Source organism: Rhizobium sp. BR 249 (assembly GCF_047445895.1).
Lineage (GTDB): Bacteria > Pseudomonadota > Alphaproteobacteria > Rhizobiales > Rhizobiaceae > Rhizobium.
Genome location: NZ_JARWKX010000021.1, coordinates 56,351 through 110,450, shown reverse-complemented (window position 1 = coordinate 110,450; position 54,100 = coordinate 56,351). Strand labels below are relative to the sequence as shown.

The 54,100-nt window shown below is 62.4% G+C and carries 60 protein-coding genes and 2 pseudogenes (2 of these 62 cut by a window edge); 38 read left to right on the top strand and 24 right to left on the bottom strand.

Going from position 1 to position 54,100, the window contains the following annotated elements; translation table 11 throughout:
• A protein-coding gene (locus tag QD408_RS19815) for an NAD(P)H-quinone oxidoreductase (RefSeq protein ID WP_414140472.1) crosses the window boundary here: on the top strand, positions 1-628 show its 3' portion. Its footprint begins 371 nt before the window's first position; the window shows 628 of its 999 coding nt (coding positions 372-999); its start codon lies off the left edge, out of view; its stop codon occupies positions 626-628.
• Between the two features lie 109 nt (positions 629-737).
• Positions 738-821: pseudogene (locus QD408_RS19810) on the top strand (MarR family transcriptional regulator); the annotation flags it as partial.
• Positions 822-842: 21 nt separating this feature from the next.
• Here QD408_RS19810 and QD408_RS19805 read toward each other — a convergent pair.
• Positions 843-2,054 carry an MFS transporter gene (locus QD408_RS19805; protein WP_088680775.1) on the bottom strand — a complete coding sequence of 404 codons (1,212 nt, stop codon included), beginning with the start codon at positions 2,052-2,054 and terminating at the stop codon, positions 843-845.
• A gap of 544 nt (positions 2,055-2,598) precedes the next feature.
• On the opposite strand from QD408_RS19805, the gene QD408_RS19800 reads away from it, so the two are divergent.
• Entirely contained in the window at positions 2,599-3,606 is a 1,008-nt protein-coding gene (locus tag QD408_RS19800) for an asparaginase (protein ID WP_414140471.1), read from the top strand.
• On the opposite strand, the gene QD408_RS19795 is transcribed toward QD408_RS19800, so the two are convergent.
• Entirely contained in the window at positions 3,607-4,362 is a 756-nt protein-coding gene (locus QD408_RS19795) for a DeoR/GlpR family DNA-binding transcription regulator (protein ID WP_414140470.1), read from the bottom strand.
• Positions 4,363-4,503: 141 nt separating this feature from the next.
• On the opposite strand from QD408_RS19795, the gene QD408_RS19790 reads away from it, so the two are divergent.
• Positions 4,504-4,860, top strand: coding sequence for a DUF4406 domain-containing protein (locus QD408_RS19790; protein WP_414140469.1), 357 nt, complete (start codon positions 4,504-4,506; stop codon positions 4,858-4,860).
• Between the two features lie 101 nt (positions 4,861-4,961).
• Positions 4,962-5,582, top strand: coding sequence for a glutathione S-transferase family protein (locus QD408_RS19785; protein WP_414140468.1), 621 nt, complete (start codon positions 4,962-4,964; stop codon positions 5,580-5,582).
• On the opposite strand, the gene QD408_RS19780 is transcribed toward QD408_RS19785, so the two are convergent.
• Positions 5,573-5,926: an MmcQ/YjbR family DNA-binding protein gene (locus QD408_RS19780; protein WP_088680782.1), complete on the bottom strand. Its 354-nt coding sequence runs from the start codon at positions 5,924-5,926 to the stop codon at positions 5,573-5,575. The genes QD408_RS19785 and QD408_RS19780 overlap by 10 nt on opposite strands.
• 39 nt (positions 5,927-5,965) lie before the next feature.
• Entirely contained in the window at positions 5,966-6,163 is a 198-nt protein-coding gene (locus QD408_RS19775; protein ID WP_414140467.1) for a hypothetical protein, read from the bottom strand.
• 133 nt (positions 6,164-6,296) lie between these two features.
• Here QD408_RS19775 and QD408_RS19770 point away from each other — a divergent pair, with 133 nt between their 5' ends.
• A complete protein-coding gene (locus QD408_RS19770) occupies positions 6,297-7,193 on the top strand; it encodes a LysR substrate-binding domain-containing protein (protein WP_414140466.1) in 897 nt (298 codons plus the stop codon).
• Position 7,194: 1 nt separating this feature from the next.
• Here the strand turns inward: QD408_RS19770 and QD408_RS19765 are convergent, their stop codons facing one another.
• Both QD408_RS19765 and QD408_RS19760 read right to left on the bottom strand, forming a co-directional pair.
• On the bottom strand, positions 7,195-7,860 hold the full coding sequence (locus tag QD408_RS19765; RefSeq protein WP_414140465.1) for a glutathione S-transferase family protein: 666 nt from the start codon (positions 7,858-7,860) through the stop codon (positions 7,195-7,197).
• Positions 7,861-8,107: 247 nt separating this feature from the next.
• Positions 8,108-9,478 carry a TIGR03808 family TAT-translocated repetitive protein gene (locus QD408_RS19760; protein WP_414140464.1) on the bottom strand — a complete coding sequence of 457 codons (1,371 nt, stop codon included), beginning with the start codon at positions 9,476-9,478 and terminating at the stop codon, positions 8,108-8,110.
• Positions 9,479-9,719: 241 nt separating this feature from the next.
• On the opposite strand from QD408_RS19760, the gene QD408_RS19755 reads away from it, so the two are divergent.
• Positions 9,720-12,020, top strand: coding sequence for a putative bifunctional diguanylate cyclase/phosphodiesterase (locus QD408_RS19755; RefSeq protein WP_414140463.1), 2,301 nt, complete (start codon positions 9,720-9,722; stop codon positions 12,018-12,020).
• 3 nt (positions 12,021-12,023) lie between these two features.
• On the opposite strand, the gene QD408_RS19750 is transcribed toward QD408_RS19755, so the two are convergent.
• Complete coding sequence (locus QD408_RS19750; protein WP_414140462.1) at positions 12,024-12,995, bottom strand: glycerophosphodiester phosphodiesterase family protein; 972 nt, start codon at positions 12,993-12,995, stop codon at positions 12,024-12,026.
• A 117-nt stretch (positions 12,996-13,112) separates the two neighbouring features.
• On the opposite strand from QD408_RS19750, the gene QD408_RS19745 reads away from it, so the two are divergent.
• The 10 genes from QD408_RS19745 to QD408_RS19700 all read left to right on the top strand — a co-directional run bounded on the left by QD408_RS19745 (position 13,113) and on the right by QD408_RS19700 (position 21,045).
• A complete protein-coding gene (locus tag QD408_RS19745) occupies positions 13,113-13,916 on the top strand; it encodes an alpha/beta fold hydrolase (protein ID WP_414140461.1) in 804 nt (267 codons plus the stop codon).
• Positions 13,917-13,967: 51 nt separating this feature from the next.
• Positions 13,968-14,978, top strand: coding sequence for a ligase-associated DNA damage response exonuclease (locus QD408_RS19740; RefSeq protein ID WP_414140460.1), 1,011 nt, complete (start codon positions 13,968-13,970; stop codon positions 14,976-14,978).
• Positions 14,975-15,247, top strand: a complete 273-nt coding sequence (locus tag QD408_RS19735) for a hypothetical protein (protein WP_414140459.1) — start codon at positions 14,975-14,977, stop codon at positions 15,245-15,247. Before QD408_RS19740 ends, QD408_RS19735 begins: the two co-directional genes overlap by 4 nt.
• Positions 15,244-16,869, top strand: coding sequence for a cisplatin damage response ATP-dependent DNA ligase (locus QD408_RS19730; protein WP_088680790.1), 1,626 nt, complete (start codon positions 15,244-15,246; stop codon positions 16,867-16,869). The genes QD408_RS19735 and QD408_RS19730 overlap by 4 nt, the downstream gene beginning before the upstream one ends.
• Positions 16,870-16,988: 119 nt before the next feature.
• The gene (locus QD408_RS19725) at positions 16,989-17,912 is read left to right on the top strand and encodes an alpha/beta hydrolase family protein (protein ID WP_414140458.1); all 924 of its coding nucleotides are present in this window, start codon (positions 16,989-16,991) and stop codon (positions 17,910-17,912) included.
• A gap of 185 nt (positions 17,913-18,097) precedes the next feature.
• Entirely contained in the window at positions 18,098-18,904 is an 807-nt protein-coding gene (locus QD408_RS19720) for a L,D-transpeptidase (RefSeq protein ID WP_414140457.1), read from the top strand.
• 174 nt (positions 18,905-19,078) lie between these two features.
• A complete protein-coding gene (locus tag QD408_RS19715) occupies positions 19,079-19,813 on the top strand; it encodes a L,D-transpeptidase family protein (protein ID WP_414140456.1) in 735 nt (244 codons plus the stop codon).
• Between the two features lie 264 nt (positions 19,814-20,077).
• Complete coding sequence (locus tag QD408_RS19710; RefSeq protein ID WP_088680794.1) at positions 20,078-20,287, top strand: cold-shock protein; 210 nt, start codon at positions 20,078-20,080, stop codon at positions 20,285-20,287.
• 176 nt (positions 20,288-20,463) lie between these two features.
• Entirely contained in the window at positions 20,464-20,700 is a 237-nt protein-coding gene (gene rpsU, locus QD408_RS19705; protein ID WP_088680795.1) for a 30S ribosomal protein S21, read from the top strand.
• A gap of 111 nt (positions 20,701-20,811) precedes the next feature.
• Positions 20,812-21,045: a hypothetical protein gene (locus tag QD408_RS19700; RefSeq protein WP_088680796.1), complete on the top strand. Its 234-nt coding sequence runs from the start codon at positions 20,812-20,814 to the stop codon at positions 21,043-21,045.
• 30 nt (positions 21,046-21,075) lie between these two features.
• Here QD408_RS19700 and QD408_RS19695 read toward each other — a convergent pair whose 3' ends face one another.
• Positions 21,076-21,567 (bottom strand): MarR family winged helix-turn-helix transcriptional regulator, encoded by a 492-nt coding sequence (locus tag QD408_RS19695; protein WP_088680847.1) that lies wholly within the window; start codon positions 21,565-21,567, stop codon positions 21,076-21,078.
• Between the two features lie 125 nt (positions 21,568-21,692).
• Here QD408_RS19695 and QD408_RS19690 point away from each other — a divergent pair, with 125 nt between their 5' ends.
• Positions 21,693-22,115 (top strand): organic hydroperoxide resistance protein, encoded by a 423-nt coding sequence (locus QD408_RS19690; protein ID WP_088680797.1) that lies wholly within the window; start codon positions 21,693-21,695, stop codon positions 22,113-22,115.
• 150 nt (positions 22,116-22,265) lie between these two features.
• On the opposite strand, the gene QD408_RS19685 is transcribed toward QD408_RS19690, so the two are convergent.
• Positions 22,266-22,706: a MarR family winged helix-turn-helix transcriptional regulator gene (locus QD408_RS19685; RefSeq protein WP_414140455.1), complete on the bottom strand. Its 441-nt coding sequence runs from the start codon at positions 22,704-22,706 to the stop codon at positions 22,266-22,268.
• An 88-nt stretch (positions 22,707-22,794) separates the two neighbouring features.
• On the opposite strand from QD408_RS19685, the gene QD408_RS19680 reads away from it, so the two are divergent.
• From QD408_RS19680 to QD408_RS19670, 3 genes are all read left to right on the top strand, one after another.
• Positions 22,795-23,523, top strand: a complete 729-nt coding sequence (locus tag QD408_RS19680) for a DUF899 domain-containing protein (RefSeq protein WP_414140454.1) — start codon at positions 22,795-22,797, stop codon at positions 23,521-23,523.
• Positions 23,524-23,620: 97 nt separating this feature from the next.
• A complete protein-coding gene (locus QD408_RS19675; protein WP_414140453.1) occupies positions 23,621-24,088 on the top strand; it encodes a DUF1579 domain-containing protein in 468 nt (155 codons plus the stop codon).
• A 38-nt stretch (positions 24,089-24,126) separates the two neighbouring features.
• Positions 24,127-24,906 carry a VOC family protein gene (locus tag QD408_RS19670; protein WP_088680801.1) on the top strand — a complete coding sequence of 260 codons (780 nt, stop codon included), beginning with the start codon at positions 24,127-24,129 and terminating at the stop codon, positions 24,904-24,906.
• A 188-nt stretch (positions 24,907-25,094) separates the two neighbouring features.
• Here QD408_RS19670 and QD408_RS19665 read toward each other — a convergent pair whose 3' ends face one another.
• Positions 25,095-26,615, bottom strand: a complete 1,521-nt coding sequence (locus QD408_RS19665) for an ABC-F family ATP-binding cassette domain-containing protein (RefSeq protein WP_414140452.1) — start codon at positions 26,613-26,615, stop codon at positions 25,095-25,097.
• Positions 26,616-27,000: 385 nt separating this feature from the next.
• Here QD408_RS19665 and QD408_RS19660 point away from each other — a divergent pair, with 385 nt between their 5' ends.
• Positions 27,001-27,498 (top strand): metal-dependent hydrolase, encoded by a 498-nt coding sequence (locus QD408_RS19660; RefSeq protein ID WP_414140451.1) that lies wholly within the window; start codon positions 27,001-27,003, stop codon positions 27,496-27,498.
• Positions 27,499-27,505: 7 nt separating this feature from the next.
• On the opposite strand, the pseudogene QD408_RS19655 reads toward QD408_RS19660, so the two are convergent.
• Positions 27,506-29,099, bottom strand: a pseudogene (locus tag QD408_RS19655) (ABC-F family ATP-binding cassette domain-containing protein).
• On the opposite strand from QD408_RS19655, the gene QD408_RS19650 reads away from it, so the two are divergent.
• Positions 29,098-29,373 carry a hypothetical protein gene (locus QD408_RS19650; RefSeq protein WP_414140450.1) on the top strand — a complete coding sequence of 92 codons (276 nt, stop codon included), beginning with the start codon at positions 29,098-29,100 and terminating at the stop codon, positions 29,371-29,373. The pseudogene QD408_RS19655 and the gene QD408_RS19650 sit on opposite strands and share 2 nt — an antisense overlap.
• 133 nt (positions 29,374-29,506) lie before the next feature.
• Here the strand turns inward: QD408_RS19650 and QD408_RS19645 are convergent, their stop codons facing one another.
• Positions 29,507-31,072 carry a helicase HerA-like C-terminal domain-containing protein gene (locus tag QD408_RS19645; RefSeq protein WP_414140449.1) on the bottom strand — a complete coding sequence of 522 codons (1,566 nt, stop codon included), beginning with the start codon at positions 31,070-31,072 and terminating at the stop codon, positions 29,507-29,509.
• A 224-nt stretch (positions 31,073-31,296) separates the two neighbouring features.
• Here QD408_RS19645 and QD408_RS19640 point away from each other — a divergent pair, with 224 nt between their 5' ends.
• From QD408_RS19640 to QD408_RS19630, 3 genes are all read left to right on the top strand, one after another.
• Positions 31,297-31,689 (top strand): hypothetical protein, encoded by a 393-nt coding sequence (locus QD408_RS19640; RefSeq protein WP_088682220.1) that lies wholly within the window; start codon positions 31,297-31,299, stop codon positions 31,687-31,689.
• A 73-nt stretch (positions 31,690-31,762) separates the two neighbouring features.
• Positions 31,763-32,218, top strand: coding sequence for an NUDIX hydrolase (locus QD408_RS19635; RefSeq protein WP_414140448.1), 456 nt, complete (start codon positions 31,763-31,765; stop codon positions 32,216-32,218).
• A 130-nt stretch (positions 32,219-32,348) separates the two neighbouring features.
• Positions 32,349-32,672, top strand: coding sequence for a hypothetical protein (locus QD408_RS19630; protein WP_088682223.1), 324 nt, complete (start codon positions 32,349-32,351; stop codon positions 32,670-32,672).
• 20 nt (positions 32,673-32,692) lie between these two features.
• On the opposite strand, the gene zwf is transcribed toward QD408_RS19630, so the two are convergent.
• The 4 genes from zwf to QD408_RS19610 form a co-directional block, all read right to left on the bottom strand.
• Positions 32,693-34,210, bottom strand: coding sequence for a glucose-6-phosphate dehydrogenase (zwf, locus tag QD408_RS19625; protein ID WP_414140447.1), 1,518 nt, complete (start codon positions 34,208-34,210; stop codon positions 32,693-32,695).
• Between the two features lie 149 nt (positions 34,211-34,359).
• Positions 34,360-35,130: a trans-aconitate 2-methyltransferase gene (tam, locus tag QD408_RS19620; RefSeq protein ID WP_088682225.1), complete on the bottom strand. Its 771-nt coding sequence runs from the start codon at positions 35,128-35,130 to the stop codon at positions 34,360-34,362.
• A gap of 75 nt (positions 35,131-35,205) precedes the next feature.
• Positions 35,206-36,480, bottom strand: a complete 1,275-nt coding sequence (locus QD408_RS19615) for a hemolysin family protein (protein ID WP_088682226.1) — start codon at positions 36,478-36,480, stop codon at positions 35,206-35,208.
• Positions 36,481-36,970: 490 nt separating this feature from the next.
• A complete protein-coding gene (locus tag QD408_RS19610) occupies positions 36,971-37,435 on the bottom strand; it encodes a cupin domain-containing protein (RefSeq protein ID WP_414140446.1) in 465 nt (154 codons plus the stop codon).
• A gap of 344 nt (positions 37,436-37,779) precedes the next feature.
• Between QD408_RS19610 and QD408_RS19605 the strand changes: the two genes are divergently transcribed.
• Complete coding sequence (locus QD408_RS19605) at positions 37,780-38,598, top strand: sugar phosphate isomerase/epimerase family protein (RefSeq protein WP_414140445.1); 819 nt, start codon at positions 37,780-37,782, stop codon at positions 38,596-38,598.
• A 153-nt stretch (positions 38,599-38,751) separates the two neighbouring features.
• Here QD408_RS19605 and QD408_RS19600 read toward each other — a convergent pair whose 3' ends face one another.
• Positions 38,752-39,795, bottom strand: coding sequence for a zinc-dependent alcohol dehydrogenase family protein (locus QD408_RS19600; protein WP_414140444.1), 1,044 nt, complete (start codon positions 39,793-39,795; stop codon positions 38,752-38,754).
• A gap of 250 nt (positions 39,796-40,045) precedes the next feature.
• On the opposite strand from QD408_RS19600, the gene QD408_RS19595 reads away from it, so the two are divergent.
• A complete protein-coding gene (locus tag QD408_RS19595; RefSeq protein ID WP_414140443.1) occupies positions 40,046-40,933 on the top strand; it encodes a branched-chain amino acid aminotransferase in 888 nt (295 codons plus the stop codon).
• A gap of 173 nt (positions 40,934-41,106) precedes the next feature.
• Complete coding sequence (gene nadE, locus QD408_RS19590; RefSeq protein WP_414140442.1) at positions 41,107-41,940, top strand: ammonia-dependent NAD(+) synthetase; 834 nt, start codon at positions 41,107-41,109, stop codon at positions 41,938-41,940.
• A gap of 22 nt (positions 41,941-41,962) precedes the next feature.
• Here the strand turns inward: nadE and QD408_RS19585 are convergent, their stop codons facing one another.
• Positions 41,963-43,198: a multidrug efflux MFS transporter gene (locus QD408_RS19585; protein ID WP_414140441.1), complete on the bottom strand. Its 1,236-nt coding sequence runs from the start codon at positions 43,196-43,198 to the stop codon at positions 41,963-41,965.
• A 111-nt stretch (positions 43,199-43,309) separates the two neighbouring features.
• On the opposite strand from QD408_RS19585, the gene QD408_RS19580 reads away from it, so the two are divergent.
• A complete protein-coding gene (locus QD408_RS19580) occupies positions 43,310-43,654 on the top strand; it encodes a nuclear transport factor 2 family protein (RefSeq protein ID WP_414140440.1) in 345 nt (114 codons plus the stop codon).
• A 25-nt stretch (positions 43,655-43,679) separates the two neighbouring features.
• On the opposite strand, the gene QD408_RS19575 is transcribed toward QD408_RS19580, so the two are convergent.
• The 3 genes from QD408_RS19575 to QD408_RS19565 all read right to left on the bottom strand — a co-directional run bounded on the left by QD408_RS19575 (position 43,680) and on the right by QD408_RS19565 (position 45,647).
• Positions 43,680-44,411 (bottom strand): sulfite exporter TauE/SafE family protein, encoded by a 732-nt coding sequence (locus QD408_RS19575; RefSeq protein ID WP_088682233.1) that lies wholly within the window; start codon positions 44,409-44,411, stop codon positions 43,680-43,682.
• A 60-nt stretch (positions 44,412-44,471) separates the two neighbouring features.
• Entirely contained in the window at positions 44,472-45,125 is a 654-nt protein-coding gene (locus tag QD408_RS19570; protein ID WP_414140439.1) for a class I SAM-dependent methyltransferase, read from the bottom strand.
• 195 nt (positions 45,126-45,320) lie between these two features.
• Positions 45,321-45,647 carry a hypothetical protein gene (locus tag QD408_RS19565; protein WP_414140438.1) on the bottom strand — a complete coding sequence of 109 codons (327 nt, stop codon included), beginning with the start codon at positions 45,645-45,647 and terminating at the stop codon, positions 45,321-45,323.
• Positions 45,648-45,858: 211 nt separating this feature from the next.
• Between QD408_RS19565 and QD408_RS19560 the strand changes: the two genes are divergently transcribed.
• Together QD408_RS19560 and QD408_RS19555 are read left to right on the top strand one after the other, a co-directional pair.
• On the top strand, positions 45,859-46,461 hold the full coding sequence (locus QD408_RS19560) for a superoxide dismutase (RefSeq protein ID WP_003569477.1): 603 nt from the start codon (positions 45,859-45,861) through the stop codon (positions 46,459-46,461).
• Between the two features lie 108 nt (positions 46,462-46,569).
• A complete protein-coding gene (locus QD408_RS19555; protein ID WP_088682236.1) occupies positions 46,570-47,415 on the top strand; it encodes a metallophosphoesterase in 846 nt (281 codons plus the stop codon).
• A 15-nt stretch (positions 47,416-47,430) separates the two neighbouring features.
• Here the strand turns inward: QD408_RS19555 and QD408_RS19550 are convergent, their stop codons facing one another.
• The gene (locus QD408_RS19550) at positions 47,431-48,126 is read right to left on the bottom strand and encodes a helix-turn-helix transcriptional regulator (RefSeq protein ID WP_414140437.1); all 696 of its coding nucleotides are present in this window, start codon (positions 48,124-48,126) and stop codon (positions 47,431-47,433) included.
• 129 nt (positions 48,127-48,255) lie between these two features.
• Here QD408_RS19550 and QD408_RS19545 point away from each other — a divergent pair, with 129 nt between their 5' ends.
• The 3 genes from QD408_RS19545 to QD408_RS19535 all read left to right on the top strand — a co-directional run bounded on the left by QD408_RS19545 (position 48,256) and on the right by QD408_RS19535 (position 50,524).
• On the top strand, positions 48,256-48,891 hold the full coding sequence (locus QD408_RS19545) for a LysE family translocator (protein ID WP_088682238.1): 636 nt from the start codon (positions 48,256-48,258) through the stop codon (positions 48,889-48,891).
• A gap of 132 nt (positions 48,892-49,023) precedes the next feature.
• Complete coding sequence (locus QD408_RS19540) at positions 49,024-49,464, top strand: c-type cytochrome (RefSeq protein ID WP_088682239.1); 441 nt, start codon at positions 49,024-49,026, stop codon at positions 49,462-49,464.
• 145 nt (positions 49,465-49,609) lie between these two features.
• Entirely contained in the window at positions 49,610-50,524 is a 915-nt protein-coding gene (locus QD408_RS19535) for a c-type cytochrome (protein WP_414140436.1), read from the top strand.
• Positions 50,525-50,539: 15 nt separating this feature from the next.
• On the opposite strand, the gene QD408_RS19530 is transcribed toward QD408_RS19535, so the two are convergent.
• Positions 50,540-51,034, bottom strand: a complete 495-nt coding sequence (locus QD408_RS19530) for an N-acetyltransferase family protein (RefSeq protein ID WP_414140435.1) — start codon at positions 51,032-51,034, stop codon at positions 50,540-50,542.
• Positions 51,035-51,303: 269 nt separating this feature from the next.
• Here QD408_RS19530 and dmeR point away from each other — a divergent pair, with 269 nt between their 5' ends.
• The 3 genes from dmeR (at position 51,304) to bla (ending at position 53,674) form a co-directional block, all read left to right on the top strand.
• The gene (dmeR, locus tag QD408_RS19525) at positions 51,304-51,576 is read left to right on the top strand and encodes a Ni(II)/Co(II)-sensing transcriptional repressor DmeR (protein WP_126920599.1); all 273 of its coding nucleotides are present in this window, start codon (positions 51,304-51,306) and stop codon (positions 51,574-51,576) included.
• A 122-nt stretch (positions 51,577-51,698) separates the two neighbouring features.
• Positions 51,699-52,682, top strand: coding sequence for a CDF family Co(II)/Ni(II) efflux transporter DmeF (gene dmeF, locus QD408_RS19520; protein ID WP_414140434.1), 984 nt, complete (start codon positions 51,699-51,701; stop codon positions 52,680-52,682).
• Positions 52,683-52,780: 98 nt separating this feature from the next.
• On the top strand, positions 52,781-53,674 hold the full coding sequence (bla, locus tag QD408_RS19515) for a class A beta-lactamase (RefSeq protein WP_414140433.1): 894 nt from the start codon (positions 52,781-52,783) through the stop codon (positions 53,672-53,674).
• Positions 53,675-53,773: 99 nt separating this feature from the next.
• Here the strand turns inward: bla and QD408_RS19510 are convergent, their stop codons facing one another.
• Positions 53,774-54,100: the 3' end of a glucose/quinate/shikimate family membrane-bound PQQ-dependent dehydrogenase gene (locus QD408_RS19510; protein WP_414140432.1), read on the bottom strand. The gene runs 2,013 nt beyond the window's last position; only the last 327 of its 2,340 coding nucleotides appear in the window; its start codon lies off the right edge, out of view; its stop codon occupies positions 53,774-53,776.

The following is a 54,100-nucleotide window of genomic DNA, read 5'->3' as shown; positions in this document are numbered from 1 at the left end:
GGCCCTTCCCGAAACCTTCTTCACCGTCTGGGCCAATCTCTTCCAGATGGCGGGTTTGACGGAAGGCGAGACGGTGCTGATCCATGGCGGCTCCAGCGGCATCGGCACGACGGCGATCCAGCTTGCCCGCGCTTTCGGCGCCGAGGTCTATGCGACCGCGGGCTCGAAGGAAAAATGCGAGGCCTGCGAAAAACTCGGCGCCAAACGGGCGATCAACTACCGGACCGAGGATTTCGCCGAGGTGATCAAGGCCGAAACCGGCCAGGGCGTCGATATCATCCTCGATATGATCGGCGCGGCCTATTTCGAGCGCAACCTCGCCTCGCTGGCCAGGGATGGCTGCCTGTCGATCATCGCCTTCCTTGGCGGGGCCGTCGCCGAAAAGGTCAATCTCGCGCCGATCATGGTCAAGCGCCTGACGGTCACCGGTTCCACCATGCGCCCGCGCACGGCCGAGGAAAAACGCGCCATCCGCGACGATCTTCTCTCCGAGGTATGGCCGCTGCTGGAGGCGGGCACCGTCGCGCCCGTCATCCACAAGGTCTTCGCCTTCGAGGAGGTGGTCGAGGCGCACCGGTTGCTGGAAGAGGGCAGCCATGTCGGCAAGGTCATGCTGCGCGTCGGCTGAGTGTCAGCGAGACACCGACGGCCAGAATGCCGGGTAAAGCCATCATGAGATAAAGCCAGTGCGCGGCCGAAAGCGCACCCGCGATGCCGCCCGGCTCGACGAGACCGGCGCCGTTGGCGATGCCGAAGTCGAGCGCAGCGAACATATCCTGGTCGGGGCGCGGCGCTGCGCCTATCGCATCAGGCCGCATTGACCCTTAAAAGCACGCGGCACTTCAGGCCGGCTGCTGCGCCTGTCGCTTGTTGCTTTCGAGATAGAGCAACGCGCCGATCGCCGCCAAACCCGCCGCCGCGCCGACGAAGGCGGTTCCGGAATAATCGGTGATTTCAGTGCCGAAGGCGAAGAGCCCGGCGCTGATGCCGGCTCCGATGAAGCTGTTGAGCGAGATCAGCGAGCTTCCGAGCCCCGGCCGGTCGGCGATCAGGTCCTGCAGATAGGTGATCGGCACGCTGAGGATTGCTGCCACGCCGCAGGCATTGACGAGGAGCAGCGCGTAGACCTGCCAGCGCGCCGAAACAAATCCGAGCAGCAGCAGATAGGCGCAGTAGATCAGCGAGCCGAAGGCAAGCACATGCACCGTCCGGAAGCGGCGCTGCGCCATGCCCCACATCATCATGAAGGGCATTTCGAGAAAGGCCGTCAGCCCGGCCATGAAGCCCACGTCGACCACCGTGCCGCCTGCCGCATGGATAATGATTAGTGGCGAGAGCATGCCGTTCAGCCGCTGCAGCCCGACGAGCATCGACATGACGAGGACGCGCGCCAGCACATAGGGTACGAAGATCCGCTTCAGTGACGCGATGAAGCCGACTTGACTGGAAGCAGGGCCCGCCGAGCCATTTCCGGGCGCGAAGAAGAAATACAGGCAGAAGCAGGTGCAACTGGCGAAGGCCGCAATCCCATAGGCCGGCGTCATCGACGGCGAATTGACGAGATAGAGGCCGATCAACCCCGGCGCCAGCGCCCACGAACCGGAATAGAGCGCCCGCACCATGGCCGTGATCGCCGCCGCCCGGCCGCGGTCCATCTGGTTGGTCCGGGCGCGCAGGCTGGCGAAGAGCAGCGAATAGGTGGAATTGCTCATCGGCACCAGCAGAAGCGTCGAGAGAATGAAGACCGCAGGGCTGTGGGTGAGCGCGATCGAGCCGAAACCGAGAATGCCGGCGACGGAAAGAGCCAGAACCAGCGGCCGCCGCTCCTTCAGCCTGTCCGACCAGATGCCAAGCGTCAGGCTCGTCGTGACGTTGACGATCGCCGAGACGAAGACCAAGGCCGAATAGGCGCCGTTGCTCATGCCCAGTTCATTGATCCCGATGATCGACTGGTAGGGCACCGTCGAGGCATAGGTGAAGGCGAGCGCGACAAGCGTTGCTGCTGGAATGCGCAGCCTGTTGTCGCCAAGGATCAAAGAGAGGGTGGATGACATGAGGGCGGTTCCTGATCCACCACTCTTAGCCGCATCCGACACATCAGAGAAACGATAGTTTTCGATCGTTTCAGTCAATTCCTGTGATGAGTATTTACGTTAGATTTTCGCTGTCAAACCGGAGAGCCAGAAGTCGATTTGCCCGAACGGAAGAACGTTCCGGAGGAAACCGACCAGAGCTGCCGCAATGGACATCAAGGCCAGCCCCACAAGCGCTCCAAGGATGATTCCGACGCTTGTCTTTTTCGGCCGGCGCGCCAACCAACACGCCAGGCCGAGAGAAACGGCCGTGAAAAATATTCCCAATATGGACTCTGAAATGGATAGGCCTGATTGCAAAACAATTCCTCGAAATGTGAGCTGTGTTGCAGGATAGCGTCTCGATGCTTCCAAACTCAAGGCCTGTGATAGCGGAGGTGGCGCGCTTGGCAGGAGGCGCTATTCCGCTGCGGACGCCCGAGCCCCGGCAAAGCGCTAACCCCGTTGGCTTTCGCGCGCCGACGCGGTATGCCTGCCTCTCCCCGCAGCACCTGGATGAGAGCCCATGACCAATCCCGTCACCGTTGAAGTCACCCGAGGCTTGCTCGTCGAAAGCCGCCATCGCGGCGCGGTGGCCGTCGTCGATGGCGATGGCAAGCTGGTCTTCTCTGTTGGAGATATCGACGCCGTCGTCTTCCCGCGCTCGTCCTGCAAGGCGATGCAGGCCCTGCCGCTGGTCGAAAGCGGTGCAGCCGACGCCTATGGCTTCGGCGACAAGGAACTGGCGCTTGCCTGTGCCTCGCATAATGGTGAGGACGAGCACGTGGAGCTTGCCGCCTCCATGCTGTCGCGGGCCGGCCGCGATGCCGGAGCGCTCGAATGCGGCGCCCATTGGTCGATGAGCCAGAAGGTCTTGATCCATCAGGCCCGCACGCTCGACGCGCCGACTGCGCTTCACAACAATTGTTCGGGAAAACATGCCGGCTTCATCTGCGCCTGCTGCCATCAGGACATCGATCCGAAGGGTTATGTCGGCTACGACCATCCTTTGCAGGCCGAGATCCGTGCGGCGATGGAAAGCCTGACGGGAGCCGTGCTCGGCGCCGAGAGCTGCGGCACGGATGGCTGCTCCATTCCGACCTATGCCGTGCCTTTGCGCGGCCTTGCGCATGGATTTGCCAAGATGGCGACCGGCAACGGCCTGGAGCCCTTGCGCGCCAAAGCCTCCCGCCGCCTGATCGAAGCCTGCATGGCTGAGCCCTTCTATGTCGCCGGCTCCGGCCGCGCCTGCACGACGCTGATGCAGATCGCCCCCGGCCGCATCTTCGTCAAGACAGGCGCCGAGGGCGTCTTCTGCGCCGCGATCCCGGAAAAGGGCGTTGCCATTGCGCTGAAATGCGAGGACGGCACGACCCGCGCCGCCGAAGCCATGGTGGCTGCCACACTTGCCCGCTTCTTCGAGACGGAAGACAAGGTTCATGCAGCCCTGATGGCCTTCGCCGCAACCTCGATGCGCAATTGGAACGGCATCCATGTCGGCGATGTCAGGGTCACGTCCGTCCTGACCAGTTGATCACGCCGCCACGATCGTGCCATTGAGATCGCGATAGGGCTTCAGCCGTTCGGCCGTCGTCTCCGCCGGCACGATCAGTCCGGCCACATCGGCAACGCCAAGCACCGGGCAGGGGGAGACGAGGTCGAACTTTTCTTCGGTCAGCAGGACATGGGTTTCGGCCGAGCACCGCGCGATATGCCGCTTGATGGCCGCTTCCTCGAAATCGCCGGTGGAAAGCCCGTGCACCGGATGCGCCGCCGTCACGCCGAGGAAGAACAGGTCCGGGCGGAGTTGCGAGATCGCCGCCGCCGCCGCTGCGCCCGTCGCCACCATCGAATGTTTGTAAAGCCGTCCGCCGGTGAGGATCACCTCGGCCGTCGGATGATGCTCCAGTTCGGCGGCGATCGTCGGGCTGTGGGTCGCAACCGTCAGCGGCATGGTGCGCGGCAATTGCCTGGCGATCTCCGCCGTCGTCGTGCCGCCGTCGAGGAAGATCATCTGTCCCGGCTTGACCATCGCCGCCGCCTTCGCTCCGAGCCGTGCCTTGATCTCTGACGAAACGCTGCGCCGCGCAGTGAAATCAGGCAGTTCCGGCGCCAGCGGCATCGCGCCGCCATGCACGCGCTTCAACAGCCCCTCCGCCGCCATCTCCCTGAGGTCGCGCCGGATCGTGTCTTCCGAAAGCGCGAACTCCTCGGCCACGCGCTTGGCGATCACCTGGCCGTCGCGGCGCAGGATGTCGAGAATGAGGCTCTTGCGTTGTGTCGTGAGCATTCGACCCTCTGCATGAAGTTGAATGAAATATCGTGAATATGCACGAATTGATTCGACATTCAAGAAATATCGTGCATTTTCACGAAGTCCCGTGCATGAGGCCGGGGGAGTTCCCGCATCAAAGCGGTGAAGGAGTGGACGATGTTGATTTTGATTGCCGGCCCTTATCGGTCGGGAACGGGCGATGACCCGGAAAAGATGGCCGCCAACCTGAAGCGGCTGGAGGAACCCTCGCATGCGCTGTTTGAGGCGGGCCATGTGCCGATGATCGGCGAGTGGGTGGCGCTGCCGATCTGGCACGCCGCCGGCGGCAGGTCGGTCGGCGACGCGCTCTACCAAGAGATCTTCCACCCGGTCGCCGGCCGTCTGTTGCAGCTTTGCGAAGGCGTGCTGCGCCTGCCGGGCGATTCCAAGGGCGCGGACAACGATGTGCGGATTGCGAGAGAACGCGGCATCCCCGTCTGGCATCGGCTGGAAGACGTGCCGGGCTGCGGCTGAATGCGAGGGAGGAGCCGGAAATTGCCGGCTCCTCCTGATCCCGCCGGTTCCGGCTCGCCCACCCCTGCGCTATAAGGCGTGCCGAAAGGGAGTCGAGAACCATGCTGACATTGTATTACGCCTCGGGAACCTGCGCGCTCGCCAGCCTGATTGCGCTGGAAGAATCCGGTCTGACCTTCGAAGTCAGGAAGATCAGTCTTCGCGACGGTGAGCAGCGTTCGCCGGAATTTCTGAAGCTCAATCCGAAGGGGCGCGTGCCGGCGCTCGTCACCGATCGCGGTGTGCTGACGGAAACGCCGGCGATTCTGGCCTACATCGCCCATATCGCGCCGGCCGCCAAGCTGGCACCGCTCGACGATGTCTTCGAATTTGCGAGATTGCAGGCCTTCAACAGCTACATCTGCTCGACTGTGCATGTGAACCATGCCCATCGCCCGCGCGGCTCCCGCTGGGCTGATGATCCGGCGGCGATAGAGGCGATGAAGGCCAAGGTGCCGCAAAACATGGCCGATTGTTTCACGCTGATCGAGCAGACCATGTTCGAAGGGCCGTGGGTGATGGGCGAAGCCTATTCGGTCGCCGATCCCTATCTCTTCACCATGACGGGCTGGCTGCCTTCGGACGGTGTCGATCCCGCCCGTTTCGAAAGGGCGAGCGATCACCACGCCCGCATGCTGCAGCGCCCCGCCGTCCGGCGGGCGCTGGCCTACGATCAGGCCTGAAAACCTGCGGCAAGCTTTTTCGGCGCCCGGAACAGCCAGGCGCCGATCAGCCGCAGCCGCAATTCCTCGTCCCCGATCATCGCCGCTCGTATCGGCAGATGCGGCCAGCCTCGATAGTGATCGGTCTGGAAGTAGATCTCGGGCGCCATTTCGAGCAGATGATCCTTATCGTCGAGGCCAATCGAAATCACGATCGTCTCGGCGTTCTTCACCGCGACGAAACTCTTGCCGGCCACCTTCAGCGCCGGGTTCCCATAGGACGTGCTTTCCTCGATATCGGGCAGGCCGGCTTCCGCCGCCAGCCGCTTCAGGCGCTCGAAGATCGCATCGACATCGTCGGCCATGGCTCTGCCCTTCTTCTCGGGTCGAAGCCTAGCATGTTTTTACGCGCATTTCGCCAATTGCGGTTTGGTCTCGGCGCCAAAGGCTGCCGGCATGCCGAGCGGCAGATCAGCGATTTCGCGCATCGACATGCGCTCGACCTCAGGATGCTGCAGTGGATCATTCTTCCATGGCGGATCTGCAACATCGGTGTTGGTCAGGCTGAGGGCGGGTTTCAAGAAAAACTTCAGCAATGACATAGCATGCCTCGCTTTCTTCAAAGGGAATCTGGGAGCTCAGGGGCCAGCGCCATTGAGCTCGCTATGTGCAATATCGGCCCCGATGGTCAGATTTTCAATTGAGATTGACGAGCCTCTGCTATAGAAAAACTATATGAAGAACCTGAACTCGGTACATCTCAACGGCCTGCGCGCGCTGGAAGCCGTCGGGCGTCTCGGCTCGCTCCAGGCGGCGGCTGAAGAGCTCGGCGTCTCGGTCGGCGCCGTCAGTCAGCAGGTCATCAAGGCAGAAGCCCAATTGGGTTTGGTGATCTTCGAGCGCACCGCCAGAGGGATGATCGTCAGCGAAGCGGCCCGGCCCGTGCTCTTCGCGCTCGACGAGGGTTTTGCCCGTCTTTCGGCCGCCGTGTCGATAGCCCAGCGCAAGGACGACACGATTCTCACCATCTCGGTGGCGCCGGTTTTTGCTGCCCGCTGGCTTGTCTGCCGGCTCGACCGCTTCGTCGAACGTCACCCGGACATCAAGCTGCGGCTGGACGCGACGACCAATCTCATCAATCCGGCCCTCTGCGACGTCGATATCGGCATCCGCGTCGGCGCCGGCCAGTGGCCGGATGTGAAGGCCGAACTGCTCTTGCAGCAGGAGGTCTTTCCCGTCTGTTCGCCCGAGATGGCCGCGAGATTGAAGAAGCCCGCCGATCTTCTCGAACTGCCCGCCATCATCGATGGCCGCGCCATGTTTTCCTGGGAGGTCTGGATGCGCGAGGCGGGCCTGTCAGGCGCCACGCTTGCGACCCGCCACGTCTTCAACGATGCCTCGCTCTGTCTCGATGCGGCCATCGCCGGGCAGGGCGTCATGCTTGCCTGGCAAACGCTGGCCGCATTTGCGCTCGCCGAAGGCCGGCTGGTCGCCCCCTTCGGCATTCGCGCGCGTACCGGCTTCGGCCATTACTTCGTCACAGCCGATGGCGTGCGCGAGCCGAAGAAAGTCAGAGATTTCAAGGCATGGATCCGCGAGGAAATGGCCGGCACGCTGACCCTTTTCCCGTAGTTTAAACCTCGACCGGCTCCTTGCCGCGGGCCGCCTGCATGCCTTTGTAGGCCGGGCGGGATTGGCAGCGTGCGATCCAGGCCTTGATGTTCGGATGCGCCTGGAAAAGGGCCTCTTCGCTCTGGGCGTAGCGCAGTACCTCGGCGATGTTGAGATCGGCAACGGTAAAGCGGTCGCCGACGATCCACTGCCGGCCGGCAAGGTGGCTTTCGAGAGCCGCGAACGGCCGGCGCAGCGAGCGGCAGGCGACGGCGATCGTCTGCTTGCCGTCCTCGCTGTTTTCGAGCCCGCTATCATAAGTGAGCACGATCTTCACCGTTTCGGGTTCGACCTGCGATGCCGCCCAGACCGTCCACATCGTCAGCAATCCGTCTTCTTCGACGGTTTGTCCGGAAAGCGGTCCGCCATGCTTGCGCGCAAGATAGAGATTGATCGCCAGCGACTCGTGCATGACGAGATCGCCGTCCTTGATGCTGGGGATCTGCCCCATGGGGTTCACGGCGAGAAAGTCAGGCGAGTGGGTGTTGAGCGGCGCTTCATCGGACAGCGGGCTTGCCAGCCGCCTTGCCTGCAGCACCGGAACGGACTGAAACTCGAGCCCGAGTTCCTCCGCCATCCAATAGACGCGTGACGCACGCGACCGATAGACTCCGTAGATCGTCAGCATGAAAGATACCCCTCGATATGTCCCGGATGACCGTAAGTGCTAGGTCAGTCCCGGAAAAGTCCTTGCCGCTGATGGAACGATGAAAGCTTTTGATGCTGCGCCGTTCCTCACATCACCGGCGGCGTGGGCGCCGATACTTTTGTCTTCAAGGCGCTGGCCGACACGACGGTCGCCGTTGCGGGCCGGGATTCGATCTTCGACTTTTCGAGCGGCGGCGACCGAAATGGTTCTGCGGTGTCGTTGCTTGTCAGGAGGTCCGGTTTCGCTCGACGGTGAGCTGCGCATAGGGCGAGCCGCCGCTTGCCAGTTCTCCCGACACTTTCTTCTCCCACTGAAAGCCGAGAACCGCTCCTTCGGAGGTTTCCTGAAACACATTGTCGGTAATGACGGCGGTTCCGGCGCCGTCGGCGACCGAGACCGCACATCCCACAGGCGTCTTGCGCACGACATTGCCGTTGACGATGACATTTCTGAGATAGGGACCCCAGCCGATCTGCAACCCCCAGCGCGGCGCGCCCTCGATCGCATTGCCTGAGATCAGCGTGTCGGCCTCCGCGGCAATGCCGATGCCGAAACCGACCTCGTGCTTATAGGGGCCTTTCAGCGTCAGGTTGCGCACCACATTGCCGGTGACGCTCGCGAGCCGCCCGCCCTCGTCGAAATTGGCGATCGAAATGCCGTTCGCCGCCCCGTCGATCAAATTGCCGGATACGACGGCGCCCTCGAAGGCGAATTCGACATAGATCGCCGTCTCGCCGGAGCGCCGGCATTGGTTGCTGTTGATCTGGATATCGGAGGCCGAATTGGCGCGGATCGCCGTGAAGGCGCAGTCGGAGATATGGTTGTTCACCACCATCACGCTGTCGGCGCGGAAGATATTGATGCCGTTGCCGTTTTCGCCGGTGCCGCCGTCATTGGCGCGAATGTTGGAGATGCGGTTTCCGGAGACGACCGTGCCATCCTCCGCCTTCTTCCAGCGGTGCACCAGGATGCCGCCATTGCCGCAATCAGAGACCGTATTGCCCGATATCGAAAGATTTGCCGATTCTACCGCGTAGAGCCCGGATTGGGCCGCGCCCGAAATACGGCTGCGCTCGATCCGCCCGCCGCAGCGCTCCAATTGGACGCCGTGCTTGCGGCTGCCGCCGATCTCGCAATTGTCGATCAGCACCTCGTCGACGCCGGCAAATTGCAAGAGCCCGCCGGCGTAGTCGCCGAGCCGGCGGTTGCCGCCGTCGATGACGAGATTGGAAAGCTCGACCCGCCGTACGTTTTCGGCGGCGAAAAGGTGGCCTTCGCCGGTATAGACGATCCGCGACGCCCCGGGCACGCCTGATATGCGGGTGTTGTCGGGCAAGGTGAGGTTGGAGACCTTGTAGGTGCCGGGCGGCAGAAAGACCGGCACGTTCTCGCGCGCCGCCTGCTCGATCATCTGCTGAAGATTTCGCGTCTTGCGGTCGCCGCTTTCGGCAATGGCGCGATATTCCGCCGCGTCGATCGCGCCGCGCAGCTTCGGCTCGGCCGCCGCCGCCAGCGGCGAGGCGAGGGCGCGCGGCGCCATCCCTCCCGCAACGGCCGAGGCGGCGAGAAGCAGAAGCATGTCGCGACGTGAAGGCATTCCGGGATCTTGTGTCATGGCCGGCCTGTAGCAGAAAACATGCCAGGTCCGCATGTATCCTTTTGGTGCAGGCGGCCGAAATTGCAGTCACCGCCGCAGATAAGGGCAGGATATCGCCGCGGATATTGTCGTCTCGTTCACCCTTTCATTTAAGCAAGCCGAAGGAAATGCCGAATACTCTGAAAGAGAGTTTCATTGACTATGCGGGATACGGCCTTCGGCCGCCGGGGAGAATGGGGTCATGCCTGAATTGAGTGCCAGGCGATGGGAATCGACCGATGCCCTGACCGCTGAAACGCGCCGTATCGTGGCCGCGACGGAGGCAATGATGGCATCGACTGCCCACCATCTCTCCGAAGGCATCGAGAATCTGCGCCTCAAGGCGATCGTCCACGAGCTTCCGGACTTTCTGTACGTCAAGGACCGCGACAGCCGCTTCGTCTTCGCCAATGCCATCACCGCCAGTTGCCTCGGCCTCAAGAGCGCAGCCGAGATCACCGGCAAGCGCGATTTCGACCTGTTCGATTTCGAGACGGCTCGCCGCCACTTCGACATCGAACAGCAGATCATGGCGACGGGTGAAGCCCGCATCGACATGGAGGAGACGATCGCTCTCCCTGGGGCTGCCAAACCGATATACCGGCTGACCTCGAAGATACCGCTGCGCAACGATCGCGGCGAGATCGTCGGCCTGATCGGCGTTTCCCGCGACATCACCGAGCGCAAGCTGCAGGAGGATCTTTATCGCGGCCAGGCGAACCTGCTTGAAATGATCGCCCGCAACGAGCCGCTGCCGATGATCCTCGAGGCGCTCGTGCTGATGATCGAGGCGCAGTTGACCGGCATCGACGGGTCGGTGCTGTTGCTCGACGGCGAGGGTACCAGGCTTTATCACGGTGCTGCTCCCAATCTGCCCGGCGGCTACAGCCGCCTCATCGACGGCGTCACGATCGGCCCCAAGGTCGGCTCCTGCGGCACCGCCGTCTGGCGGGGCCAGACTGTCATCGTCGAAGATGTGATGAGCGATCCGCTCTGGGAGGATTTTCGCGCACTGGTCGCGCCCTTCGGCTTTCGCTCCTGCTGGTCGACGCCGATCGCTACTTCGAAGAACAACGTGCTCGGCACCTTCGCACTCTATTCGAAGGAAGTCCGCCGGCCGAGCGAGCACGAGACGAAGCTGGTGGCGCTCGCCACCCACATCGCCGGCATCGCCATCGAGCGCAAGCGCGTCGATGACCGCATCCATTTCATGGCCCATCATGACGATCTGACGGGCCTGCCGAACCGTGCTTTCCTGAAGGAGCGGCTGGCCAATATCCTCGACCAGGCCCGGCGCAACAATCGCAAGGTCACCGTCGCCTATATCGATCTCGACAACTTCAAGGACGTCAACGACGGTCGCGGCCATGCCGCCGGCGACGAGGTGCTGAAGGAGATCGCGGTGCGCATGGTCAACAGCGTGCGGGCTTCGGATATGGTTGTGCGTCTCGGCGGAGACGAATTCCTTGTCGTTCTCGTCCACCAGTCGAGCCATGATGCCGGCATCATGCGCCGCCTTCGCGAGTTGCAGAAGGCGATCAACCGGCCGGTCCGCGGCGAGGAAGGCGAGTTCATCGTCACGTCGAGCATCGGCGTCGCCTCCTTCCCCTTCGATGGTGTGACGTCGGAGGAACTTCTCGCCAATGCCGACCGCGCCATGTACCGAGCCAAGGAACTCGGCCGCAGCACGTTGCAATATCATGATGGCGTCGGCAGCCCGCCAGTCGGGATGCCGCTCAGTGAGCGGGAGGAACTGCACCAGGCGATCACCGGCAACCAGCTTTTCCTGGAATACCAGCCGCAGGTCGATGTCGCCACAGGCCGCATCACCGGGCTCGAGGCGCTGGTACGCTGGAACCATCCGGCAAAGGGCAGGGTTCCGCCGGTCAATTTCATTCCGCTCGCCGAAGAGACGGGCCTCATCGTTCCCCTCGGTCTCTGGGTGCTGAACGAGGCGTGCCGTCAGGCCCGCCGCTGGCAGGATATGGGGCTGACGCCGATGACGATCGCCGTCAATGTCTCCGCCAAGCAGTTCGCCGATCCGGATTTCACGGCTCACGTCGCCGAAGCGCTCGATCGTCACGGCCTGCAGTCCCATTGGCTGGAGTTGGAGGTCACCGAAAGCGTGGTGATGCATGATGCCGAACGCGCGCTCGCCATGATGGAATCGCTGCGTGCGCTTGGCGTGCGCCTGTCGATCGACGATTTCGGTTCCGGCTATTCCAGCCTCGCGGCGCTGAAGACCTTCCCCTTCGACCGCCTGAAGATGGACCGTTCGCTGGTCGAAGCCCTGCCGGGCGACAAGACCGCCGTCGCCATCGTCTCGGCCGTCATTTCGCTGGCGCAGACGCTGAAGCTTTCGGTTCTCGCCGAAGGTGTGGAGACCGACGCCCAGCTGGATTTCCTACGCCATGCGCGCTGCGAGGAGGCGCAAGGCTACCGCTTCTCGAAGCCGGTTTCTCCCGACGAGATCGCCGCATTGCTCAAAGCAGGCAATCTCTGAGCTCTATTTGACAAGCTTGCCGATCGCCTCGATCTCGTTCGTCCATATGCCCGCCGCATAGCCCTGCGGCAGCCGCGCCAATTGCGCGGGATCGTCGATGCCGGTGGAAAAGTCGCTGCCGCGATAGGGGCCGATCACGAAGACCTCCGTTCCGGCATCCTCCATCCGGTTGAGGAAACGGTCCGGCCAGCCCCAGAGCCACGGCGCGATATTGACCGGCACCAGCATCATCCGATGTTTGCAGTCCTCCGGCATGAGACCCGTCCAGCCATAGCCGATATAGCCGAGCAGGCAGCCCTTCAGGCTCTTGCGCGAGGCCGTCCTGATATCGGGCACGAGCCGGCGCACCATATCGATCGGCTCGTCGCCGCCATAGACGATGATCTCCGCCCGCCGCTCGCTGGAAAGCCCGTTGAGCACAGCGGCCAGTTTTTCCCCTTCGGAAGGATCGCGGCTCTTGACGTTGATGAGGAAACGCCGGTCGGGAAAGGCCGAAAGCACCTCGGCAAGCGTCGGCATCATGCCGACGCCCTTGCCGCGGAAGGGGAAGGTCTTGCCGCCGTCTGCGGTGTAACCGTAGCCGATATCGAGCGTCTTCATCTCCGCCATCGAATGCTCGCGCGTGACGCCGTGTCCATCGGTGCGGCAATCGAGCGTCCAGTCGTGAAAGACGGCGAACTCGCCGTCCGTCGTCGGGTGCACGTCGATCTCGACGATATCGGCGCCGGCGGCAAAGCCTGCCTGCATCGATGGAATCGTGTTTTCCAGATAATCGTGCTTCGGCGGCAGCATGCGCGCGGCCGTGCACGTATCGTTCTTCAGATCGGTTTCGTCGAACCGCTGGGCGACGCCGCGATGGGCGAGCAGTTCCGGCTTTCCGGGCCGATGCTCCGCCAGCAGGCTGGTGTTGTTGAGATAGATGCCTGCGGCGGCGACCGCAACCGTCGCCGCGCAAATGAGAAGCTTCCTGCCCAATGCCATTCCCCCTGATCGCGTTAAACGTGCAAGGGCTAGAAAGCGATTCCGGTTGTTCTTAGGCTCTTTTCCGGCTTTTCTATGCCATCGGTTTATTCGCAGGGCAGGACCTCTCTCATGGAACCACGCGACGACGAGCTCACCCATTTTGAAGCGCATGGCGCGGCTCCCTTGCCGCCGGCCGCCGTGGAAGGTCATCTCGAACATGACGGCGCCCGTATATGGTATGCGACCTACGGCGCCGGCCCTGCGGTCATCCTGCTGCATGGCGGCCTCGGCCATAGCGGCAACTGGGGCTATCAGGTGCCGGTGCTCGTTCACAGCGGCCGCCGCGTCGTGCTCGTCGACAGCCGCGGCCATGGCCGAAGCAGCCGTGATTCCCGTCCCTATAGCTATGAACTGATGGCCGCGGACGTCCTCGCCGTCATGGACGAACTGCATTTGGAAAAGGCGGCCGTCGTCGGCTGGAGCGACGGCGCCTGCATCGCCCTGATCCTCGCGATGACGGCGCCCTCACGCATTGAGGGCGTCTTCTTCTTCGCCTGCAACATGGACCCGAGCGGCACGCTGGAATTCGTTCCGAGCTCGGTCGTCGACCGCTGTTTCGGCAGGCATGCCAAGGATTATGCGGCATTGTCGGCCACGCCTGACGACTTCGGCGCGTTCGTCGAGGCGGTTAGCCTGATGATGCGGACGGAGCCGAATTATGATGCCTCCGACCTGGCCAAAATCCGCGTGCCGGTCGCAATCGTGCTCGGCGAGCACGACGAGTTCATCAAGCCGGACCATGCGGAATATCTCGCCCGCAGCATTCCCAATGCGCAGATGATCTACCTGCCTGGGGTCAGCCATTTCGCGCCGTTGCAGCGGCCGTCGCAGTTCAACGCCGCGGTGCAATCCTTCCTCGACGGGATCTCTTGATGAAGACGGCGGCCTCTGGCCTCGCGCCCATTTCCCGCTATCTCTCGTTTCATGAGAGCTGACGCGCTGCTTTATCCTGCCCCGGAGGGGCTCTACTGTCCGGAGGGCGGTTTTTACGTCGACCCGGTGCGCCCGGTCGAGCGGGCGCTCATCACGCACGGACATTCGGATCACGCACGGCCGGGGCATGTGAATGTGCTCGCCACGCGCCAAACGCTCGATATCATGCGCCTGCGCTATGGCGAGGGTTTCTGCGCCAGCGAGCAGGCAGTTTCCTTCGGCGAGGAACTGTGGGTGAACGGCGTCAAGGTGAGCTTCCACCCCGCCGGCCATGTGCTCGGTTCGGCCCAGATCGCCGTCGAAAAGAACGGCACCCGCATCGTCGTCTCGGGCGACTACAAGCGTCGCCCCGACCCGACCTGCACGGCCTATGTTCCGGTTCCCTGCGATGTCTTCATCACCGAAGCGACCTTCGGCCTTCCGGTCTTCCATCATCCCGACCCCATGGATGAAACCGGCAAGCTGCTGGCGTCGCTACGGCAATTTCCCGAGCGCACCCATCTCATCGGCGCCTATGCGCTCGGCAAGGCGCAGCGCGTCATCCGCCTGCTGCGCGATGCCGGATATGCCGAGCCGATCTATATCCATGGCGCCATGGAAAAGCTCTGTGACTATTACGTCGCGCAGGGCATCGATCTCGGCGAGCTGCTGCCGGCGACGATCGAGAGCCGCGACAAATCCGCCTTCAGAGGCGCCGTCGTCATCGGCCCGTCATCGGCCTTCGCCGACCGCTGGGCTCGGCGCTTCAACGAACCGCTGCCGGCCTTCGCCTCCGGCTGGATGATGGTGCGCCAGCGCGCCAAACAGCTCGGCGTCGAACTGCCGCTGGTCATTTCCGATCATTGCGACTGGCCGGAACTGACGGAAACGATCCGCGAACTGCACCCGGCCGAGGTCTGGGTGACGCATGGCCGCGAGGAAGCGCTGGTGCGCTGGTGCCAGCTGCAGGGCTTCAAGGCCAAACCGCTGCATCTGGTGGGCTATGAGGATGAAGGGGATTGAAGATGGAGTTTGCTGCTGAAAACCCCTCCAGAGTTGGCCTTTCTGCCATCGTCGGCATGCTGGAGGTGGTGCAAACGCCTAACTCTCACTCCCTCATTCCTGTGCTCGTCACAGGAATCCAGCCACCGCGCGTCTGCGCGGTGAAAGACTCATACGAGGCCAAGGCGTTTCTCGCGTCCAAGGACTTGGACGCACTGGATTCCTGTGACGAGCACAGGAATGAGGGAGTTCTTATAGGGCCTTTTGGTGCCAGAGAGAGGCACCCATGAAAGCCTTCGCCGATCTCCTCGACCGCCTGGTTTTGACCCCCAGCCGCAACGGCAAGCTGAAGCTGCTCACCGATTATTTCCGCGACACGCCGGACCCCGACCGCGGCTACGGCCTCGCCGCCATTGCCGGTACGCTGGAGGTTCGCAACGTCAAGCCCGCCATGCTGCGCGAACTGGTGCTGGAGCGCATGGACGAGGTGCTGTTCCGCTATTCCTACGACTATGTCGGCGATCTCGCCGAAACCATCTCGCTGGTTTGGGACAATGAGCGGGATATAGACCGATCGGCGCTTGCCCAGCCGCGTCTCGGCGAGGTCGTCACCCGCATGAATGCGCTCGGCCGCACCGAAGTGCGCAGCTTCGTGCGCGACCTCCTCGACCGGCTGGATTCTTCCGGCCGTTTCGCCTTCATCAAGCTTGCGACCGGCGCCATGCGCATCGGCGTATCGGCCCGCCTCGCCAAGCAGGCGCTCGCTGATCTCGGCGGCAAGGACGTCACCGAGATCGAAACCCTCTGGCATGGCTTGCAGCCGCCTTACGAGACATTGTTCGAATGGCTGGCGGGCGGCGGCGAAAAGCCGGTGCTGGCGACGCCGGCGATCTTCCATTCCGTCATGCTCGCCAATGCGGTGGAGGAGGGCGATCTCGACAGTCTCGATCCGGCCGATTATGCGGCCGAATGGAAGTGGGACGGTATCCGCGTCCAGCTCTCCCGTTCCGGCGACCGGCGCAAGATTTATTCCCGCTCCGGCGACGACATTTCAGGCGCCTTTCCCGATGTTCTCGAGGCGATCGATTTTTCCGGCGTGATCGACGGAGAACTGCTGGTCGGCGGCACCGCGCGATCGAACAGCCCGACCCGCACCTTCTCCGATCTGCAGCAGCGCCTGAACCGCAAGACGGTGACGGCGAAGATGCTCGACGACTACCCGGCCTTCATTCGCGCCTATGACCTGCTCTTCGATCGCGAGGAGGATGTCCGCGGCCGCACCTATGTCGATCGCCGCGACCGCCTGGCTGAGATCATCGAGCGCGCGCCCCACGACCGTTTCGATCTGTCGCCGCTCGTTCCCTTTTCGTCCTGGCAAGAGCTCGACGATCTGCGCGCCGCCCCGCCCGATCCCGTCATCGAGGGCGTGATGATCAAGCGTCGCGACAGCATCTACCAGGCCGGCCGCATGAAGGGGCCTTGGTTCAAGTGGAAGCGCAATCCCTTTAATGTCGATGCGGTGCTGATGTATGCCCAGCGCGGCCACGGCAAGCGCTCCAGCTATTATTCCGATTTCACCTTCGGCGTCTGGGCCGATGATGAGGACGGCGAACAGCTGGTCCCCGTCGGCAAGGCCTATTTCGGTTTCACCGATGCCGAACTGGAGCTGCTCGACAAGTTCGTGCGCAACAATACCACCGAGCGCTTCGGCCCGGTGCGCGCCGTGCGTGCCGACAAGGATTTCGGCTTCGTCGTCGAAGTGGCCTTCGAAGGCATCAACCGTTCGACGCGGCACAAATCGGGCGTCGCGATGCGCTTTCCCCGCATCGCCCGTCTTCGTCCCGACAAGCCTTCATACGAGGCCGACAGGCTGCGCACGTTGATCGCCATGATCGACGCCAAGTCGGAATGAATAGGCATCCCCTGCGCGACAATGCCGCAGTGCGATATTTTCAACAGGATGTGTATTGGCGGCATCGCTCTTCCGGTGCAAATCTTGTGGGGCCGGGGAGATGATTTGGGTGCTGCGTTATGAGCTCGCATGAACAAAATTCCTTTTTCCGCCAACGCCGCGCCGTGCTGGCCGGTCTCGCCGGCGCGCTCGTCCTGCCGCGCATCGCGGCGGCTTTCGACGTCCCGGACGAGCCGCGCCTTGCCAAGCACGACTACGCCGCGGTCCGCCGCCATTTCCACACGAAGCTGCTGAAAAAGGGGCCGGCGCCCGACAAGTACGAACCGTTGAATGCGCCCGCCGACGCTGACAAGATCTTCTACCGCTCCGGTTACGGAGGCGAACTCGAACTGGCGGCCTGGGTGTCCAAATACAAGCGCGAGCGCACGGCCAAGCCCGCCGTGCTTTTCCTCCACGGCGGCAATGCCATGGGTGTCGGCCACTGGCAGCTGATGAAGCCCTATATGGATGCCGGTTATGTCGTGATGATGCCGTCGCTGCGCGGCGAAAACGGCCAGATGGGCAATTTCTCAGGCTTCTACGACGAGGTCGACGACGTTCTCGCCGCCACCGAGCGCCTGGCCCACCTGCCGGGCGTCGATTCTCAGCGCGTCTTCATCGCCGGCCATAGCATTGGCGGCACGCTGACCATGCTGGCGGCGATGAGCACGCATAAATTCCGCGCCGCCGCGCCGATTTCCGGCAATCCGAACGCCTTCCGCTTCTTCAATCGCTATCCCGAGGACATCCGCTTCGACGACAGCGATACGCACGAATTCGAAGTGCGTTCGGCGCTGTGTTATGCCCATAGCTTCAAATGCCCGGTCCGTGTCGTCCACGGCACCGAAGAGGCCCATTTCAACGACCGCGCCGATCTGCTTGCTCGGCGCGCCCGCGCCGCCGGCATCCATATCGAAACCGACACCGTCGCCGGCAATCACACCTCGGCGCTGCCGGCCGAGATCGAGCAGAGCATCCGGTTCTTCCATGGAGTGGCGGCGTGAGCTTGCCGGCCGGGCCGGGCGTAATGGATGATTGATCCTGTGAACCCGCCTCCGCTGACAGCGACGGCGGGTTCATTGTTTCCTGATCTTGCTCTTTCCGCCTCAACACAAGCCTCACGCCAGCCGCGGATGCCATCGTCGGGACAGATATCGCTGTCTCGCCGATCGTTGATAAGGGTGGTTCCATGAATTTTCTGCGCCGGGTTTTCCCGATTGCCGGGCTTGTGATGGTTGTCGCGTCGCTGAGCGGCTGCAACATCCTCGTTCCCGATGTCGCCGCCGATTCGCCCGCCCGCTTCGTGCAGGAAACCTCGCCGGTGTTCTATCAGCCGCCGGGTGTCGATCCGCGCCGGGTGCGGCCGATTCCCGATCAGCCGGTGCCGCAGACGCGTGAACTCTACAAGACCCAGTTCCATCAGACCTACGGCCTGCCGGTCTCCAATCCCGTGCATGCGGCGATGTATGGCGAACAGCGCGACGAGGATTTCACCCTGCCGTCGATCCCGGTCAGCCGTGTGCAGCCGCAGTTCCTGCGCCAGGAAGTCGATTATCAAACGACCGAGCGCCCCGGCACCGTGGTCATCGATACCAAGTCGCGGTTCCTCTATTTCGTCGAGGGCAACGGCAAGGCGATGCGCTACGGCGTCGGCCTCGGACGTGACGGTTACGCCTGGTCCGGCCGCGGCGTCATTCAGTGGAAGCAGAAATGGCCGCGCTGGACGCCGCCGGTGGAAATGGTCTCGCGCCAGCCCGAGGTTCGTCCTTTCGCAGCGGAAAACGGCGGCATGAATCCGGGCCTTCAAAATCCACTCGGTGCGCGCGCCATGTATATCTTCAAGGACGGCCAGGATACGCTCTACCGCATCCACGGCACGCCCGACTGGCAGTCGATCGGCAAGGCCACTTCATCGGGCTGCGTGCGCATGCTCAATCAGGATGTCATCGATCTCTATAACCGCGTTCCCGCCAAGGCCGAGATCGTTGTGATGTAGCGCTGCAACAGCGCTACCCATTTGTCCGCCTGCGGCCGGACACGTCTGCGTGAAGCTATGGTTTATTTGGCGCAAGCCGATAGATCTTTTCTTGTCGTTATCGGCATTGGACGAATCACCGGTTATCAGGTGCTTCGTTCGGCTTTCGCATCAACAGGAACTCAGTCCCGCGTCATGAGCTTCGATAGACATCTCTCCCGCCGCAATTTTCTTTCCTTGTCCGCGCTGACCGCGGCCTCCGCGCTCACAGGCTGCGCCTCCTCGGCCAACACGGTGACGTCAGGCGATACGAGGATCATCTACCGCTCGCCCGTTCGCCTGTTCCAGTCCATGGGGACGTCGAGCGTGCCGAGCGACGCCGAGCTTGCCGTCATGTACGGTCCCGTCGAAGACGGCGGCTTCCTCATCCCCGCCGTGCCCTACGAGCAGATCGATCCGCGCTATTATCGCCAGCGGGTCGTCGACCCCACCGGGCAGCCTCCCGGCACCATCGTCGTCGATACTCCGTCGCGTTTCCTCTACCTCGTCGAGAGGGACGGCATGGCGATGCGCTACGGCGTCGGCATCGGCCGCGAAGGTTTCGCCTGGCAGGGTTCTGGCGTCATTCAGTGGCGTCAGAAATGGCCGCGCTGGAAGCCGCCGAACGAGATGGTCGCCCGCCAGCCGGAGCTCGTCAAATATTCGATCGAGAACGGCGGCATGGAGCCGGGCCTGAAGAACCCGCTCGGCGCCCGCGCGCTCTACATCTTCTCGAATGGAGAGGATACGCTCTACCGCCTGCACGGCAATCCGGACTGGCGCTCGATCGGCAAGGCCGTTTCATCAGGCTGCGTCCGGCTGATGAACCAGGATATCATCGATCTCTACGATCGAGTCCCGACAAAAGCGCCGATCGTCGTCTGGCAGTAAAATGTCGCCGAGGCGGCCGCGATCCGGCCGTCTCGCCCGATTTTCCGCTGACAAGCGCTGTCCTCCATCCGTCTGCCGACGATTTTATTTTCGAAATAGCATTGCTTAATTCGATGAATGACCTACATGGGGCGTATCGAATATTGCTTGTGACCTTTGTCCACGCGCTGCGCTGAAGCGCTTCGTCAGATCTCGTCTCAACATCGATATTGCCGGCGGACATCCTGCCCCGGCTGCACTTAAACGGTTGATAAGGAGATCGTTATGAATTCAGGCGTCGTCAAGTGGTTCAATGGCACCAAGGGCTATGGCTTCATCCAGCCCGATGATGGTTCCACGGACGTTTTCGTCCATATCTCGGCGGTTGAGCGCGCCGGTATGCGGGAACTCACCGAAGGCCAGAAGGTCAGCTACGATCTCGTCCGCGATAAGAGGTCCGGCAAGAATTCGGCTGATAACCTTCAGGCCGCATGATTTGTCTTTTGTCCGTGCTGAGCACCTACCAGCAGCGGGCTGAGTGACTGTAAGAGGTCGGGTCCACGCCCGGCCTTTTTATTTTGACCGCCGAGCCGATCCTGAAGCTTTCGAGCAGAAGATCATGATTTCATTATTGATAGCGCGGCCTTATCGCCAACAGGAAGGATATCGTTTTGCAGGTACTCGTCAGGGATAACAATGTCGATCAGGCGCTCCGCGTGCTCAAGAAGAAGATGCAGCGGGAAGGCTTGTTCCGGGAAATGAAGGCGCGCAGCGCTTTTGAAAAGCCGTCCGAGAAACGCGCTCGTGAAAAGGCCGAGGCCATTCGCCGCCAGCGCAAGCTCGCCCGCAAGCAGATGCAGCGTGAAGGCCTGCTGCCGGCACCGAAGAAGACCCTCCGCGCCCGCTAATCCCGACCGTGGAATCACGGTCAACCGCGGAGCGACGGTCGACCGTGGAATTATGGTTTTTCACGCGCGGAGTAATGGCTGAAGCATTGCCATCACCTCAGAAAGGGGCACATGACCGCCACCAAGGGAGAATTCTTCAATCCCGCCAAGCTTTCGCCTCGCGACAAGGCGGAGGCCACCGATCACACGGCGCGCGCCATCATCGAGGCCGAGGCCTCGGCCCGCGAGAAGAAGACGGAGAAGCTGAGAGCGCTGCGCCTGCAGCAGGCAGCCGAGGCCGAACCCGAAACGGCGCCCGCAAAGAAGCGGCGGTCGCCGGCCAAATCGCCTTCACGGCGACCCTGACCACCGATAGGATTGTCTCCGGCGCTGCCTTCAGCCGCCGCCGCCCGTGCCGGCCCGACCGAGATTGTCCCGCAGCCGATGCAGCATGTCGCGCATCCCTGCCATTTCCTCCAGCGTACAGCCTACGGCTTCGCCGATCGCCGTCATGATCGTATCGATCTCTCCCTTCATCGCCTGACCCTTCGGCGTCAGCGACACGATCACCTGCCGTTCGTCGCGCAGGTCGCGGATGCGCTTGATGAGGCCGCTTTGCTCCAGCCGTTTCAAGAGCGGCGATAGCGTGCCGGAATCGAGGTCCAGCTGTTCGCCGATCGTCTTCACCGGCAGTTCGCTGCGTTCCCAGAGCACCAGCATCACCAGATATTGCGGATAGGTAAGGCCGACCCTCTCCAGAATAGGCTTGTAGGCGCGGGTGAAAGCATGCGCCGTCGCATAGACTGCGAAACACAGCTGCTTTTCCAGCCGCTTTTCCTCCTGCGGTATCTCCATCGTCTTTTTCGTCTGCGCTTTCATATCCGTCATCCCCGAGGCGCCGATTGTCCTCTTTCCGATTTCGAAATGCAATTTGCAAAATTCACTTGCGTACAATTTAATTGTGCGATACTAAAAATCCAACCCCATCGTTGGGTCAACCAAAGGAGATCGTCATGCCTATTCTCTATACGACCAAAGCCTCTGCCACCGGCGGCCGCGCAGGCCGCGCCGTTTCCGACAACGGCGTTCTGGACGTGACGCTGACCGTCCCGAAGGAGCTCGGCGGCGACGGCGCGACCGGCACTAATCCCGAACAGCTCTTTGCCGCCGGCTACTCCGCCTGCTTCCTCGGTGCCCTGAAATTTGTCGCGGGCCAGCAGAAGGTCAAGATTCCCGAGGACACGACGGTCTCCGCCAAGGTCGGCATCGGCCCGCGTGAAGATGGCGGCGGCTTCGGCATCGAAGTGGCGCTGACGGTCAATATTCCCGGTGTCGACCGCGAAACGGCCGAAAAGCTCGCCGCTGCAGCCCATATCGTCTGCCCGTACAGCCATGCCATGCGCACTTCGACCGAAGTTCCGGTCACGGTTGCCTGATCTGTTCTAAAACGCGGCAGCCGATCGGCTGCCGCGTTTCCCGCCGGACGGCGCAATCCGAGATTGCGGGATCAGCGTGAAAAAAGGTTGCGTGTAAGCCTTGTTTGGCTGTTGCCGATAAGCCGCCGCTTTCGATATTTCGCCTGACATCTATGACAATGCCTGCAGATCCTGTCGCAGCCGCGCGGTGTCTGGCAGCTTGCCGTCGATCGCCGCATGTGTGCTTTTCCAGATCGGCAGCGCTTTTGCGAGCACATCCTTGCCTTCGGCCGTCAGGCTGAGCAGCCGGCCGCGCCTGTCTCTAGGGTTTTCCATCACCTTCACCCAGCCTCTGCGCTGAAGCGGCTTCAGGGCGGCCGTCAAGGTCGTCTGGTCCATGGCGAGCAGGGCGGCGACCGGCCCCATTGGCGGCGGCTCCGGCCGGTTCAGCGACATCATCAGGGAAAATTGTCCGTTCGTCAGCCCGACTGGTCTCAACGCATCGTCGAACAGCCGCGCAAGCGCGCGGGCGGCCCGCTGCACATGCAGGCAGAGGCAGGTGTCGCGCACCATCAGCGTCGTGGAAAAGGGAATCTCGCTCGAATTTGACATGCTCAATTTCTATTGATATCAATCTATTTAGTCAAGGAGAAGGAGATGAGCCGGCTTGACCGGCCAGCGCCGGAGGAGGGCGCATCCCATGCAGAATGAGGTTGTTTCCCGCGAGCAATGGCTCGAGGCTCGCCGCGCCCTGCTGTTGAAGGAAAAGGAAGCGACGAGGCTGCGCGACAGCATCAATGCCGCGCGCTTGGCGTTGCCCTGGGTGAAGGTCGATAAGGACTACGTCTTCGAAACGTCCGAAGGGAAGAAGTCGCTCGCCGATCTCTTCGAGGGCCGCAGCCAGTTGCTGATCTACCATTTCATGCTTGGTCCGGATTGGGATGCCGGCTGCACCGGCTGCTCCTTCCTGTCGGATCACGTCGATGGCGCCCTGCCGCATCTGAACCATCACGACGTCACCTGGGTCGCCGTTTCACGCGCGCCGCTGGACAAGATCGCTGCCTACAAACGGCGCATGGGGTGGAAATTTCCCTGGGTCTCCTCCTTCGGCAGCGATTTCAATTTCGATTATCACGTTTCTTTCAGCCCGGAGGATCTTGCCAAAGACAAAGTCTTTTACAATTTCACTCCGATGGAACCGGCTGATGCCCATGACGAGCTGCCGGGCCTCAGCGCTTTCTACCGAAACGAAAAGGGCGAGGTCTTCCATACCTATTCGAGCTATGCCCGCGGGCCGGAAGAACTGATCGGCACGCTGATGATCCTCGACCGCGCTCCGAAAGGCCGTAACGAGGACAGCACGATGAACTTCGTGCGCCGCCATGACGAATATGAGGAGGCCCAGAAGGCGCCATCCTGCTGTCACTGAGCCGGAGCATGATGCCGAAAGGCCCGCAGCGTTTTTCGGACGCCTTATGCTCTCGGCAAGGCGAAAAACAAACGCCAGCATCAGCCAAGGGAGAAGGATGATGAAGACTGCTGAAGTGCTGAAGGAACATTCTTTCCTGGAAAGACTGCTCGGGACATGGACGGTCACCGCACCCGACATGACGGGCGGCGGCGATTGGATGGAAACCGTCCGCTCGCTGCACGGCATCTGGTTCGTTGCCGAAGGGAGCGGCCGCATGCCCGATGGCAAGGAGGCCACCACCGTCCTGACGCTCGGCTACAACGCCGAGAAAGGCAAATATGTCGGAAGCTGGATCGGCAGCATGATGGACTTTATGTGGGTCTACGAAGGCGAGGTCGATGCATCCGGCAACGTGCTCGATCTCTATACCACAGGCCCCGATTTCAGTGGCGATGGGCTCGCCGATTACCGCGAAAGCATCACCTTCGTCGATGCCGATCACCGTACCTTCACGTCCAGCGTCAGGCAGGCCGACGGCTCGTGGAAGCAGTTCATGGAAGCGCATTACGCCCGCAAGATCTGACAACGATCGCGCCAAACGTCGAAAAATGGGAGAGTTTGATGTCCGAGACGCATGGAAAATTCATCTGGTGCGAGCTGATGACCCCCGACACGTCAGCCGCCGCGAAATTCTACAGTTCGGTCGTCGGCTGGACGACCTCCGAAATGAAGGTCGAGGGCATGCCCACCTATACGATCTTCGAGGCGAACGGCATTGGCGTCGCCGGCTTGATGGAATTTCCGGCCGAACTGGAGGGGCAGGGCATTCCCCCGAACTGGACGGGTTATGTCGGCGTCGACGACGTCGACCAGTCGGCCAGGGATTTTGCCGCCAATGGCGGTTCGGTCCGTCGTCCGCCGGAGGATATCCCGACCATCGGCCGCTTCGCCGTCGTGGCCGATCCCCATGGCGCGGTGCTCTGCATCATGACGCCGGCGCCGATGGAACAAACCTGGCCGGAACTGGCCTTCGACGCGCCCGGCAACATCGGCTGGCACGAACTCTACGCCGGTAATGGGGAGGAGGCGATGGCCTTCTATTCCAGGCTGTTCGGCTGGAAGAAGGACAGCGATTTCGACATGGGTCCGATGGGCGTCTATCATCTCTTCTCGCACGGCGGGAGGCAGATCGGCGGCATGATGACCAAGCCTGCGGAAATGCCGATGACCTTCTGGTGCTACTATTTCAACGTACCGGCCATCGATGCAGCGATAGAGCGCGTCACGTCAGGCGGCGGCAAAGTCGTCAACGGCCCGATGGAAGTCCCCGGCGGCAGCTGGATCATTCAGGCTACAGACCCGCAGGGTGCTTTCTTCTGCCTGGTGGCGCCGAAGCGGTAGGTGTTTGGGCATATTGTTGGCGGCGTGCCGTTAGCCCCTCATCCGGCTGCCGCCACCTTCTCCCCGCTGGGGAGAAGGGGTTATGCCGCGACCTCTCGATTCCTCTTCTCCCCAGCGGGGAGAAGGTGCCGGCAGGCGGATGAGGGGGCTGCACGGCACCCAGCGACAATCACTTTCCAGTCAATCCATCACCCGGCAACCGAAGCAAAGAACCCCTCCGGGTTCTCCACCTCCACCAGCCGTTTCTTCTCGATCAGCCAGAACCGGTTTCCCACCGCCCGCACGAAACTGCGGTCGTGCGAGACCAGCAGGCAGCTCGCCTCGTGCGCCATCAGTTCGCTCTCCAGCGCTTCCTGCCCCTCGATATCGAGATGGTTGGTCGGCTCGTCGAGCAGATAGAAATTCGGTTCCGTCAGCCTGAGCACAAGCATGCCGAGCCGCGCCTTCTGGCCGCCGGAAAGCTGGCCGATCGGTTTGGCCTGCATGTCGATCGTCATCCCGGCTCCGGCGAGCAAGGCCCGCGCCCGCTGGTCTCCGACATCGAAGCGGCGGATGATCGTGCCGATCGGCGTATCGGTATCGGCAAGATCGGCAAGCGCTTGGTCGCCGTAGCCAAGAACGACCGAAGGCGTCGCCTTGATGCCGTCCCGCCCCGTTTCCGGTCCTTCGATTGCCTGCTTCAGCATCGACACCAGCCGCGACTTTCCGGCGCCGTTGAGGCCGAGCAGCACGATGCGGTCCCCCTGGCAGATGAATTGCCGGCCGGTCTTGAACAGCAGCGTTCCGTCAGGCGTCGTCACCGCCGCATCCTCAAGCGTCACCAGCACCTTGGCATGCGTGCCGCGATTGGAAAGCCGGATCGCCCCGGCCGAGCGCTCGAGATGGGCGGGTTTTGCCGCATCCTCCAGCTTTTCGGCCCGTTGCTTGAGTTGCTTGGTCTTGACGACGAGCAGATCGCTGCCGGAGTTGATGCCGATATTGTTGAGCTTGGCTGCCTGCTTGCGCAGTTGCTCAGCCGTCTTCATGTCGCGTTCGTATCGTTTGGCTTCGGAGGCGTCGGCCTCGTCGAGGGCTGTGCGCGCGCGTGTATAGGGCAGGGCGAAGATCGGCGATTGTTCCGGCCGCAGGAACAGGGTCCGGTTGGTCGTCGCATCGAGAAAGGCGCGGTCGTGGCTGGAGAGGATGACCGGCACGTCGCGCGGCAGCGCATTCAGCCAGCCTTCCAGCTGGGCGATCTTTTCGAGGTCGAGATGGTTGGTCGGCTCGTCGAGCAGCAGCACGTCGGGTTCGGTAACCCAGGTGCGGGCAAGCAGGGCGAGCCGTTGCCATCCGCCGCTCAAATGCTTGAGCGGCCGGCTGCGCATCGCTTCGGGCACATCGAGCGATTCCAGCACCACGTCGACGCGCCAGGCTTCGCTTTCGGCCTGATCGGCCGGCAGCGTCTGCAGCACCGCCTCATAGAACGGCGTGTCGAAAAGCCCGGGCGGCACGTTCTGCGCGACATGACCGATGGTCAGCCCGCGTGCTTTGGTGATCTCGCCCTCGGTCGGCTCCAATGCGCCGGTGATACAGGCAAGCAGCGTCGATTTCCCCCGCCCGTTGGCCGCCACGAGGCCGATGCGGTCGCCTGAATTGACGACGAGATTGAGTTTGGAAAACAAGGGATTGCCCAGCGTCACGCCGAGATTGCGGATATTGATGAGAGTCATGATCGTTCTCTGGTCTTGGCCGGGAAGCGCGCGATCCGGGGCACTCAGCCGTCACGGAATTGCGCGGTATCGGGGCTGGAAAATCAAAGGAATGCGCGCTGCAAGCTGTACGGCGCCGCATTGGCCACGAAGGGCAGACCAGGAAGAGATATCGGGAACGGTCTCTGGTCAGCCCTGCAAACGCATCTGCAGGGCGTTGACGGGACCACGCTGGCGATTAAACCGGAAATAATATTGCATGGCGTGATCCTCCTTTCTCGAAAGAGTTGTAGGACATTGAAATAACATTGCCCGCAAGAAGAGACAAGAGAACCGCATACGCGCCGATTTCCAGCCATAAATCATGCATAGACGATTCTCGGGGGCCGATCGGGAGATCAGACGCATGCTCATTGCTCATTTGCCTGCAGGTTACATTCTGGGGAGCGCCGCGCGGCAGCGATCCAAAGCATCCGGCATCATGACCGCCGCATTGGTCGGCAGCGTGCTTCCGGATTTCGACATGGTCTATTTCTTTCTGACCGGCGGAAAAGTTCACCATCACGATTATGTCACCCACTGGCCGCTGTTTTGGCTCGCTCTCGCCGCTGTAATTCTGCCCGCGGTGGGGCGGTTGGTGCCACGGTGGATTCCCGTGGCCGCCGTCTTTTTCATGGGCGTCATGCTCCACATGGTCATGGATACCGTCGCCGCGCCGCTGTTCTGGCTGGCACCCTTCGATTGGACGAAATTCGAACTGACGACGGTGCCTGCGACCTACGGCAACTGGGTCGTCAGTTTCATGCTGCACTGGACTTTCGGCCTGGAACTCCTGATCTGTGCAACGGCGTTGATCGTCGCCGTTCGCAGCAACCGCCGCGGTCGAAGCACGCAACGGGCATGAGCCGGAATTATCCGGCCGGCCCGGCGCCGTGCAGTCCCAGCCGCCGCGTTATCCCGATGTTCTCAAGGAACGTCTCGTCGTGGCTGACGACGAGCAGTGCGCCGTCATAGGCCCGCAGTCCGGCTTCGACCGCGGCGATCGAATCGATATCGAGGTGATTGGTCGGCTCGTCGAGGATCAGAAGCGGCGGGGGTGCTGCGCCGAGCGTGCAGGCGAGGCCGGCGCGCAGCAATTGCCCGCCGCTCAGTCGAGACCACCTGCAGCGCGGCATCGGCCCTGAACATGAAACGGGCGAGGGCTGCCCGGCAGGTATTTTCGTCGGCTTGCGGATTGATCCGGCGAAAATTATCGCGGATCGAAGCTGACGGATCGAGGAGGCTCACCGTCTGATCGAGCATCGCGAAAGCGGTCATGACGCCGACGGTGCCGGCCCAGGGCTTCAGTTCGCCGGTGACAAGCGAAAGCAGTGTCGTCTTGCCCGAGCCGTTGCTGCCGCTGACGGCGATGTGCTCCGGTCCCGTCATGTCAAAAGAGAGATCGCGGATGATAGGATCGCCCGGCTGATAACCCGCCGTCACGCCATCCATTTTCAGTACCATCTTGTTGGCGGGCAATCCGGTCGGCGGCAATTTCACCGAGAGCGGCTGGAGGATCTCGATCTTTTCGCGTGCTGCCTTTGCCTCTTCCAGTGCCTGGGTGCGCCGGCGTTCGGCAAGGCGGGCATTGTCGCCGCCTGTCGTTTCGCTCCGCTCCTTCATGCCGCCGAGCATGATGCGGGGGATACCGCCCTTGGCGGCCATTTTACGCCCGGCGCGGTCCCTATGCGCCTGATGCTCCACCGTCGCCTGCGCCTTCCTGGCAACCTCCGCCATGCGCCTTTCGGCATCGGCAAGATCGTGCTCGGCGGCCGCAAGCTCGAGAGCCTTGCGTTCGCGATAATGGCTCCAGTTGCCGCCGTAGCGCGCGGCGCCGAGCGACGTCAGCTCGACGATCGCGTCAACGTTTTCGAGCAGTTCCCGATCATGGCTGACGATGATCGCACCTGCCCGCCAACCCGATATCAGCGCGATCACGGCCTCGCGGCCGTCGCGGTCGAGATTGTTTGTGGGTTCGTCGAGCAACAGGAAATCCGGCTCGGCGAAGATCAGGGCGGCAAGCCCGGCGCGTGTGCGCTGCCCGCCGGAAAGTGCGGCAAGTGGCGTCTGTGGTTCTGCGTCGAGCCCGGTGCGATTGAGTGCGGCAGCAATGCGCGTCTCCAGCATCCAATCCGCCGAGGCGAGCTCGTCGGCCGTTGCCGCGCCGGTTCCCGCACGATGAAGAAGTTCAAGCGCCCCGGCCACGCCGAAGAGATCGGCGATGGTTTCATCGGCCGCGACCTGAACGCTTTGACGCAGCACACCGAGGCTGCCGCCGACGGCTATCGTTCCCGACTGCGGCCGGAGATCGCCGGAGACGAGCTTGAGCAGCGTCGTCTTGCCGACGCCGTTGCGTCCGACGAGGCCGGTGCGTTCGGTCCCGAAGCTCAGGTCGAGATCGGAAAAAAGCGACCGCCCGTCAGGCGCGGCCCATGAAATGTGCGAGAGGGTGATGGAGGCAGGCATGGATATGGATTTCCCCGTTGGCAAGGCGAACCGGCTTTGCGATTGGGTTGAAATCCATTGCTGCACACATCCTGTTGAAATGGTCGATGGTGAGGAATCTAGGGAAGAAAGGCGTCGGGTTCAAGGCACGGCAGGTATTCAGGTGGTAGATATGATCTTGTCAGCCTCACATCATGGCGACGGAAAAGTGGGAGTTCGGAGCCCCCTCATCTGCCTGCCGGCATCTTCTCCCCGAGGGGAGGAGAGATATGCGGCGCTGTTCTGCCGTTATTAAACCCACCTATCGCCAATTCGGCGCCTTGCGGCTTGCTTCCCTTCTCCCCAGCGGGGAGAAGGTGCCGGCAGGCGGATGAGGGGGCGCCGGCCTGTACGGAGAACCGGTTCCCGAAACAATTCAGATCGTGACCCTACCGTTTCAAGCTTCCCAATATCCCGCGCACCAGCGCCCGGCCGACTTGGGTCGCCACCGTGCGCGCCACGCTCTTCATTGCGGCCTCCATCACCGTCTCGCGCTGATAACCGGAAGCCCGGCCGCGTGATTGTCCGCGGCCTTGCTGGCTGTCGTCATCGCCGCCGAAGCCCGGTATTGTCCAGCCTGAGGTGGTGCTGCCCGACTGTTGCTGGGCCGCGTCGTCCTGCGCCCGCTTGGCGGCATCGGCGTCCGCTGCCTTCTTTGCTCGGGCCGCGAGAATCTCGAATGCGGATTCGCGGTCGACGTCTTCGTCGTAGACACCGAGAACCGGGCTCCTGTCCATGATCTGCTGACGTTCTGGATCCGTCAGCGGGCCGACGCGGCCTGAAGGCGGGCGGATCAGCGTGCGCTCGACGATCGATGGCGCGCCTTTGGCCTCCAGCGTCGAGACCAGCGCCTCGCCGGTGCCGAGCGTGGTGATGACGGTGGCGCAATCGAAGGCCGGGTTCGGGCGGAACGTGTCGGCTGCCGTCTTCACCGCCTTCTGCTCGCGCGGCGAATAGGCGCGCAACGCATGCTGGACGCGGTTGCCGAGCTGGGCAAGCACCGTTTCCGGCACGTCGAGCGGGTTCTGCGTCACGAAATAGACGCCGACGCCCTTGGAGCGGATCAGCCGGACCACCTGCTCGACGCGTTCGATGAGCACCTTCGGCGCGTCGTTGAAGAGCAGATGCGCTTCGTCGAAGAAAAAGACCAGCTTCGGCTTTTCCGGATCGCCCACTTCCGGCAGTTCCTCGAAGAACTCGGAGAGCAGCCAGAGCAGGAAAGTGGCGTAGAGGCGCGGGTTCATCATCAGCTTGTCGGCGGCAAGCACCGAGATCTGGCCGTAGCCGTTATTGCTGGTGCGCATGATGTCGGTAATCTTCAGCGCCGGCTCGCCGAAGAAGTGCTCGGCGCCCTGCTGCTCAAGAACGAGCAGCGCCCGCTGGATCGAGCCGACCGAAGCCTTGGAGATCAGGCCGTATTGGCTGGAAAGCTCACTGGCGTTCTCGCCCATATAATTGAGCAGCGACGTGAAATCCTTGAGGTCGAGCAGCGGCAGCCCGGCCTGATCGGCGATCTTGAAGGCGATGTTGATGACGCCTTCCTGCGGCTCCGAGGCATCCATCAGCCGGGCGAGCAGCAGCGGTCCCATTTCGGCGACGGTGGTGCGCACCCGATGGCCCTTCTGCCCGAACAGATCCCAGAAAATGACCGGAAACTGGTCGAATTCGTAATCGGCAAAACCGATCTGCTCGGCGCGCTTGGTCAGGAAATCCTTGGTCTCGCCCTTGGCGGCGATGCCGGAAAGGTCGCCCTTGATATCGGCGGCAAAGACCGGGACGCCGGCGCGGGAGAAGCCTTCCGCCAGCACCTGCAGCGTCACCGTCTTGCCGGTGCCGGTGGCGCCGGTGACGAGGCCGTGACGGTTGCCGAATTTCAGGTCGAGATATTCCGGCTTGTTGATGCTGTCATCGGGATTGCGGCTCGCGCCGATGAAAATCTTACCTTCCTCGAGCATTCGGAATGTCTCCCTCGGCCTACGCCGCTTGTGTCGAAAGGCATGGGTTCTTCCGCCGCCTTCATCGAACCATTGTTTCTCTGTTATAAGCAGGGAGGCGGATGCGAACAACTGGTTGCATTGATAGCGAAACCGGACAATGTGCTGGCCGGATGGGCCGCTTGAGTTGCGGCCGAATCTCGATTAACGTTGACGTTAACGTCAAAATAATAAGGAGGCTGACGATGAATGAAATTGTGACTCAGATCGCTGATCGCGTAGGTATCGCGCCGGATCTGGCCGAAAAGGCGCTCGGCATGATGCTCGGCTTCCTGCAGCGCGAAGCTGCCGACGGTCCTGTCGCCCGGATGATCGAGGCGATCCCCGGCGGCGCCGATCTCGTCGCCCAGTTCAACGGCGCAGGTGCCGGCGGCGGCGGTCTCCTCGGCGGGCTGATGAGCGCGCTCGGCGGCGGCGGCATCATGGGCCTCGGCCAGCAGCTGATGGGCGAGGGCCTCGGCATGGGCGAGATCACTTCGCTTGCCAAGGAAACCATCGCCATTGCCAAGCAATACGCCGGCGAGGAGGTCGTCGACGAGGTGGTCGCTTCCGTTCCCGGCCTCAGCCAGTTCGTCTAAACGGCGGCGGAACAGAAAGGCCTCGTGGTATTCGCTGCGGGGCTTTCTATTTTTCCGCGTAGAAGGGAACCGCATGACGGTCTGGCGCCCGCCGCAGCAGATCAGAGTGAAGGTGATCGGTCTTGCCTGGCGGGAAGATCGGCTGCTCGCCGCGGAGGTGGAGGATGACCGCGGCCTCATCAAAGGTGTTCGCCCGCTGGGCGGCTCGATCGAATTCGGCGAAACTCGCGAAGAGGCCCTGCACCGCGAATTCAGGGAGGAGTTGGAGACGGCAATCCGTATCGTCGGTCCGTGGCACCTTCTCGAAAACATCTTCGAGCATCACGGCGCGACCGGTCATGAATTCATCTTCGCCGCCGATATCGAACTGGTCGATTCATCGCTCTACGAGCGCGATGAAATCCGTTACTCCGAACTCGATGAGACCGCAGCGACAGCGCGCTGGTTTGGCCGCGATATGCTGCGTGACGCCCGCATGGAACTCTATCCGACTGGCCTCGAAAACATCCTGTCGCGCTGGTGCGGCTGAGCTGGAAGCACCGCCGCCGCAAGGACCATATTCAATCGCCAAACTTTGATCGTCCGGCCTGCTCCATGGGGAACCACGGAGATCGAATTGCTGTTATTATCGCATCGTTGAAACCAGGAGGAACAGCATCATGCGCAGGTTGATTGCAGCAACTTCGATCGCTCTCCTTAGCCTCTCAGCCCCGGTTCTTGCCCAGTCGAACATGGGCATGGACGCCAGCGGTCGTTTCGACGGCACGCCGCCGCTCGGCACCGCGCCGGGAGCCGAAACGCAAAGCGGACTGACGATCCCGCTCGACTCGTTCGAAACGGGCAGCGTCGGCAGTGAACCATTAAGCGGCCCCGTCGATTGGGCGCGCTGCCCGCCGCGCAAGGCCCGTGGCGCTCTTGCCACGCAGGGCGGCAATAGCGGCGCCTCCGTCAATCCTGCCTGCCCGGACAACAGCGGAAACTGAGAGCGGCGGGGAGAACGGCGTTATTTGCCGTTCTCTTCGCTTCGATGCAGCACAACGCCGAGTTCATGCCACTGCCGCCCGTCGCGCTGGATAAGCTCATCGGCGCAGGCCGGCCCCATGCTGCCCGGCGCGTAGGCGTCGGGCGTGGCCGCATCCTTGCTCCAAATGTCGAGAAAGGGCTGGACGGCCGCCCAGCCGGCCTCGATGCCGTCGGCGCGCTGGAACAGCGTCTGGTCGCCGATGAAGAGGTCATAGAGCAGCGACTCATAGCCGGTCGTCTTGCCGATATCGAACTTGTCAGCATAGCGGAAGTCGAGCGAGACAGGCACGGTATCGACCGAAAGTCCCGGCGACTTGATCGAGATTTCCATGCTCATGCCCTCGTCCGGCTGCACCTGGATGACCAGCCGGTTCGGCGGCAGGCGGCGATTGACTTCGGTTTCGCGGAACTGCGCGAAGGGCACCGGCTGGAAGGTGATGACGATCTCGGTATCGCGCGCTGTCAGCGCCTTGCCGGTCCTGAGGTAGAAGGGCACGCCGGCCCAGCGCCATGTATCGGCATAGAGTTTCAGGGCGACGAAGGTTTCCGTCCGGCTGTCCGGCGAGACGTCCTTGGTGTCGCGAAAGGCCGGAAGCTCGACGCTGTTGAGCGGACCCGCCGCATAGGTGCCGCGTACGCCGTGCGTCTTCGCCTCCTCGGGCGTATAGATGCGCAGAGCTTTCAGCACTTTGCTCTTCTCGTTGCGGATCGCTTCGGCATCGAAGCTGTTCGGCGGCTCCATGGCGATCATCGCCAGCAGCTGGAAGAGATGGTTCGGCACCATGTCGCGCAGCGCGCCTGTCGCATCGTAGAATTTGCCGCGGCTGCCGACATCGACGATCTCGGCAGCAGTGATCTGCACATGGTCGATGTAGCGGCTGTTCCACAAGGACTCGATGATCATGTTGGCAAATCGCGCCGTCATCAGGTTCTGCACCGTTTCCTTGCCGAGGAAATGGTCGAGCCGGTAGACTTGGCTTTCTGCAACCTGAGCAAGGATCTGTGCATTGAGAGCCTGCGCTGAAGCGAGATCGGTGCCGAACGGCTTCTCGATGGCGATCCGGCGGAAGGTGCCGTCCTTTTCGTCGGTCAGGCCATGTGCGGCGAGCTTTTCGACGATCGTTCCGAAGAATGACGGCGGCACGGCAAGATAGAAGGCGGCATTGGCATTCGGCCCCAGCCGCCTGCCGATCTCGATGAAGATCTCATCCTTGGTGAAATCCCCGGGCATATAGGAAATGCGCCGGCGCAGGCTCTCCCACGCCTCATCCTTCACCGTTTGCTCTTCGCCGTGCAGATGGCTCAGGAAATCGTCGAGCCGCCCGCGTAGGAACTCGTCGTCGCCCTGCTCGATGCCGATGCCGAGAATGTGGAGATCCTCGCCGACGAGACGGCTCCGCGTCAGGTTGATGATCGCCGGCACCAGCAGGCGGCGCGTCAGGTCGCCTGTGGCGCCGAAGATGACGAGGGTGACCGGTGGAGTAGGGGCAGCGTCCATGATGTCATCTCCCGAGATTTCGGCCGACTATAATGCCTGCCTGTTTCGCCGCAAGCACCATGAGGGCGAGCGATAACAAGCGTTTGACATCAATTTGAAGTGCGCGCGCGTCGATTTCCGCAACGTGCGCCCATTGGTCGCGATTGAGTTTATGCCTTCACGGCAACCATGAAAATTCTTGGAAATCTGAGCAGCACGCGCCCGTCCGACAGTTTCGGATAGGCTCTTTCCACCCGCTCGAGATAGTCGGCGAGAAATGCCTCGCGATATCTATCACCGGCATGGGAGAGATAGGGCATCAGCCCGGTCCCCTTCACCCATTCGACGATCGCGGCCGCATCGGCCATCGGGTGATTGTAGATGGTGTGCCAGATATCGACGCGCGAGGCTTTGGCGATCAGCCGGGAGTAATAGGTGGACGGCGCAGGTAGTCCCTTGCGACGCACGCTCTTTGCCTCGAAGGCAGCCTTCCAGGGGCCGGCATGCGCGGTCTCCTCCATCGCCAGATGCGAGGGTTCGCCGAGATTGTCGGGCATCTGCACGGCAAGTACGCCGCCGGGAGAAAGCCCGTCCATCAGCCGGTCGAAGATATCGACATGATCGGGCAGCCATTGGAAGACGGCGTTGGCAAAGAGCAGGTCGGCCGGTTCCTGGGGCTGCCAGCTGGCGAGATCCGCCTCGACGAAGGCGGTACCCGGAAGCCGCTTGCGGGCTGCCTCCAGCATGTTCAAATCGCTGTCGAGGCCGGAGATGCCGTCCGCCCCGTAGCGGTCGATGATCAGTTCGGTCGAGTTGCCCGGTCCGCAACCGAGGTCAACGGCGCGGCGAAGGCTCTGCAACGGCACTTGCGCCAGAAGGTCGCGCGCCGGTCTTGTGCGCTCATCCTCGAATTTCACATACTGGCTTGCGGACCATGCCATGGGGTTCACTCCTGCTGTCAGGCCACATCTTCCCTGTCGTGGATGCGGATCTTGTCGATGTTGCGACCGTCGAGTTCAATCAGCAGACACAAGTATTTTGTCCACGCGCCGCCCGTCGAGATCGATGACTTCGAAGCGCCATCCATCCCTCGTGAAGCTCTCGCCCAATTCCGGCAGATGTTTCAACTCTTCCAGCACCAGGCCGGCCACGGTCTGATATTCGAGATCGTCATCGAGCTTAAGGTTCAAGAACTCGGCGAATTCGTCAATCGGCGTCCAGCCGGACACGAGGTACGAACCGTCATCCCGGCGAGCGATGGCCTGTTCATCGACAGGGCCTTCCTGGAGAGCCCCCATGATCGCTTCCAGAATGTCTCCTGATGAAACGATCCCCTCGAAATGACCGTACTCGTCGAAAACCAGGACCATGTGGACGGGCGATTTCCGGATGGCTTCGATGACATTGATGGCAGTCGAAAGGTCCGAAACCACCGGGACATCCTGCGTCAGAGCCTTGATGTCGGCACTGCCGTGTTCGGACATGGCGTCGTAGAAGTCCTTGACCGGAAGGATGCCGATCACCTCGTCCGAGCTGCCTTTCCGAACGGGCAACCGCGACCGTTTCGTCCGGTGCAACTGCGTTCGAATTTCATCGAGGCTGTCGTCGATATCGATGATTTCGACGTCGCGTCGAGGCGTCATGAGCGCCCGGGCGGTGCGGTCCGCCAGCCGCATGACGCCTGAGATCATCGCGGACTCTTCGCTTTCGATCACGCCGGCCGACTGCGCCTCGGCCAGAACGGTCTTGATCTCTTCGTCTGAGACATTGTCGCCGCCTTTTCCCGCTTGGCCGAGCAACTTGAGGACAAGATTTCCGGAGGCGTTCAGCAGCCATACGAGCGGCAGCGCGATCTTCGAAAGGACCGCCATGGCCGGCGCGACCCTTGCCGCAACCGCTTCGGGTTCCCGCAATGCGATCTGCTTTGGAACAAGTTCGCCGACGATCAGGGAGAGATATGTGATCGCCACGACGACGGAACCGACGCCGATGGCGTCAGCGGCCGCCGATGATATCCCCTGGGCCACCAGCCATCCGGCCAGGCGGCCGCCAAGCGTGGCTCCCGAGAACGCGCCCGAGAGAACGCCGACCAGCGTGATGCCGATCTGCACGGTCGAGAGAAAACGGCCGGGGTTTTCGGCAAGTTTGATCGCTTGAGCTGCCCCCTTGCTTCCATTGTCGGAGAGAACCTTCAGGCGGGCCGTTCGAGAAGACACGACGGCCAGTTCAGACATGGCGAGCACACCATTCAGGATGGTGAGAAACGCCACAATTCCAATTTCCAGAAACACAGGGACCCTATTCGTTGAGGTTGTAATGCCGCATTCATCAGGCGACGCGGCGAGGCACGGTCGTCGTCACGGAGGACCACTCCTCTGAAGTGAAATTCATATGCCGTGGGCAAGAGGAGGCCGGCCATAAGGGGGCTGTCAGCGGCGAGGCTCCGGAAAGCGGCCCTTTCTGCGCAAGTCGTGACAGGCCCAGGACGCGGCGGAGATCGCGACGCCGTCTACAATGGCCACCCGCGTCTTCGGCCGGGAGATCCCGGCTGGAACGGGCGGAACGTGTACTGGATGGGTCGCTGTCAGGCATGGCGCAATTTTGGCGGTGAAACCGATCCGGCGCAAGAGGCGCCGGGCGAAAATCATTGTACCACACTGATATGACAGTTTCGAAAACGGCGGCGCTGTGTTCTGGGCAAGAGTTTTGGGGAGTTTTCTGACATTTCTGCGTGATGCCGAAAATCGCTCGAAACGTTCCGGCATCACTGCTCCTGCGCCGTCAGGCCGCCAGGATGGTGATCCCGTAAGCATTGGCGGCCGCCGTCATGCGGGCGATGGTCTCAGCCGAAGGGCTGGACTTCGGTGGCTCGGTCGTGCCTTCCGCTTCGATGAATTCGGCCATCTCCCGATCGACGACCGCGGAAAAGACCGCAGGGACAGTTCCGCGATTGGAGTAGCCGTGGACCATGAAGGGCGCGATGGTGACGATGTCTCCGGCTCCGGCCTCGATCTCTTCGGGACCGTTGTCGGTGAGACGCCAGATCGTCAGGCGCCCCTCCAGGATGCGGAACACCTCAGGACTGGCATGCGCATGTTTCGGCGTCCGGCTGCCGGGCGGCACGGTGACGTCGAAGATGTTGAGCCAATTTCCGCGGAGACGAAGCCGCCGTTCGATCCGGTCGCCCAGGACGAAAAATCGCTTCTCGTTCTCGGCATGCTTTTTCACAAATGAGTTGGACATCATGTCTCTTTCTTTTTCTTGCGGGCGCAGCCGATAGGCCTTTGCGCCGCTTTTGGCAACAGCCCGATGCCGGGATCGCCGTGCCAGTCTCCGCGACGGCACCGGCTCTGACGCCAAGATCCAGGCTTCCCGCGCATCGATGCATCATGAAGCCGATGAGCGGTGATATCGGTGTGGCGGGTTGCTTTCGCAAGGCCTGTGCGGCTGCGGCAATTGCGCTAGGTCGTCCCGGCCGCCCTTTGAGGGCGCTGCGCCTGTAATACCGCCGACACAGAAGGAGCTCATAGAACGCGGCGGCTGTTCCGGCCCTCCACGCCCCCTCGCATTCACCTTTACGGAGCGCATCCATGTCTTCTCTTCCCGTCGTCGGCGCCGCCGTGACGCTCGATGAAGTCGAGCTTCACCGTGATTGGCTTTTCGAAAAGCCCCGCGATCTCGAATTGCAAAGCTTCGTCGATGCCGACACCCTGAACGGCGACTGGACGCCGCTCGCCGCCCGCGCCAGGCGGCTGCTCGACGGTCATGCCGGCCGTCTCGGCATTCACGGCCCGTTCTGGGGTTTCACCATCGCCTCGGAAGATCCCGATATCCGCGCCGTCGTCAGCAGACGTCTGCTGCAGGGCCTCGATGTCTGCGCCGCCATCGGCGCGACGCAGATGGTCGTCCACAGTCCCTACACCTCATGGTCCTACAACAACCTCGACAATAATGACGGCGCTCGCGAGGAGCTGATCGAGCGCGTGCATCTGACGCTGCGCGATGCCGTCAGGCGCGCCGAGGATATCGGCTGCACCATGGTCATCGAAAACATCGAGGACAAGGATCCGCATATCCGCGTGGCGCTCGCCGAAAGCTTCAATTCATCGGCCGTCGCCGTCTCGATCGATACCGGCCACGCCCATTATGCCCATGGTTATACCGGTGCTCCGCCTGTGGATTATTACATCAAGGCTGCCGGCAACCACCTGCAGCATGTCCATCTGCAGGATGCCGACGGATACGCCGATCGCCATTGGAGCCTCGGCGAAGGCTCGATCCACTGGCGCGCCGTCTTTGCGGCACTTGGCAGGCTCGACAGCAACCCGCGTCTGATCATCGAGATCAAGGACAAGTCGAAGATACCGGCGTCTGCGGCCTATCTCGCCTCGATTGGGGTGGCTGAATAGGGCGGGTTGCAAAGCGGAGAACCTGTGAAGCCCTATCTTATGGGATGACCAAGTCGCGGCTAGGTTCCCTCTTCTCCCCGCTGGGGAGAAGCGGAATCGTGGCAACGGCTTACTTCCTCCGACGCTCGTCACAGGCGAGAGAGCACCATTCCCTCACGAAAACCGCGTGATCACGCTGATGCCCGTCGCCTCCGCCTTGTCGAGCGCCATTAGCGCCGGCACGGCTTCTTCCAGGCTGACTCGCCGTCCGATCAGCTTCTGCGGCGCGATCTTGCCGGAGGCGAGCATCGACAGCATGGCGTCGTAACGCCAGGCCTGCATGCCGTGGCTGCCGTAGATCTCCAGTTCGTGGCCGATCACCTGCGCCATCGGGATCTGAGGTGCGGCGTGCTCGCCAAGCATCAGCCCCACCTGCACATGCCGCCCGCGCCGGCGCAGGTTCTTGATCGAGTTGAAGCAGGTGGCGGGATGGCCGAGCGCGTCGATCGAGACATGCGCGCCGCCCTTGGTGATCTCGCGCACGGCCTCCGCGACGTCTGCGACGCCTGACGCATTGACGGTCGCCACTGCGCCGCAGCTGCGTGCGAAGGCGAGCTTCTCTTCCGAAATGTCGATGCCGATCGCATTGGCCCCGAGCGCGGTGGCGATCATGATCGCCGAAAGGCCGACACCGCCGCAGCCATGCACGGCGATCCATTCGCCGGGGCCGGTGCGCGCCTGGTCGGCGACGGCGCGAAACGAGGTGGCGAAGCGGCAGCCGAGACTTGCCGCCGTTGCATCGTCGATCGTGTCCGGCAGATGCACCAGATTGGTGTCTGCATAATCGATCGCCACATATTCGGCGAAGGAGCCCCAATGGGTGAAGCCCGGCTGGAACTGGTTGGGGCAGACCTGCTGGTTGCCGGAATGGCATTCGCCGCAACGGCCGCAGCCCGAAACGAAAGGCACGGTCACCCGGTCACCGACCTTGAAACGCATCACGCCGCGGCCGGTGGCGACGATCCGCCCGGCAAGCTCGTGTCCCGGCACATGCGGCAGGAGGATATCAGGGTCGTGTCCCATCCAGCCGTGCCAGTCGCTGCGGCAGAGTCCGCTTGCGCCGACCGCGATGACGACACCGTCTTCGGCCGGGGTGGGATCGGGCAGGGTGCGGATCTCGGGCGCCTTTTCGAAGGCTTCGTAAAACATGGCTTTCATCGGCGTCTTCCCTTGCTGCCTATCCGAGATTCCCCGACATGATGACATGCGGCGGGCAGACGTTCCAATATTCGATTCCATCACTTTTGCTGATGCACCCATCGCTTCAGCGCTTGCCATTGCGCACGAATATTGCGGCGCGATGCCGTCCTCCGGCATTTTCTTGCTTCCGTATTTTGGCGTCGGATTTGTCCTTGACCCGGCTCGCCGCCGGGGTTTTTGCTTTCCCGGCGTCATAAGGGAGGGCAAAATGGCCGTCGATACATCACCGCGCTCAACCACCTGGACCCATGTCGATGGAGAATGGCTCCCCGGCAATCCGCCGCTGATCGGGCCCACTTCGCATGCCATGTGGCTCGGCTCCACGGTCTTCGACGGCGCCCGCTGGTTCGACGGCATCGCCCCGGATCTCGACCTGCACTGCCAGCGCATCAACCGCTCCGCACTTGCCATTGGGCTGAAGCCGGTGAAATCGGCCGAGGAGATCGCAGCGCTTGCCTGGGAAGGCGTTGAGAAATTCGACGGCGCCACGGCGATCTACATCAAGCCGATGTATTGGGGTGAGCACGGTTCGCCCGGCAGCATCGTCTCCGTCGACGCCGAATCGACCCGTTTCGCGCTCTGCCTGTTCGAGGCGCCGATGGGCGGCCATGGCGGCACGAGCCTTACCGTCTCTCCCTATCGGCGCCCGTCACCGGAAACCGCGATGACCGAGGCCAAGACCGGATCGCTCTACCCGAACAGCGGCCGCATGATCGCGGAGGCCCGCAGCCGCGGCTTCGACAATGCGCTGGTGCGCGATCTGAACGGCAACGTCGTCGAAACGGCCTCCTCGAACGTCTTCCTGGTGCGTGACGGCGTGGTAGTGACACCGGCCGCCAACCGCACCTTCCTCGCCGGCATCACCCGCGCCCGCGTCATCGGCCTCTTGCGCAAGGCCGGTTTCGATGTGGTCGAAGCAACGCTTTCCGTCGAAGATTTCATACAGGCCGACGAAATCTTCACCACCGGCAACTATTCCAAGGTCGTCGGCGTCACCCGCCTCGACGGCCGGGATTTCCAGGAAGGCCCGGTCACCCGCAAGGCGCTGGATCTCTACATGGACTGGGCCCACGGCAGGAGCGAGAGCGAGGAGTGAGCCGCGATCCCGCGAAGCGGGAGCAATCGATCCAGTGAATCGATTGCAGCGGCGAACGCCCGGAGCGCAAGCGCAGGGCTGGCGCGATCTTGTGAAAACCGTTTGGAAGCCTTCGCCTTCCGCTCCCTTTCCGTCATAGTGCTTGAGAGTTCTACAGAGCAAGAAAGAATCCCATGACCATTCTGGCTGACGAACAAGGCGACATTATCCGTGAGCTCGGCGTTGCCGCCGATATTGATCCCGAACATGAGATCGAACGGCGAACTGCTTTCCTCAAGGATTATCTCGTGGCCTCAGGCCTGCGCAGCTATGTCCTCGGCATCAGCGGCGGCGTCGATTCGCTGACGGCCGCCCTGCTGGCCCAAAAGGCGGTACGTGAGCTGCGCGACAGCGGTCATGCGGCAGAGTTCATCGCCGTGCGGCTTCCCTATGGTGTTCAGGCGGACGAGGCCGATGCGAACCGGGCGCTGGAAACGATCGGCGCCGACCGCTCGATGGTGGTCAACATCAAGGCCGCGGCGGATGGGATGTTGGCCGCCGCTCAGACCGGTGGCCTCGCCTTCGCCGATGCCGGCCGGCAGGATTTCATCTTCGGCAACATCAAGGCCCGCCAGCGCATGATCGCTCAATTCGCCTTGGCCGGTGCGCTCGGCGGCCTCGTCATCGGCACCGATCATGCGGCCGAGGCCGTCATGGGCTTCTTCACCAAATTCGGCGACGGCGCAGCCGATATCCTGCCGCTCGCCGGCCTCAACAAGCGCCGCGTCCGCCTGTTGGCAAAGACGCTCGGTGCGCCTGACGAACTGGTCTTCAAGGTGCCGACGGCTGACCTCGAGGACCAGCGGCCGCTGCGTCCCGACGAGGAGGCCTATGGCGTCACCTATGACGAAATCGACGATTTCCTCGAAGGCAAGCCGGTCGGCGAGATCTCCCGCCGCCGCATCCTCGCCGCCTATCGGGCGACCGCCCATAAGCGCGCGCTGCCGGTCGCCGTCAACGCTCTCTGAGGATCGTCCGGCCGAATCTTTATTAAACGTCTGACGTCGTCGCGTCCCTCGGCCGCACCATCCAGGCATAGGCCGCACCGGCGACGAGCAGCAGTGAAGTGCCGAGGAAAACCGCCCGCATGCCGATATGTCCGCCGACGAAACCGCCGAGGAGGGGGCCGGCTACCTGGCCGACATATTGCGAGGAGATGGAAAGCCCGAGAATGCTGCCGGCCGCGCTATCCGGTACGCTGTGGCGGATGACGGCGGCGATGCAGGGCAGAAGCCCGCCAAGTGCCGCCCCCATCAGGAAGCGCAGGAGGATGAGCTGCCAGGAACTGGTGACGAAGGCCTGCGGGATCAGCAGCAGCCCGGCGATGGCGAGCGCGCCTGCGATGACCGGCCAATGGCCGATCCGGTCGGCTAGTTTTCCGAGCCGCGAGGCCGAAAGGATGCTGCCGAGGGCGGCGGCCGACATGACGAGGCCTGAGATCATCGTCACCTGGCTTTGCTGAGGCACGATCTGGGCGACATAGACGGTGATGATCGGCTCGATCGACATGTTGGCGAACATCAAAAGCATGCCGGTTGCCAGCATCGCGACGACGGGCCGCTTGTCGGCAACGGATTTCCAGCCGCCGCTTGCCTTGGCTGCCTGCTTGCGGGCCGGTGATTTCTCCTCTTTGATCAAAAAAGCCGTGGCGAGAAAAGCGAGGAAGATCATGCCGCCGGCGGCAAGAAACGTGCCGCGGATGCCGATGATCGGCGGCAGCGCTCCGCCGATCAGGGGGCCGACGAGATTGCCGGCCATGATGCCGGAAGAGAGAACGCCGAGCGCCCAGGCGGACCGATCCTTCGGCGTTTGTGTCGCCACCAGCACCATCGAACCGGAGGAGTAACCGCCGGCAAGCCCGACGAAGAGGCGTAGCGCCACCAGCTGCCAGACATTGCCGGCCATGCCCATCAGCGAGATCGCCAGCGTCATGCCGAGGCTTGCGCGCACCAGCATCAGCTTGCGGCCGTAAATATCGCCGAGCCGACCCCAGAGGGGCGCGACGAGTGCCGCGGCAAGGAAGGTGGCGCCATAGGCGATGCCGGACCATTGCACGATCGCCGCATGGTCGGTGACACCGAGTTCCTCGACATAAAGCGGCAGGAAGGGAAGCAGCAGCGTCATCGCCACGATCGTGGTGAAGGAGCCGATCAGCGAGATGGCGAGGTTGCGTTTCCAGTAGATCGAGCCTGGTTTAACACTGGCGTCCCATTGCGTGTCCGTCATGCCTTGCATCGATCCTGTAGCGCAGTTGCGCCGCAATCTGGATCATCTCGGGTAAAAGTGCTAGAACATAACTGATTGCGCTATGCAATCGGATGATCGGAGCACATTGTCATGAACGCTATGGACTCATCCCGAAAGCAAATCGTCCGCGATCTCTACGCCGCCTATCTCGACGACCGCAAGGATATCGTCGGCGCCATGTTGACCGAGGATTTCACCTTCTCCAGCCCGCGCGACGACCATATCGACCGGGCTGCGTATTTTGAGCGCTGCTGGCCGAAGGAGCCGTTCTTCCGCGGTATCGAGATCGAATTCCTGGCAGTCGACCGCGACGAGGCTGTTGTTCGCTACCGCGCCGAAAAACGCGACGGCGCGAGCTTCGCCAACATGGAGAGCCTTCGCTTCCACGGGGAGAAGATCGCCTCCGTGGAGGTCTATTTCGGCCGGAATCTGTAACCGGCTGAGGCGGAGATCGCCTGCGTCACAGGAGCCGGAAGGCTGAAGTCGCGATGATGATCATCGAGACCGCCACCATCAGCGGCCGCACCGGCAGCCGTTTGACGAGGATCGCCCCGAAGGGAGCCGCGATGACGCCGCCGATGATGAGGCCGATCGCCGAATTGAGTTCCGACCAGCCCAGCGTCGCGACGAAGGTGATTGAAATCGTCAGCGTCACCGCGAATTCGGTGAAGTTGGTCGAGCCGATCACCCGCTTCAGGTCGTGGCCGCGACCGACGAGCGTGCTGGTGACGATCGGACCCCATCCGCCGCCGCCGATCGCATCGAGCACGCCGCCGCACAGCCCGACGGGCGGCACCGCCCAGTCGCGCACCTCGCGCCGCAGCGGCGGCCGGAAGGCCTTGTAGAGGATCAGCAGCCCGATTGCGATCAGATAGGCCGAAACGTAGGGCTCGATCGTCTTGCCGTCGATATTGGCGAGCAGAGTGGCGCCGATCGCGCCGCCGATCATGCCGGCCGGCGCAAGCCGCGCCACCAGACGCCAATCGACGTTACGATGATAGGCATGCGAAAGGCCGGACGCGGCCGTCGTGAACATTTCCGTCACATGCGTCATGGCGCTGGCATTGGCCGCCGGCACGCCGAAGGCCAGAAGGCTTGTCGTCGACAGCACGCCGAAGGCCATGCCGAGTGCGCCGTCTACGATCTGTGCGCAGAAGCCGACGGCGATGAAGAAGAAGATATCCGATGTCATGCAGTCCCCTCGGACGAACGGTAGCATCAGAACATGCGACGCGGGAAGAAGGTTTCGGTCTCAGGCGGCAAATCCGCGCTGCTTCAGCCGGACGATCTTGAAAAAGCCGTTCGGAAAGACCGGCATGATGTCGGTAGCGGCAAAATCCCCGCGACGTTCGGCCCAGGCGATGATGCGGCGGATGCGGAAGGCGGAAGACCAGCCGATGTGGCGCACTAGAGGCGCCACCGCCGTCTCGATCGCGCCTTGCAGGCCGGTCCCTTCGCCGAGCTTGCTGGCGAGGATGATCTCGCCGCCCGGCCGCAGCACTCGGGCGCATTCGTCCAGCGCCCGCTCGGGCTCCGGGATCAGGGTGATGACGAAGGGCAGGCACACCGCATCGAAGGACCGGTCGGCAAACGCGAGCGCATGTGCGTCCATCACCTCGAGCGCCTGCACATGCTGCAGGTTCTCACGCCTCGCTTTTTCGCGGGCGCGCGCAATCATGTGTTCGGAAATGTCGATGCCGGTCACCCGGCAGCGGCGCGGATAGTGCCCGAGCGTCAGGCCGGTGCCGACGCCGATCTCCAGTATATCGGTGCCGGCCGCAGCGGCGAGCGCGGCCAATTTACGGTGGCCATCGCGCAGGATGCCCCGATAGACGCGGTCATAGACCGGCGCCCAGCGCTGATAGATTTTCTGCTGATCTTCCGCGCTGCTGCGAAGCTCTGGCATCCGGCACCTCCCTACCGCACAATTCCTGAACTCCGATCGTTTCCGGAATGGATTATGCGCCTTTCAAAAATGTCAGAGCACCCTGGTGCATCCCGTTGAAACGCTGGGCGCTCTAAACCCCAATCTTCAACTCCCAAGAGTGGGTTTCGGTTCCGCTCGGATATGACGCAATGCCGCCGAACGGCCCTGCGGCGGCTATTTTGCCGGCGTGAGCCCGAGCTTCCCGGCGTCCAGCTCGCTGCCGATCTCGACGGTCTTCTTCTGCTTGTCGTAGACGCAGATCTGGGCGACGAGACCCTTGGCGCCCTTCGGCTTGCCGGTGAGCAGGGCGAGCCCGTAATGGGAGCTGCCGAAAGGATCGACGGTGGCGACCGGCTTTTCGATCGCGACCGCCGGCTTCGTGCATTTTGCCTCCACATCGGCCGCAAGCTGCTGCCAGGCCTCGTCTGAAGAGGCGCGTGCGGCGCCTGCCATGGAAAGAAGCGCGGCCGCAGTCAGAAGCTGGATTATATTCCTGTTCATATCTTTTCTCCGGTGCTGTGGCCGCTGGCGTAGCTATTTCGCGGCGGGCATGTCAGGCGATTTGCAGGCGCGATTCCAGCTCCGCAAGTGAGGCAAATTTTCCTTCGGCGGCGCGTTTTTTGATATTTCGCCGGTTGCCTCTCCGTGCTTCCCCTCCTATGTTCCGCCTCACCTGCCGATGACGCAATCTATTGCCAAGAGGAGATCTGACATGGCTTTCGAATTGCCTGAACTTCCCTATGATTACGAAGCGCTTGCTCCCTTCATGTCGAAGGAAACGCTGGAGTTTCACCACGACAAGCACCACAAGGCCTATGTCGACAACGGCAACAAGCTTGCCGCCGAAGCCGGCCTTTCGGATCTCTCGCTCGAAGACGTCGTGAAGAAGTCCTTCGGCACCAATGCCGGCCTCTTCAACAATGCCGCCCAGCACTACAATCACATCCATTTCTGGAAGTGGATGAAGAAGGGCGGCGGCGGCAACAAGCTGCCGGGCAAGCTCGAAGCTGCCTTCGCCTCCGACCTCGGCGGCTACGACAAGTTCAAGGCCGATTTCGCCAATGCCGGCGCCACGCAGTTCGGCTCCGGCTGGGCCTGGGTTTCCGTCAAGAACGGCAAGCTCGAAATCTCCAAGACCCCGAACGGCGAAAACCCGCTTGTCCATGGCGCCACGCCGATCCTCGGCGTCGACGTCTGGGAACACTCCTATTACATCGACTATCGCAACGCGCGTCCGAAGTACCTCGAAGCCTTCGTCGACAGCCTGATCAACTGGGACTACGTCCTGGAACGCTACGAAGAAGCCACGAAGTAATCGACACTGGCTGCACTGAAATCCGCACCCGGCGCCCAAAACGCCGGGTGTTCTGTTTTCAGATGCAGCCGTCACATCTCTGTCACCGGCCGCTCCTAATCACGCTCCATGTCTTCTTCTGCTCTTCCCCTGTTCCGCTTCGGCATCATCGCCGATCCGCAATATGCGGCGATCGCGCCGCATGCGGCCATGGATCGCTTTTACGCCAACAGCCTCGCCAAGGTCGCCGAGGCGATCGAGGTCTTCAACGGCGAGGAGTTGAGCTTCGTCATGACGCTTGGCGATGTCATCGACCGCAGCTTCGCAAGCTTCGACGATATCCTGCCGGTCTATGAGACGCTGAGGCATGAGACGCTCTTCCTGCTCGGCAACCACGATTTCTCGGTTTCCTCGGGGCATCTCTCCGAAGTCGCCGGGCGCCTCGGCATGCCGTCGCCCTATTACAGCTTCTCCCGCCACGGCTGGCGTTTCATCGTGCTCGACGGTAACGAGGTCAGCATCTTCGCGCCGCCGGAGGGCCATCCTCACCGCGCGCTTGCCGCGCAGATGCTGGCGGAGCTGGAGGCCAAGGGAGCCCGCAACGCCCATCGCTGGAACGCGGCGCTGAGCGACGAGCAGTTCGCCTGGCTCGGCGATGAAATCGCAAGTGCCGCCGCAGCCGGCGAGAAGGTGATCGTCATGAACCACTATCCGGTGCATCCGCCCGGCGAGCATGGCATGTGGGACAGTGAGCGCATTGTCGCGCTGCTCGCCTCGCAAGGTCATGTCGTCGCCTATCTCAACGGTCACGACCATGCCGGCAACTACGGCATGGCCGGCGCCTGCCACTTCGTCAATTTCAAGGGCGTGGTCGACACCGAGAAAGAAAACGCCTTCGCGATCGTCGAGGTCCATGCCGACCGCATCGAAATCCGCGGCTTCGGCCGCGAAGAGAGCCGCACGTTGCTCTATTAGGCTGCGGGGCGGCTGCTAGGCGGGCGCATTCGTCTCTGTCCACCCACTCGTCCACAACTCCCGCAGCCGGTCGCCGTCGCCCTTGAAAAAATCCTCGGCCTCTTCGCAACGTTCCACCCGATCGCTGCGGAAATTGCGGATCGCCTGGCGCAATTCGCACCAGGCGACGACATTGGCGGTCTGTGAATAGTAGATCAACGCGATCGGCTGGATCGTCCGCTCGGTCGCGCGGCCGAGTTCGTCGCGGTAGCCGAGCATGAGCTTTTGCTCGTCGCGGATCGCGCGGCGGACGATCGCAAGGTCGAATCCGGCGGGAGGCTGCGCGATCGTGCCCCAGGCATAGAGCGCCTTGCTGTCCATCGCCTGGCGCAGCGGCGCCGGCACCGCGCCTGAGATCTTCCGGTTGACGCGGCGGGCGGCCTGCTTCAGTTCCTCGTCCGCCGTCCGTTCGAGCAGCGCCAGCGACAGCACGATCGCCTCCATCTCCTCGATCGAAAACATCAGCGGCGGCAGGTCGAAGCCCGGCCGCATGATATAGCCGATGCCGCGTCCGCCTTCGATCGGCACCCGCATCGCCTGAAGTGCCGCGATGTCGCGGTAGATCGAGCGTACGGTCACTTCGAGCGTCTCGGCCATCACAGCCGCCGTCATCGGTTTTCTCGCCAGCCTGAGGATCTGAATGATCTCGAAAAGCCGTGAGGCCTTGCGCATTTTCCTGCCTCCGCTCCCAACGCTCCTGACAATACACTGTCAGTTGGGTTTCGCTATAGAGCCATCTATCGAATTGAAATCAATAACAGTCTTTCGAAAATTCCGAAGGACTCGGAGTGGGCAACTGACATGAACTACCATGAAAACCTCTGGCTCTTCTTCACCCTTCTCTTCGGCATCATCATCGTGCCGGGCATGGATATGCTCTTCGTGCTCGCCAATTCGCTGACAGGCGGCATCAGGCGGGGGCTGGCCGCGACCGGCGGCATCATGGCGGGCGGCGCGGTGCATTCGGCCTATGGCGCGGCCGGGGTCGGCGTGCTCGTCACCATGCTGCCGCAGCTTTTCAACGTGCTGCTCTTTGCCGGCGTCGCCTATATGATCTGGATCGGCATTTCTTTGATCCGCAGCTCGATCACCGTCGAAGCGGTCGGGCCGGGGACGGCGCATTCCAGCTGGCGGGCTTTCCGCCAGGGCGCGCTCACCTGTCTCGTCAACCCGAAAGCCTATATTTTCATGTTTGCCGTCTATCCGCAGTTCTTAAGACCGGAATACGGACCGGTCTGGATACAGGGCCTGATCATGGGCGCCATGACTGTCCTCACCCAGTTCGCAGTCTACGGCACGCTCGCGATGACGGCCGGGCGCAGCCGTGACCTGCTGGTCGCAAACCCCGATGCTACGGCCTTTGTCGGCCGTTTCGCTGGAATGCTGCTGATCGCTGTTTCCGCCTTCAGCCTTTGGCAAGGTTGGAAAACCGCCTGAGCCGTTGCTGCTTATCACATTGTTTTTATGATCATCCGGCAAAACGTGACCGCGAGGGCGCATGGATTTTGTCATGCTCCCGGTGCAGATTGGCCTCCGGCCACCCCTGGCCGAGGAGAAATGGAGAGGAATATGAATTGGAAAGCAGTAGCTGCGGCCCTGGCGATGGCCGGCATGGCCGCCGGTTCGGTGACCGCCGCCGACGGCACGCATGATTCGCGCGTTGCGTTGATGAAGAAGATCGGCGGTTCGGCGGGCGCCATGGCCGCCATCGCCAAGGGCGAGAAGCCCTATGATGCCGAAACGGTAAAGGCGGCGCTGACGACGATCGCCGCAACGGCCAAGGTTTTCCCCGACCAGTTCAAGCCGGGCACGGAGACGGGCGACGAAGCGGCGAGCCCGAAGATCTGGGAAAACATGGACGACTTCAAGGCGCGCGCCGCCAAGCTTTCCACCGATGCAGAAACCGCGCTGGCCCAGCTTCCTGCCGATCCTGCGGCCGTCGGCGCCACGATGAACACGCTCGGCGCCAATTGCGGCGGCTGTCACAAGGCCTATCGCCTCGGCAAGTGAGCGGTAGGCCGGAAAGAAACGGAAATGCTCCGATACTGGATCCGCGCCGGCCTTGCCGCCGGCGCGGATCGCCTTATTCTCCGCCTGCGCGGATCGATCGGGGGATCGATTTGCATGGAAATCTCGGCAAAAGGGGAGGCGGCGCATGGTCCGCAGGTTCATCCGGTTTCTGCTCTGTCTGATCGGCGTCGCCGTTCTCGGCGGTGGCGCCTTCTATCTCGTCACCGCACCCGATCCGCTGCCGGAAAGCCACTGGGCCAATCTCGGTGCGCCGGACACGGCAAACGGCGAGATGGTCTTCTGGACGGGCGGCTGCGTCAGCTGCCATGCCGCGCCCGGTTCCGAAGGCGACGCCAAGCTGACGCTGTCGGGCGGCCTCGCGTTGAAGAGCCCCTTCGGCACTTTCCACGTGCCGAACATCTCGCCGGATGAGAAGGCCGGCATCGGTGCCTGGACGCTCGCCGAATTCGGCAATGCGATGAAGCGCGGCGTCGGTCCCGATGGTGAGCATCTGTACCCGTCTTTTCCCTATGGCTCCTATTCCCGCATGAGCGACAAGGACGTCAACGATCTCTTCGCCTTTCTGAAAACCCTGCCGAAGAGCGCAAACGTCACGCCGCCCCACGAGCTGCCGTTCCCCTTCAACATCCGGCTTGCGCTCGGCGGCTGGAAATTCCTCTATTTCAACGATCAGCCGCGCGTCGCGCTCGCCAAGAGCGACGACAAGGTGAAGCGCGGGCAATATCTCGTCGAAGGCCCCGGACATTGTGGCGAATGCCATACGCCGCGCGACGCGCTCGGCGGCTTCACGGCCAATATGTGGCTCGCCGGCGCTCCGAATCCGGAAGGCAAGGGCCGCATACCCGACATCACCCCGGCCTCCAAGAGCATCGGCGGATGGAGCGAAGCCGATATCGCAAGCTACCTCGAAACCGGCTTCACGCCGGATTTCGATTCCGTCGGCGGCTCGATGGTCGACGTGCAGCAGAACATCGCCCACCTGCCGGCCTCCGACCGCGAGGCGATCGCTGCCTATCTGAAGGCCGTGCCGGGGCGGTAGGACAGGTCTGCAGCCTCAAGCGATCGATTGCATGTAGCGCATGCCGGTCACGGGGCGGGGCGTGAAATCCAGCTGTTCGTAGAAGCGGTGCGCCATGACATTTCCAGTCGCGGCGCTGACGGAGAGGTAGCCGCAGCCGGCATTGCGCGCCGTTTCGCGAGCTCGGTCGACGAGCAACTGGCCGGTGCCGTGGCCGCGATGGCCGTCGCGCACGAAGAGATGGTGCAGGTCCATGCCGCGCTTGCCTTCCTGGGCTCTGTAGAGCGGCACGAGAATGGCGTAGCCGATCAGCCCTTCGTCGGTCTCGGCGACGAGCGCGGTGATCCAGGGCAGGGGGCCGAAGAGGTCGCGCTCCAATTGCTCCGGCGTCGTGCCTGACGGGTCGCCGTGATGGGCGGCGAGCAGCGCGATCATCTCATTGAGTTCGGGCAGGTCGCGGGGTTTGGCGGTGCGGATCGTCACCACCGACGGGCGCATCAGTGAAATTTCGCTGTCTTCGATTTCGGTCATGGTCTTCGCGTCCTTTGATATTCTGCCGTCAGGACGCTGCCGATACAACAAAGCCGCCTGACGGCGGCTTGTTGACAATATGATCTGTCCAGCCGCCCTTTACAGGTACAGCCAAAAATACGAGCGGCTCTGGTGCGCGTTTTCGATCATGGGTGATAGATCCTCGCAAACGCGGCTTTTGTCAATGGCGGATCGCATGGAGACGCGCCCTTTTCATTGGACTGCGTCTTCAATATAGTATACCCCCCTATATTAAATAGAGGCTCCCTATGTCCCACACCGCTTTGCAGAAGAAGAAGCTCATCGCCCGCATCAGCCGCCTCAAGGGGCAGATGGAAGCGGTCGAGCGGGCGCTCGAGGCCGAGCGCCCTTGCGGAGAGATCCTGCAACTCCTCGCTTCGGTGCGCGGCGCCCTGACCGGGTTGACCGGCGAGGTACTGGACGACCACCTGCGCGAACATGTGCTGAACGCCGAAGACGATGCGGCGAGGGCGGAGGCGGTCGAGGAAATATCGGAAGTCTTGAGAACCTATATCCGCTAGAGCATGCCGCGCAAAAGTGTACGCGGTTTGCGATAACGACATTTAAAAACAAAAACTTATGGCGGTTCTGCCTTTTCGTGAAAAGCTGAACTGCCCTAAGTGCCGTGACGAAGGAGCCTGTAATGAGTGCCGGAATCGACAAAGCTGCAATGGAACATGACCATGTTTTCCTCGGCGCCGATCATACGCGCAACGAGCGGCGCATCTGGCTGGTGATCGCGCTGACGGCGGTGATGATGGTGGCGGAAATCACAGCCGGCACTGTCTACGGCTCCATGGCGCTCGTCGCCGATGGCTGGCACATGTCGACCCATGCCAGCGCTCTTCTGATTTCGGCGCTTGCCTATCTCTTCGCCCGAAAGCAGGCGCATAATCCGCGATTCACCTTCGGCACCGGCAAGCTCGGCGATCTCGCCGGCTTTGCCAGCGCCATCATCCTTGCTCTGATCGCCGTGCTGATGGCCTGGGAAAGCCTGCTGCGTCTTTCCAATCCCGTGCCGATCGGTTTTGCCCAGGCGATCGCCGTCGCCGTCATCGGCCTTGCCGTCAATCTCGCCAGCGCATGGCTGCTTGCCGGCGGCGGCCACGATCATCACGCGCATGGCCATCACGGCCATACCCACCATGGGCACCATCATCACGACCATGGCGACCACAGCGGCCACGATCACCACGGAAAGGCCGGTGACAACAATATCCGCGCCGCCTATCTGCATGTCATCGCCGATGCTCTGACCTCCGTGCTCGCCATCGCGGCACTCACCCTCGGCAGCCTGTACGGCTGGCTGTGGCTCGATCCCCTCATGGGCATCGTCGGCGGGCTGGTGATCGCCAATTGGTCCTGGAGCCTGATGAAGTCCTCAGGCGGTGTCCTTCTCGATGTCGTGCCCGAAGGTGAGTCGCTGCCGGGGGAAATCCGTGAGGCCATCGAGACGGAGGATGACCTGATCACCGACCTGCATGTCTGGCAGGTCGGCCCCGGCCATCATGCCGCGATCGTCGCCGTCGTCACCTCGCAGCCGCGCGACCCGGCTTTCTACAAGGGAAGATTGTCGGCGCTCGAGGAATTGTCGCATGTGACGGTCGAGGTTACGCGCGCTGCATGACCGACAAAGTCACAGCGGGATGAAACCCGCCCTGTGTATGACGAGATGCCGCCGCAATCGCGCCGTAACGCTGTCCTTCTCATTCGCCGGAGGATTTCATGAATATCAGTTTGACCCGCCGCGTGCTGATCGGCGCGGCAGTTTGCCTGCCTGCTCTGGGCCTGCCCGCGCTGGCGCGCCCTGCCAATGCTGAAGAGAGTGCCGACAACATCGAGCACCGTCTCGCTGCGCTGGAAAAACGCACCGGCGGCCGCCTCGGCGTCTCGGTGCTCGACACTCAGACGAGCATTTCCTTCGGCTATCGCGGCGGCGAGGCCTTTCCGATGTGCAGCACCTTCAAGGCGCTGGCCGCGGGCTTCGTCCTCGCCCGGGTCGACAAGGGGGAGGAGAGCCTCGACCGGCGTGTGAGCTACGGCAAGGAGAAGCTCGTCGACTATTCTCCCGTCAGCGAAAAACACGCAGACGCCGACGGCATGACGATTGCCGAACTCTGCGAGGCGGCGGTGACGGTGAGCGACAACACCGCCGGCAACCTGCTGCTCGAAAGCTTCGGCGGGCCGCCAGCCCTGACCGACTGGTTGCGCTCGATCGGCGACGGCACGACCCGCCTCGACCGCACCGAGCCGACGCTGAATGAAGGCCGGAAAGGCGATCCGCGTGACACGACCACGCCGGACGCGATGCTCGACACGCTCGGCAATCTGACGCTCGGCTCAGTTCTGACCGAAGCTTCCTGCAACAGGCTGATCGCCTGGCTGGTGGCCAGCACCACAGGCAAGGAGCGGCTGCGGGCCGGGCTGCCCCAGGATTGGAAGGCCGGCGACAAGACCGGCACCGGCCCGAACGGCTCTCTCGGCGATATCGCGGTAATCTGGCCGCCGGATCGCGGCCCGATCGTCGCGGCCGTTTATATCAGCGAGGCGACAGTGCCGGCGAAGGAGCTCAATCCGATCTTTGCCGAAGTCGGTCGCATGATCGTCGAGATGGTTTGAAGCGGAAAATGCGAAGAGCATGATCGATGGCTGTGCGGTTCGCGCGTGAAAACCCCTGCCCTTGTAGGGAGGGGTTTTTCTCTCAAGGAGAGGACTCCTTCACGGCAGGGTATAGGCGATCACGTAATCGCCGGGCTTTGTGCCGACCGAGCCGTGGCCGCCGGCGACCATGACGACATATTGCTTGTTGTCGTCGGTGGTATAGGTCATCGGCGTTGCCTGGCCGCCGGCGGGAAGCCGCGCCTCCCAGAGCTGCCGGCCGTTCGTCACGTCGTAGGCGCGCAGATAGTTATCGACCGCTGCCCCCAGGAAGGCGATGCCGCCCTTGGTCAGCATCGGCCCGCCGATGCCGGGCACGCCGACCTTGAAGGGCAGGGGCAGCGGCGTCATGTCATGCACGGTGCCGTTCTTGTGCATGTAGGCGAT

Coding starts and splice junctions, on each gene's coding strand:
- dmeF (WP_414140434.1), top strand. CDS start 51,699: ATGAGTGCCGGAATCGACAAAGCTGCAATGGAACATGACCATGTTTTC.
- QD408_RS19745 (WP_414140461.1), top strand. CDS start 13,113: ATGGAACCACGCGACGACGAGCTCACCCATTTTGAAGCGCATGGCGCG.
- QD408_RS19575 (WP_088682233.1), bottom strand. CDS start 44,411: ATGACATCGGATATCTTCTTCTTCATCGCCGTCGGCTTCTGCGCACAG.
- QD408_RS19710 (WP_088680794.1), top strand. CDS start 20,078: ATGAATTCAGGCGTCGTCAAGTGGTTCAATGGCACCAAGGGCTATGGC.
- QD408_RS19695 (WP_088680847.1), bottom strand. CDS start 21,567: ATGACGGATATGAAAGCGCAGACGAAAAAGACGATGGAGATACCGCAG.
- QD408_RS19685 (WP_414140455.1), bottom strand. CDS start 22,706: ATGTCAAATTCGAGCGAGATTCCCTTTTCCACGACGCTGATGGTGCGC.
- QD408_RS19780 (WP_088680782.1), bottom strand. CDS start 5,926: ATGGCCGACGATGTCGATGCGATCTTCGAGCGCCTGAAGCGGCTGGCG.
- QD408_RS19720 (WP_414140457.1), top strand. CDS start 18,098: ATGAATTTTCTGCGCCGGGTTTTCCCGATTGCCGGGCTTGTGATGGTT.
- nadE (WP_414140442.1), top strand. CDS start 41,107: ATGACCATTCTGGCTGACGAACAAGGCGACATTATCCGTGAGCTCGGC.
- QD408_RS19730 (WP_088680790.1), top strand. CDS start 15,244: ATGAAAGCCTTCGCCGATCTCCTCGACCGCCTGGTTTTGACCCCCAGC.
- QD408_RS19690 (WP_088680797.1), top strand. CDS start 21,693: ATGCCTATTCTCTATACGACCAAAGCCTCTGCCACCGGCGGCCGCGCA.
- QD408_RS19700 (WP_088680796.1), top strand. CDS start 20,812: ATGACCGCCACCAAGGGAGAATTCTTCAATCCCGCCAAGCTTTCGCCT.
- QD408_RS19635 (WP_414140448.1), top strand. CDS start 31,763: ATGACGGTCTGGCGCCCGCCGCAGCAGATCAGAGTGAAGGTGATCGGT.
- QD408_RS19600 (WP_414140444.1), bottom strand. CDS start 39,795: ATGAAAGCCATGTTTTACGAAGCCTTCGAAAAGGCGCCCGAGATCCGC.
- QD408_RS19545 (WP_088682238.1), top strand. CDS start 48,256: ATGAACTACCATGAAAACCTCTGGCTCTTCTTCACCCTTCTCTTCGGC.
- QD408_RS19580 (WP_414140440.1), top strand. CDS start 43,310: ATGAACGCTATGGACTCATCCCGAAAGCAAATCGTCCGCGATCTCTAC.
- QD408_RS19645 (WP_414140449.1), bottom strand. CDS start 31,072: ATGCTCGAGGAAGGTAAGATTTTCATCGGCGCGAGCCGCAATCCCGAT.
- QD408_RS19555 (WP_088682236.1), top strand. CDS start 46,570: ATGTCTTCTTCTGCTCTTCCCCTGTTCCGCTTCGGCATCATCGCCGAT.
- QD408_RS19640 (WP_088682220.1), top strand. CDS start 31,297: ATGAATGAAATTGTGACTCAGATCGCTGATCGCGTAGGTATCGCGCCG.
- QD408_RS19790 (WP_414140469.1), top strand. CDS start 4,504: ATGTTGATTTTGATTGCCGGCCCTTATCGGTCGGGAACGGGCGATGAC.
- QD408_RS19660 (WP_414140451.1), top strand. CDS start 27,001: ATGCTCATTGCTCATTTGCCTGCAGGTTACATTCTGGGGAGCGCCGCG.
- QD408_RS19755 (WP_414140463.1), top strand. CDS start 9,720: ATGCCTGAATTGAGTGCCAGGCGATGGGAATCGACCGATGCCCTGACC.
- dmeR (WP_126920599.1), top strand. CDS start 51,304: ATGTCCCACACCGCTTTGCAGAAGAAGAAGCTCATCGCCCGCATCAGC.
- QD408_RS19570 (WP_414140439.1), bottom strand. CDS start 45,125: ATGCCAGAGCTTCGCAGCAGCGCGGAAGATCAGCAGAAAATCTATCAG.
- QD408_RS19630 (WP_088682223.1), top strand. CDS start 32,349: ATGCGCAGGTTGATTGCAGCAACTTCGATCGCTCTCCTTAGCCTCTCA.
- QD408_RS19605 (WP_414140445.1), top strand. CDS start 37,780: ATGTCTTCTCTTCCCGTCGTCGGCGCCGCCGTGACGCTCGATGAAGTC.
- bla (WP_414140433.1), top strand. CDS start 52,781: ATGAATATCAGTTTGACCCGCCGCGTGCTGATCGGCGCGGCAGTTTGC.
- QD408_RS19675 (WP_414140453.1), top strand. CDS start 23,621: ATGATGAAGACTGCTGAAGTGCTGAAGGAACATTCTTTCCTGGAAAGA.
- QD408_RS19670 (WP_088680801.1), top strand. CDS start 24,127: ATGTCCGAGACGCATGGAAAATTCATCTGGTGCGAGCTGATGACCCCC.
- QD408_RS19725 (WP_414140458.1), top strand. CDS start 16,989: ATGAGCTCGCATGAACAAAATTCCTTTTTCCGCCAACGCCGCGCCGTG.
- QD408_RS19540 (WP_088682239.1), top strand. CDS start 49,024: ATGAATTGGAAAGCAGTAGCTGCGGCCCTGGCGATGGCCGGCATGGCC.
- QD408_RS19800 (WP_414140471.1), top strand. CDS start 2,599: ATGACCAATCCCGTCACCGTTGAAGTCACCCGAGGCTTGCTCGTCGAA.
- QD408_RS19595 (WP_414140443.1), top strand. CDS start 40,046: ATGGCCGTCGATACATCACCGCGCTCAACCACCTGGACCCATGTCGAT.
- QD408_RS19560 (WP_003569477.1), top strand. CDS start 45,859: ATGGCTTTCGAATTGCCTGAACTTCCCTATGATTACGAAGCGCTTGCT.
- QD408_RS19785 (WP_414140468.1), top strand. CDS start 4,962: ATGCTGACATTGTATTACGCCTCGGGAACCTGCGCGCTCGCCAGCCTG.
- QD408_RS19740 (WP_414140460.1), top strand. CDS start 13,968: ATGAGAGCTGACGCGCTGCTTTATCCTGCCCCGGAGGGGCTCTACTGT.
- QD408_RS19765 (WP_414140465.1), bottom strand. CDS start 7,860: ATGCTGACGATCTACGGAGTCTATCGGTCGCGTGCGTCACGCGTCTAT.
- QD408_RS19530 (WP_414140435.1), bottom strand. CDS start 51,034: ATGACCGAAATCGAAGACAGCGAAATTTCACTGATGCGCCCGTCGGTG.
- QD408_RS19770 (WP_414140466.1), top strand. CDS start 6,297: ATGAAGAACCTGAACTCGGTACATCTCAACGGCCTGCGCGCGCTGGAA.
- QD408_RS19610 (WP_414140446.1), bottom strand. CDS start 37,435: ATGATGTCCAACTCATTTGTGAAAAAGCATGCCGAGAACGAGAAGCGA.
- QD408_RS19565 (WP_414140438.1), bottom strand. CDS start 45,647: ATGAACAGGAATATAATCCAGCTTCTGACTGCGGCCGCGCTTCTTTCC.
- tam (WP_088682225.1), bottom strand. CDS start 35,130: ATGGCATGGTCCGCAAGCCAGTATGTGAAATTCGAGGATGAGCGCACA.
- QD408_RS19795 (WP_414140470.1), bottom strand. CDS start 4,362: ATGCTCACGACACAACGCAAGAGCCTCATTCTCGACATCCTGCGCCGC.
- QD408_RS19665 (WP_414140452.1), bottom strand. CDS start 26,615: ATGACTCTCATCAATATCCGCAATCTCGGCGTGACGCTGGGCAATCCC.
- QD408_RS19535 (WP_414140436.1), top strand. CDS start 49,610: ATGGTCCGCAGGTTCATCCGGTTTCTGCTCTGTCTGATCGGCGTCGCC.
- QD408_RS19550 (WP_414140437.1), bottom strand. CDS start 48,126: ATGCGCAAGGCCTCACGGCTTTTCGAGATCATTCAGATCCTCAGGCTG.
- QD408_RS19775 (WP_414140467.1), bottom strand. CDS start 6,163: ATGTCATTGCTGAAGTTTTTCTTGAAACCCGCCCTCAGCCTGACCAAC.
- zwf (WP_414140447.1), bottom strand. CDS start 34,210: ATGGACGCTGCCCCTACTCCACCGGTCACCCTCGTCATCTTCGGCGCC.
- QD408_RS19585 (WP_414140441.1), bottom strand. CDS start 43,198: ATGACGGACACGCAATGGGACGCCAGTGTTAAACCAGGCTCGATCTAC.
- QD408_RS19715 (WP_414140456.1), top strand. CDS start 19,079: ATGAGCTTCGATAGACATCTCTCCCGCCGCAATTTTCTTTCCTTGTCC.
- QD408_RS19760 (WP_414140464.1), bottom strand. CDS start 9,478: ATGCCTTCACGTCGCGACATGCTTCTGCTTCTCGCCGCCTCGGCCGTT.
- QD408_RS19650 (WP_414140450.1), top strand. CDS start 29,098: ATGGATATGGATTTCCCCGTTGGCAAGGCGAACCGGCTTTGCGATTGG.
- QD408_RS19680 (WP_414140454.1), top strand. CDS start 22,795: ATGCAGAATGAGGTTGTTTCCCGCGAGCAATGGCTCGAGGCTCGCCGC.
- QD408_RS19805 (WP_088680775.1), bottom strand. CDS start 2,054: ATGTCATCCACCCTCTCTTTGATCCTTGGCGACAACAGGCTGCGCATT.